Annotated in this window: 52 protein-coding genes and 1 tRNA gene (2 of these 53 running past the window's edge); 21 read left to right on the top strand and 32 right to left on the bottom strand. The window is 64.8% G+C overall.

Annotation, left to right across the window (positions count from 1 at the left end):
- The 6 genes from IVA80_RS04415 to IVA80_RS04390 form a co-directional block, all read right to left on the bottom strand.
- Positions 1-9, bottom strand: the 5' portion of a protein-coding gene (locus IVA80_RS04415; RefSeq protein ID WP_247425967.1) for a sn-glycerol-3-phosphate import ATP-binding protein UgpC. 1,074 nt of this gene lie to the left of the window's left edge; 9 of the gene's 1,083 nt are visible here — the first part of the coding sequence; the start codon lies at positions 7-9; its stop codon lies off the left edge, out of view.
- Positions 10-117: 108 nt separating this feature from the next.
- Positions 118-966, bottom strand: a complete 849-nt coding sequence (ugpE, locus tag IVA80_RS04410) for a sn-glycerol-3-phosphate ABC transporter permease UgpE (RefSeq protein WP_247425965.1) — start codon at positions 964-966, stop codon at positions 118-120.
- Entirely contained in the window at positions 966-1,847 is an 882-nt protein-coding gene (ugpA, locus tag IVA80_RS04405) for a sn-glycerol-3-phosphate ABC transporter permease UgpA (RefSeq protein ID WP_247425963.1), read from the bottom strand. Before ugpA ends, ugpE begins: the two co-directional genes overlap by 1 nt.
- 48 nt (positions 1,848-1,895) lie before the next feature.
- A complete protein-coding gene (ugpB, locus tag IVA80_RS04400; RefSeq protein WP_247425962.1) occupies positions 1,896-3,212 on the bottom strand; it encodes a sn-glycerol-3-phosphate ABC transporter substrate-binding protein UgpB in 1,317 nt (438 codons plus the stop codon).
- Between the two features lie 425 nt (positions 3,213-3,637).
- Complete coding sequence (locus IVA80_RS04395) at positions 3,638-4,843, bottom strand: CaiB/BaiF CoA-transferase family protein (protein WP_247425960.1); 1,206 nt, start codon at positions 4,841-4,843, stop codon at positions 3,638-3,640.
- 153 nt (positions 4,844-4,996) lie between these two features.
- The gene (locus tag IVA80_RS04390) at positions 4,997-5,422 is read right to left on the bottom strand and encodes an organic hydroperoxide resistance protein (RefSeq protein WP_247425958.1); all 426 of its coding nucleotides are present in this window, start codon (positions 5,420-5,422) and stop codon (positions 4,997-4,999) included.
- A gap of 151 nt (positions 5,423-5,573) precedes the next feature.
- Here IVA80_RS04390 and IVA80_RS04385 point away from each other — a divergent pair, with 151 nt between their 5' ends.
- On the top strand, positions 5,574-6,035 hold the full coding sequence (locus IVA80_RS04385; protein WP_247425996.1) for a MarR family transcriptional regulator: 462 nt from the start codon (positions 5,574-5,576) through the stop codon (positions 6,033-6,035).
- Positions 6,036-6,047: 12 nt separating this feature from the next.
- On the opposite strand, the gene IVA80_RS04380 is transcribed toward IVA80_RS04385, so the two are convergent.
- The 3 genes from IVA80_RS04380 to IVA80_RS04370 form a co-directional block, all read right to left on the bottom strand.
- Positions 6,048-6,290: a GIY-YIG nuclease family protein gene (locus IVA80_RS04380; protein ID WP_247425956.1), complete on the bottom strand. Its 243-nt coding sequence runs from the start codon at positions 6,288-6,290 to the stop codon at positions 6,048-6,050.
- Between the two features lie 133 nt (positions 6,291-6,423).
- A tRNA-Ala gene (locus IVA80_RS04375) sits at positions 6,424-6,499 on the bottom strand.
- Between the two features lie 66 nt (positions 6,500-6,565).
- Positions 6,566-6,973: a TIGR02300 family protein gene (locus IVA80_RS04370; RefSeq protein WP_247425954.1), complete on the bottom strand. Its 408-nt coding sequence runs from the start codon at positions 6,971-6,973 to the stop codon at positions 6,566-6,568.
- A gap of 160 nt (positions 6,974-7,133) precedes the next feature.
- Between IVA80_RS04370 and aroA the strand changes: the two genes are divergently transcribed.
- The 8 genes from aroA to trpB all read left to right on the top strand — a co-directional run bounded on the left by aroA (position 7,134) and on the right by trpB (position 15,212).
- Positions 7,134-8,471, top strand: coding sequence for a 3-phosphoshikimate 1-carboxyvinyltransferase (gene aroA, locus IVA80_RS04365; protein WP_247425952.1), 1,338 nt, complete (start codon positions 7,134-7,136; stop codon positions 8,469-8,471).
- Complete coding sequence (gene cmk / locus IVA80_RS04360) at positions 8,468-9,106, top strand: (d)CMP kinase (protein ID WP_247425950.1); 639 nt, start codon at positions 8,468-8,470, stop codon at positions 9,104-9,106. The genes aroA and cmk overlap by 4 nt, the downstream gene beginning before the upstream one ends.
- A gap of 266 nt (positions 9,107-9,372) precedes the next feature.
- Entirely contained in the window at positions 9,373-11,082 is a 1,710-nt protein-coding gene (rpsA, locus tag IVA80_RS04355) for a 30S ribosomal protein S1 (protein ID WP_247425948.1), read from the top strand.
- 268 nt (positions 11,083-11,350) lie between these two features.
- A complete protein-coding gene (gene sppA / locus IVA80_RS04350; protein ID WP_247425946.1) occupies positions 11,351-12,331 on the top strand; it encodes a signal peptide peptidase SppA in 981 nt (326 codons plus the stop codon).
- 171 nt (positions 12,332-12,502) lie between these two features.
- A complete protein-coding gene (locus IVA80_RS04345; RefSeq protein WP_007598410.1) occupies positions 12,503-12,808 on the top strand; it encodes an integration host factor subunit beta in 306 nt (101 codons plus the stop codon).
- A 70-nt stretch (positions 12,809-12,878) separates the two neighbouring features.
- Entirely contained in the window at positions 12,879-13,271 is a 393-nt protein-coding gene (locus IVA80_RS04340) for a lipopolysaccharide assembly protein LapA domain-containing protein (RefSeq protein ID WP_247425944.1), read from the top strand.
- Positions 13,272-13,338: 67 nt separating this feature from the next.
- The gene (locus IVA80_RS04335) at positions 13,339-13,998 is read left to right on the top strand and encodes a phosphoribosylanthranilate isomerase (RefSeq protein WP_247425942.1); all 660 of its coding nucleotides are present in this window, start codon (positions 13,339-13,341) and stop codon (positions 13,996-13,998) included.
- Positions 13,995-15,212, top strand: a complete 1,218-nt coding sequence (gene trpB, locus IVA80_RS04330; RefSeq protein ID WP_247425940.1) for a tryptophan synthase subunit beta — start codon at positions 13,995-13,997, stop codon at positions 15,210-15,212. Before IVA80_RS04335 ends, trpB begins: the two co-directional genes overlap by 4 nt.
- A gap of 79 nt (positions 15,213-15,291) precedes the next feature.
- Here trpB and IVA80_RS04325 read toward each other — a convergent pair whose 3' ends face one another.
- Positions 15,292-15,636, bottom strand: coding sequence for a DUF559 domain-containing protein (locus IVA80_RS04325; RefSeq protein WP_247425938.1), 345 nt, complete (start codon positions 15,634-15,636; stop codon positions 15,292-15,294).
- Positions 15,637-15,708: 72 nt separating this feature from the next.
- On the opposite strand from IVA80_RS04325, the gene trpA reads away from it, so the two are divergent.
- The 4 genes from trpA (at position 15,709) to IVA80_RS04305 (ending at position 19,737) form a co-directional block, all read left to right on the top strand.
- Positions 15,709-16,545, top strand: coding sequence for a tryptophan synthase subunit alpha (trpA, locus tag IVA80_RS04320; protein ID WP_247425936.1), 837 nt, complete (start codon positions 15,709-15,711; stop codon positions 16,543-16,545).
- 124 nt (positions 16,546-16,669) lie between these two features.
- Positions 16,670-17,611 carry an acetyl-CoA carboxylase, carboxyltransferase subunit beta gene (gene accD, locus IVA80_RS04315; RefSeq protein ID WP_247425934.1) on the top strand — a complete coding sequence of 314 codons (942 nt, stop codon included), beginning with the start codon at positions 16,670-16,672 and terminating at the stop codon, positions 17,609-17,611.
- On the top strand, positions 17,608-18,951 hold the full coding sequence (locus IVA80_RS04310; RefSeq protein WP_247425933.1) for a folylpolyglutamate synthase/dihydrofolate synthase family protein: 1,344 nt from the start codon (positions 17,608-17,610) through the stop codon (positions 18,949-18,951). The genes accD and IVA80_RS04310 overlap by 4 nt, the downstream gene beginning before the upstream one ends.
- Before the next feature lie 45 nt (positions 18,952-18,996).
- Positions 18,997-19,737 (top strand): metallophosphoesterase family protein, encoded by a 741-nt coding sequence (locus IVA80_RS04305; protein ID WP_247425931.1) that lies wholly within the window; start codon positions 18,997-18,999, stop codon positions 19,735-19,737.
- Between the two features lie 113 nt (positions 19,738-19,850).
- On the opposite strand, the gene trxA is transcribed toward IVA80_RS04305, so the two are convergent.
- From trxA to ubiE, 11 genes are all read right to left on the bottom strand, one after another.
- Positions 19,851-20,171, bottom strand: a complete 321-nt coding sequence (gene trxA / locus IVA80_RS04300) for a thioredoxin (RefSeq protein ID WP_007598398.1) — start codon at positions 20,169-20,171, stop codon at positions 19,851-19,853.
- Between the two features lie 62 nt (positions 20,172-20,233).
- A complete protein-coding gene (addA, locus tag IVA80_RS04295; protein ID WP_247425929.1) occupies positions 20,234-23,743 on the bottom strand; it encodes a double-strand break repair helicase AddA in 3,510 nt (1,169 codons plus the stop codon).
- On the bottom strand, positions 23,737-26,883 hold the full coding sequence (addB, locus tag IVA80_RS04290; protein ID WP_247425927.1) for a double-strand break repair protein AddB: 3,147 nt from the start codon (positions 26,881-26,883) through the stop codon (positions 23,737-23,739). The genes addA and addB overlap by 7 nt, the downstream gene beginning before the upstream one ends.
- A gap of 210 nt (positions 26,884-27,093) precedes the next feature.
- Positions 27,094-27,816, bottom strand: a complete 723-nt coding sequence (locus IVA80_RS04285; protein WP_247425925.1) for a nucleotidyltransferase family protein — start codon at positions 27,814-27,816, stop codon at positions 27,094-27,096.
- Between the two features lie 138 nt (positions 27,817-27,954).
- The gene (locus IVA80_RS04280) at positions 27,955-28,272 is read right to left on the bottom strand and encodes a PilZ domain-containing protein (protein ID WP_247425922.1); all 318 of its coding nucleotides are present in this window, start codon (positions 28,270-28,272) and stop codon (positions 27,955-27,957) included.
- Positions 28,273-28,364: 92 nt separating this feature from the next.
- A complete protein-coding gene (gene tsaE, locus IVA80_RS04275) occupies positions 28,365-29,903 on the bottom strand; it encodes a tRNA (adenosine(37)-N6)-threonylcarbamoyltransferase complex ATPase subunit type 1 TsaE (protein ID WP_247425920.1) in 1,539 nt (512 codons plus the stop codon).
- Positions 29,900-32,404, bottom strand: a complete 2,505-nt coding sequence (locus IVA80_RS04270; protein WP_247425918.1) for a PAS domain-containing sensor histidine kinase — start codon at positions 32,402-32,404, stop codon at positions 29,900-29,902. The genes tsaE and IVA80_RS04270 overlap by 4 nt, the downstream gene beginning before the upstream one ends.
- Positions 32,405-32,593: 189 nt before the next feature.
- Positions 32,594-33,052, bottom strand: a complete 459-nt coding sequence (dut, locus tag IVA80_RS04265) for a dUTP diphosphatase (protein ID WP_247425916.1) — start codon at positions 33,050-33,052, stop codon at positions 32,594-32,596.
- Positions 33,049-34,500: a bifunctional phosphopantothenoylcysteine decarboxylase/phosphopantothenate--cysteine ligase CoaBC gene (coaBC, locus tag IVA80_RS04260; protein WP_247425914.1), complete on the bottom strand. Its 1,452-nt coding sequence runs from the start codon at positions 34,498-34,500 to the stop codon at positions 33,049-33,051. Before coaBC ends, dut begins: the two co-directional genes overlap by 4 nt.
- 56 nt (positions 34,501-34,556) lie before the next feature.
- Positions 34,557-36,131 (bottom strand): 2-polyprenylphenol 6-hydroxylase, encoded by a 1,575-nt coding sequence (gene ubiB / locus IVA80_RS04255; protein WP_247425912.1) that lies wholly within the window; start codon positions 36,129-36,131, stop codon positions 34,557-34,559.
- The gene (gene ubiE, locus IVA80_RS04250; RefSeq protein WP_247425910.1) at positions 36,128-36,889 is read right to left on the bottom strand and encodes a bifunctional demethylmenaquinone methyltransferase/2-methoxy-6-polyprenyl-1,4-benzoquinol methylase UbiE; all 762 of its coding nucleotides are present in this window, start codon (positions 36,887-36,889) and stop codon (positions 36,128-36,130) included. Before ubiE ends, ubiB begins: the two co-directional genes overlap by 4 nt.
- A gap of 81 nt (positions 36,890-36,970) precedes the next feature.
- Here ubiE and mutM point away from each other — a divergent pair, with 81 nt between their 5' ends.
- A complete protein-coding gene (gene mutM / locus IVA80_RS04245) occupies positions 36,971-37,870 on the top strand; it encodes a bifunctional DNA-formamidopyrimidine glycosylase/DNA-(apurinic or apyrimidinic site) lyase (RefSeq protein ID WP_247425908.1) in 900 nt (299 codons plus the stop codon).
- 269 nt (positions 37,871-38,139) lie between these two features.
- Here mutM and IVA80_RS04240 read toward each other — a convergent pair whose 3' ends face one another.
- A complete protein-coding gene (locus tag IVA80_RS04240; protein ID WP_247425906.1) occupies positions 38,140-38,784 on the bottom strand; it encodes a ParA family protein in 645 nt (214 codons plus the stop codon).
- 331 nt (positions 38,785-39,115) lie between these two features.
- Positions 39,116-40,474, bottom strand: coding sequence for a serine protease (locus tag IVA80_RS04235; protein WP_247425903.1), 1,359 nt, complete (start codon positions 40,472-40,474; stop codon positions 39,116-39,118).
- Positions 40,475-40,721: 247 nt separating this feature from the next.
- Between IVA80_RS04235 and moeB the strand changes: the two genes are divergently transcribed.
- A complete protein-coding gene (moeB, locus tag IVA80_RS04230; RefSeq protein ID WP_247425901.1) occupies positions 40,722-41,525 on the top strand; it encodes a molybdopterin-synthase adenylyltransferase MoeB in 804 nt (267 codons plus the stop codon).
- 9 nt (positions 41,526-41,534) lie between these two features.
- Here the strand turns inward: moeB and IVA80_RS04225 are convergent, their stop codons facing one another.
- Entirely contained in the window at positions 41,535-42,542 is a 1,008-nt protein-coding gene (locus IVA80_RS04225) for an aldo/keto reductase (RefSeq protein ID WP_247425899.1), read from the bottom strand.
- Positions 42,543-42,658: 116 nt separating this feature from the next.
- Between IVA80_RS04225 and IVA80_RS04220 the strand changes: the two genes are divergently transcribed.
- The gene (locus IVA80_RS04220) at positions 42,659-43,570 is read left to right on the top strand and encodes a LysR family transcriptional regulator (protein WP_247425897.1); all 912 of its coding nucleotides are present in this window, start codon (positions 42,659-42,661) and stop codon (positions 43,568-43,570) included.
- Between the two features lie 3 nt (positions 43,571-43,573).
- Here the strand turns inward: IVA80_RS04220 and IVA80_RS04215 are convergent, their stop codons facing one another.
- Entirely contained in the window at positions 43,574-44,575 is a 1,002-nt protein-coding gene (locus tag IVA80_RS04215) for a D-glycerate dehydrogenase (RefSeq protein WP_247425895.1), read from the bottom strand.
- A gap of 324 nt (positions 44,576-44,899) precedes the next feature.
- On the opposite strand from IVA80_RS04215, the gene IVA80_RS04210 reads away from it, so the two are divergent.
- Positions 44,900-45,430, top strand: a complete 531-nt coding sequence (locus IVA80_RS04210; protein WP_247425893.1) for an SH3 domain-containing protein — start codon at positions 44,900-44,902, stop codon at positions 45,428-45,430.
- Between the two features lie 53 nt (positions 45,431-45,483).
- On the opposite strand, the gene irrA is transcribed toward IVA80_RS04210, so the two are convergent.
- The gene (gene irrA / locus IVA80_RS04205) at positions 45,484-45,975 is read right to left on the bottom strand and encodes an iron response transcriptional regulator IrrA (RefSeq protein WP_247425891.1); all 492 of its coding nucleotides are present in this window, start codon (positions 45,973-45,975) and stop codon (positions 45,484-45,486) included.
- Between the two features lie 348 nt (positions 45,976-46,323).
- On the opposite strand from irrA, the gene fabA reads away from it, so the two are divergent.
- The 3 genes from fabA (at position 46,324) to fabI (ending at position 49,049) form a co-directional block, all read left to right on the top strand.
- The gene (fabA, locus tag IVA80_RS04200; protein WP_007603915.1) at positions 46,324-46,845 is read left to right on the top strand and encodes a bifunctional 3-hydroxydecanoyl-ACP dehydratase/trans-2-decenoyl-ACP isomerase; all 522 of its coding nucleotides are present in this window, start codon (positions 46,324-46,326) and stop codon (positions 46,843-46,845) included.
- 40 nt (positions 46,846-46,885) lie between these two features.
- Positions 46,886-48,109 carry a beta-ketoacyl-ACP synthase I gene (gene fabB / locus IVA80_RS04195; protein ID WP_247425889.1) on the top strand — a complete coding sequence of 408 codons (1,224 nt, stop codon included), beginning with the start codon at positions 46,886-46,888 and terminating at the stop codon, positions 48,107-48,109.
- A 136-nt stretch (positions 48,110-48,245) separates the two neighbouring features.
- Complete coding sequence (gene fabI, locus IVA80_RS04190; protein ID WP_247425886.1) at positions 48,246-49,049, top strand: enoyl-ACP reductase FabI; 804 nt, start codon at positions 48,246-48,248, stop codon at positions 49,047-49,049.
- Positions 49,050-49,060: 11 nt separating this feature from the next.
- Here the strand turns inward: fabI and IVA80_RS04185 are convergent, their stop codons facing one another.
- From IVA80_RS04185 to IVA80_RS04175, 3 genes are read right to left on the bottom strand one after another with little or no spacing between them, the layout of a single operon-like run.
- Positions 49,061-49,660, bottom strand: a complete 600-nt coding sequence (locus tag IVA80_RS04185) for a glutathione S-transferase family protein (protein WP_247425884.1) — start codon at positions 49,658-49,660, stop codon at positions 49,061-49,063.
- Entirely contained in the window at positions 49,657-50,121 is a 465-nt protein-coding gene (locus IVA80_RS04180) for a GNAT family N-acetyltransferase (protein WP_247425882.1), read from the bottom strand. The genes IVA80_RS04185 and IVA80_RS04180 overlap by 4 nt, the downstream gene beginning before the upstream one ends.
- Before the next feature lie 7 nt (positions 50,122-50,128).
- A complete protein-coding gene (locus tag IVA80_RS04175; protein WP_247425881.1) occupies positions 50,129-51,055 on the bottom strand; it encodes a hydrogen peroxide-inducible genes activator in 927 nt (308 codons plus the stop codon).
- A gap of 114 nt (positions 51,056-51,169) precedes the next feature.
- On the opposite strand from IVA80_RS04175, the gene katG reads away from it, so the two are divergent.
- On the top strand, positions 51,170-53,335 hold the full coding sequence (katG, locus tag IVA80_RS04170) for a catalase/peroxidase HPI (RefSeq protein WP_247425879.1): 2,166 nt from the start codon (positions 51,170-51,172) through the stop codon (positions 53,333-53,335).
- Between the two features lie 273 nt (positions 53,336-53,608).
- On the opposite strand, the gene pnp is transcribed toward katG, so the two are convergent.
- The 3 genes from pnp to truB all read right to left on the bottom strand — a co-directional run.
- Positions 53,609-55,762 carry a polyribonucleotide nucleotidyltransferase gene (gene pnp, locus IVA80_RS04165; protein WP_247425877.1) on the bottom strand — a complete coding sequence of 718 codons (2,154 nt, stop codon included), beginning with the start codon at positions 55,760-55,762 and terminating at the stop codon, positions 53,609-53,611.
- Positions 55,763-56,143: 381 nt separating this feature from the next.
- The gene (gene rpsO / locus IVA80_RS04160) at positions 56,144-56,413 is read right to left on the bottom strand and encodes a 30S ribosomal protein S15 (protein ID WP_247425875.1); all 270 of its coding nucleotides are present in this window, start codon (positions 56,411-56,413) and stop codon (positions 56,144-56,146) included.
- 2 nt (positions 56,414-56,415) lie between these two features.
- Positions 56,416-56,679, bottom strand: the final stretch of a protein-coding gene (gene truB / locus IVA80_RS04155) for a tRNA pseudouridine(55) synthase TruB (protein ID WP_247425872.1). It continues 855 nt past the right edge of the window; 264 of the gene's 1,119 nt are visible here — the last part of the coding sequence; its start codon lies off the right edge, out of view; the stop codon is at positions 56,416-56,418.

Genomic DNA, 56,679 nt, shown 5'->3' with positions numbered 1-56,679 from the left:
GTTAGCCATGGATTGCACCGGCGAATAGCGAGTAGGGAATGGCGAATGGGGATTGGTTGGGACGCAAGGCAGATGCAGCGACCCCATTCGCTACTCGCCATTCGCTATTCGCCATCTTCACTTTTCCGTCTCGACCAGTCCGCGCACGAACAATTTCTGCATGGCGACGACGACGAACACCGGCGGCAGCATCGCCAGCACGGCGGTCGCCATCACGATCGGCCATTCGGTCAGCGCGTCGGTGGTGGTGATCATCTTGCGGATGCCGACCTGGATGGTCTGCATGTCGTCGCGCGTGGTGATCAGCAGCGGCCAGAGATATTGGTTCCAGCCGAGGATGAAGAGGATCACGAACAGCGCCGCCATGTTGGTGCGCGACAGCGGCAGCAGCGTGTCCCAGAAGAAGCGCAAGGGGCCGGCGCCGTCGATGCGCGAGGCTTCCAGCAGCTCGTCCGGCACGGTCATGAAGAACTGGCGGAACAGCAGCGTCGCAGTGGCCGAGGCGATCAGTGGTAGCGACAGGCCCGCATAGCTGTCGAGCATGTGCAAATCGGCGACGATCTTGTAGGTGGGATAGATGCGGACCTCGACCGGCAGCATCAACGTGATGAAGATGATCCAGAAGATCGGCATCCGGAACGGAAAGCGGAAATAGACGATCGCATAGGCCGAGATGATCGAGATCGCGATCTTGCCGACCGCGATCAGGAGCGCCATCACCAGCGAGTTCAGCATCATGTTGCCGACGGGCTCGCGGGTCGAACCGCTCGTGCCGACAAAGATGGTCTGATAGTAGACCTCGAAGAAATGGCCGCCCGGCAGCAACGACATCTGCCCGTTGGCGATCAGCGCGTTGTCCTGGGTCGAGGCGATGATCGCGATGTAGACGGGGAAGGCGACGATCGCGATCCCGATCCACAGGATGATGTGAGCGACGTAGCGCCGGAAGCCCTCTTCCTCGACCATCAGTAGGTCACCTTGCGTTCGACGAAGCGGAACTGGATTCCCGTCAGCACGATCACCATGACCATCAGGATCACCGATTGCGCCGCCGAGCTGCCGAGATTGCCGCCGAGCAGGCCGTCGGAATAGACCTTGTAGACCAGCGTGACCGTCGACGTTCCGGGCCCGCCGCGGGTCATGGTATCGATGATGCCGAAAGTGTCGAAGAAGGCGTAGACGATGTTGACGACCAGCAGGAAGAAGATCGTCGGCGACAGCAGCGGGAAGGTCACGGTCCAGAACCGGCGCATCGGACGTGCGCCGTCGATGGCGGCGGCCTCGAACACGCTTTTGGGGATGGCTTGCAGGCCGGCGAGGAAGAACAGGAAATTGTAGGAGATCTGCTTCCAGGCGGCGGCGAGGATGATCAGCGCTGCGGCCTGGTCGCCGTCGAGCAGCGGATTCCAGTCGACGCCGAGGCCGCGCAGATAGCGCGAGAGCACGCCGAGCGAGGGATGCAGCATGAAGATCCAGAGCACGCCGACCACGGGCGGGGCCACCGCATAGGGCCAGATCAGCAGCGTGCGGTAGAGCATCGAGCCGCGCAGCGGTTTGTCGGCCATGACCGCGAGCAGCAGCGCGAAGGACAGCGACGACACCGCGATGGCGAACGAGAAGAAGAAGGTCCGGACGATCGCCTCGAAATAGGAGGGGTCCCTGAACAGGTCGATGTAGTTCTCGAACCAGACAAACGTCGTCGACAGACCGAAGGCGTCCTGGAGCAGGAAGGACTGGATCACCGCCTGCAGGGCCGGCCAGTAGAAGAAAATCAGGACGATCGCGAGCTGCGGCGCAACCAGCGCATATGGCAATAATCTCGACTGGAAAATGGCTTGCTTTTGCATGATGTCAGCAGAGCGGCAGGCCGGGTTACCGGCCTGCCGCTCATCGCCTCACTTGACGGCGGTCTTTTCGAACTGGCGCAGCATGGTGTTGCCGCGTTCGACGGCGGCATCGAGCGCCTGCTTGGCGGTCTTCTTGCCGGCCAGCGCCTGCTCGATCTCTTCCGACCAGACGTCACGCAGCTGAACCATGTTGCCGAGGCGCAGGCCGCGCGAATTCTCGGTCGGCTCCTTGTTGGTCAGCTCGAGCAGCGGGGTCTCGAGATAGGGCTGATCCTTGTAGAAGCCGTCGGCCTTCGCCTTGGCGTAGGCCGCCTTGGTGATCGGCAGATAGCCCGAGGCCTTGTGGATGTAGACCTGGCGATCGGTGTCCGAGAGGAAGGTCAGGAATTTTGCGACGCCCTTGTATTCCGCTGCCGGCTTGCCGCCCATGACCCAGAGCGAGGCGCCGCCGATGATCGAGTTCTGCGGCGCGCCCTTGACGTCCGGATAGTAAGGCATCGGCACGGCGGTGAAGTTGAACTTGGCCTGCGCCTTGACGTTGCCGAAGAACGCCGACGAGGTCAGATAGATCGGGCATTCGCCGGAGGTGAAGCGGCCTTCGCCGGTGTTGGTGCGGCCGGCATAGTCGTAAGTCTTGGTCTTCTGGAGTTCGACCAGGGTTTCAAGATGCTTGACCTGGAGCGGGCCGTTGAACTCCAGCACGGTGTCGAAGCCATCGAGACCGTTGGCCTTGCTGGCGAGCGGCACGTTGTGCCAGGCGGAGAGTTGCTCGAGATTGACCCAGGTGACCCAGGAGCCGGAGAAGCCGCAGGTGTCATGACCCGCAGCCTTCAGCTTCTTGGCGGCCTCGAACGTTTCGGGCCAGGTCTTGGGAATCTCGACATTCGCCTTCTTGAGTTCGTCGAGGTTGACCCACATGACGGTCGACGACGAGTTGAAGGGGAAGGACAGCATCTCGCCCTTCGAGGTCGAGTAGTAGCCGGTGATGGCGGGCAGGTAGATCTTGGGATCGAACTTTTCGCCGGCCTCGGCCATCAGCTTGTAGACGGGCTTCACCGCGCCGGTCGCAGCCATCATGGTCGCGGTGCCGACTTCGAACACCTGCATGATGTGCGGGGCGTTGCCGGCGCGGAACGCGGCGATGCCGGCGTTCATCGTATCGGGATAGTTGCCCTTGTAGGTCGGGATCACCTTGTAGTCGGCCTGCGACGCGTTGAAGTCGGTGGCGAGCTTGACAATGACGTCATTGTTGGCGCCGGTCATCGCGTGCCACCACTGGATTTCGGTCACGGCCCACGCCGGCGAGGCCGACATTCCAACCGTGAGTGCAACAGCAGCAGCCGCTCCAAAGTGTCGTAGAGCCATCAAGTAATCCTCCCTTGGCCGTCAAAATGATCGCTTGCGCTAGCAGCGACGTATGACGTTCACATGACTGTGTAAGCGGCCGAAACGAAAGCGGCAAGCGCTGGAAAAGGGAAGCAGGCAAATAGGCGAATGCGGAGCGGGCAGGTTTCTTCGTTCGCGGTGCAGCATTCGGGAGTGATGGGCTGGGTCGCGGCGTCGTCAGCAGAATAGCGCGAGGCAGACGCTCGGCCCGCGGGCTCCAAAACCTCTCCCGCTTGCGGGAGAGGTCGGCGCAACGCGCCGGGTGAGGGCTCTCTCCTCTTGGGGAGTCTCACTGCGGAGGCACCCTCTCCCCAACCCTCTCCCGCAAGCGGGAGAGGGAGCGCACCTTCCTTGCGGCGCGTGTCAGTTCAATCGCGTCACGTCTCAGTGCTTGTCAGTGCTTGTCAGCGCTTGCGCTCGGGCCCGCAGACGGTGCCCGTCTCGACCATCGCGTCGATCTCGGCCTTGGAGTAGCCGAACTCGCCCAGAACCTCCTGGGCGTGCTCGCTGAATTTCGGCGGCAGACGGCGCAGGCTCGGCTTGCTGCGATCGAGGCGGACCGGCGAGGCCACGCCCTTGTACCAGTCCTTCTCGATAATATCGCCGCGGGCGATCGTGTGCGGGTTCGTCAACGCCTGGTCGATCTTCTGCACGGGGCCTGCGGGCAGGCCCGCGGCGAGCAGGCGATTGCACAGCGGCTCGGCCTCGTGCTGGCTGAACACAGCGGCGAGCTCGGCCCGCAGCGCCTCGCGATTGGCGATGCGGTCCTTGTTGCGGGCAAAGCGCGGATCGGTGCCGAGCTCGGGCTTGCCGATCTCCTTGGCAAGCTTGCGGAAGGTGCCGTCATTGCCGACGCCGATGAAGATGTTGTCGGTCTTGGTCGGGAAGATCGCATAGGGCACGAGGTTGGGGTGCTCGTTGCCGGTGAGGCTGGGCGGCTTGCCATGCATGAAATAGTTCGCGGTGTGCGGATGCATGATGGCAAGGCCGGTCTCGTACAGCGTCGTCTCCAGGAACTGGCCCTGGCCCGAACGCTGCCGCTCCGACAGCGCCATCAGGATGCCGATCGCCGCATAGAGGCCGGTGGTGATGTCGACCAGCGGCACGCCGATCCGCATCGGCCCGCTCTCGGGCGAACCGGTCGCCGCGATCATGCCGGTCATGGCCTGGATGATGGCGTCATAGCCGGGATTGCCGCCGCGCGGACCGTCGGCGCCGAAGCCGCAGATCCGGCAATGCACGAGGCGCGGAAATTTCTCGCGCAGCACCTCGTTGCCGATACCCCATTTCTCCAGCGTGCCCGGCTTGAAATTCTCGATCAGGACGTCGGCGCTCTCCAGCATCTTGAGCAGCACGAGGCGGCCGCCCTCGGAAGCGAGATCGAGGCCGATCGATCGCTTGTTGCGGTTGATGCCGATGAAATAGGCCGCGTCTTCCTCGTGGAAGGGAGGGCCCCAGTCGCGCACCTCGTCGCCGGCGGGCGGCTCGACCTTGATCACGTCGGCGCCGTGGTCGGCGAGAATCTGGGTGCAGTAGGGACCGCCGAGCACGCGCGTGAGATCGATGACGCGCAGTCCGCTCATTGCGCCCAATACGGCTTCAGAACTCATGCCTTCGCTTCCTTGTGTCGACGTGCGATCACAGGCCTAGCGAGGTTCGTCCACGCCAGCAATGGCTTGTTGCGTGGGGCCGTATGCGCTGCCGCGCAATCCGGAAGCGGCCGGCTCGAGGGGGATCCCGGGCCGGCCAATCCTGCCTTCCGATCAGACGATGGTCAGGCGAACGTCGACATTGCCGCGGGTGGCGTTGGAATAGGGGCACACCTGGTGCGCCTTCTCGACCAGCGCCTCGGCTTCCGCACGGGGAAGGCCCGGCAGCGAGACGGCAAGGTCGATGTCGAGGCCGAAGCCGCCGGCCGCGCGCGGGCCGATACCGACGGTCGAGGTGACGGAGGCGTCAGCCGGGACCTTCGGTCCGCCCTGCGAGGCCACGAACTTCATCGCGCCGATGAAGCAGGCGGCATAGCCGGCCGCAAACAGCTGCTCGGGATTGTTGCCGGCGCCGCCTCCGCCGCCGAGCTCCTTCGGCGTGGTGAGCTTGACGTCGAGCGCGCCGTCGAGGGTCGCGGCATGGCCGTCGCGGCCGCCGGTGGCTTTTGCGCTGGTCTTGTAGAGGACATTCACGGACATTTTCGTCTCCTCAGGTCTTCGGGTTGGAGTGCAGCCTGTATTTCAAACAATTAGATTGTGCACAATCGAAATTGTGATGCCTCACATTTAATTGTTCGCAATTGAATGTGCCGCCGTCCGGCCCCAGAATAGGCAAATGCTGAGGTTCTTCATGGCTCGAAAACTATCGGCGGCGGACGCGCCGCTTCGCCTCGACAACCAGATCTGCTTTGCGGTCTATTCCGCCGCGCATGCCTTCAACCGGGTCTACAAGCCGCTGCTGGACCGGCTCGGCCTGACCTATCCGCAATATCTGGTGATGCTGGTGCTGTGGGAGCGCGACGACGTGCCGGTCAAGGACATCGGTGAAAAGCTGTTCCTGGATTCGGGCACGCTGACGCCGCTCTTGAAGCGGCTCGAGGCCGCCCATCTGGTCAAGCGCACGCGCTCCAGCGAGGACGAGCGTCAGGTGCTGATCGCGCTGACGTCGCAGGGCCATGCGCTGAAGGACAAGGCACGCAGCGTGCCGCAGTCGGTCCTGGCGGCGTCGGACTGCTCGGTGTCGGAACTGGTTGCGATGAAAGACGAGATCGTCGCGTTGCGCGACCGGCTCAATGCGGTGATCGGGGAGTAGGGGCGGCTTCGCCTAGGACAGCCGCTTCTTCGTGAAGGCGCGACCGGAGTGAGACTTCAGATACGCCTCAAACGCGAGCGCCTTATGCTTGTCGGGGAATGCGCAGTACCAGATTAGCGTCCAAGGCTTGAACTTGGCGGTATGGCTGGATTTTCCGACATTATGTTCCGAAATCCGCCGCTTCAAATCTGCTGTGGCCCCAACATATTCCTGCTCGGGGAATTCGATGCTGCGGAGGATGTAGACGTACCACATTGACGGCCATCGCCTGGGTAGTCACTGGGCGGATATCACCAGTCCGTCTTCGCCCTTCGGGCTCCGCCGGACACCACACTTCACCCTCCGGGCTCTGCGCGGCTGCGCCACGCGTAGCCCGAAGGGCGAAGCGTGGTGGAGCCAGGCGGGATCGAACCGCCGACCTCTTGCATGCCATGCAAGCGCTCTCCCAGCTGAGCTATGGCCCCTTAACCGTTCGACGCGCTGTGGGCAGCGCGCCGGGAAAGACCCAGAACCACAGTTCTGGAATTATCTCAAGTCTCTTCATCACCTCCGACATCACCAATGATGTCGGTCACGTCCTCATCGCCCTCTTCGTCGTCGGGGATGAAAGTCGAATCATCGTCGTCATCGTCCTCGATGGTCTCGTCAACCTCGATATCGTCCTCCGATTCGGGCACGACGGCTTTCACCTTGCCGGTGTTCTCCTCGGCATCGGCCTCTTCGAGCGAGACCTCCTCGACCTCCGCCGGCTCCGGCGCGGTGTCGGCGGCTGGTGCATGCCGGGGTTCGGCGCCGCGTGTCGCGCGGGCCGGCGCCACGGGTGCGATCGGCACCACCTCGCCGGTATAGGGCGAGATCACCGGAGTCTTGTTGAGATCATAGAACTTCTTGCCCGTGGTCGGGCAAATACGTTTGGTTCCGAGTTCGGACTTGGCCACGGCAGAGGAATCCTGGGAATGTCTGAAAAGCGGTGTTTCACTTGGCTAGTTGGCGGCCCGCTGTCAATAGCGCATTACAGAGGAACGACATGCCCGTGACGGCGGGGAGACCATGTGGTACCTGCGCGCGAGCCTGAAAGGCGGATCCAAGGACACAATCTTGACTCATTCCGACAAGCCGACGCCGCTGCAGTCGCGCGCAAGCGGTCCCCTGACGGGGAAAGTGCGGGTGCCCGGAGACAAGTCGATCTCCCACCGCGCCCTCATCCTGGGCGCGCTCGCGGTCGGCGAGACCTGGATTTCGGGCCTGCTGGAAGGCGAGGACGTGCTCAACACCGCCAAGTCCATGCAGGCGCTGGGCGCCGGGGTCGAACGCACCGGCGATTTCGCCTGGAAGGTGAACGGCGTGGGCGTCGCCGGCTTCGCCGAGCCCAGGGCGCGGCTTGATTTCGGCAACTCCGGCACCGGCTGCCGGCTCGTCATGGGCGCTGTTGCCGGCTGCCCGATCTCGGCGGTTTTCGACGGCGATGCCTCGCTGCGCAGCCGTCCCATGCGCCGGATCCTCGATCCGCTCGAGAAGATGGGCGCCAAAGTGCTGTCCGGCGGCGAGAGTGGCCGTCTGCCGCTGACCATCCAGGGCGCGCGCGATCCACTGCCGATCACCTACAAGACCCCGGTCGCCTCGGCCCAGATCAAATCGGCCGTGCTGCTGGCCGGCCTGGCCGCGCCGGGTACCACGACCGTGATCGAGAGCGAGGCCAGCCGCGACCACACCGAGCTGATGCTGAAGCATTTTGGTGCCGACATTACCTCGATGCAGGAAGGTCGGCACGGCCGCCGCATCACGCTGGTGGGTCAGCCTGAGCTGCATGGCGCCACTGTCGTGGTGCCCGCCGATCCCTCCTCGGCAGCGTTCCCGATCGTTGCGGCGTTGATCGTCGAAGGCTCGGATGTCGTCCTGCCCGACCTCATGACCAACCCGCTGCGCACCGGCCTGTTCACCACACTGCGCGAAATGGGCGCCTCGATCGAAGAAAGCGACGTGCGCGGCGATGCCGGCGAGCCGATGGCGCAGCTGCGCGTGCGCGCCTCGAAGCTGCGCGGCGTCGAGGTGCCGCCGGAGCGCGCGCCCTCGATGATTGACGAATATCTGGTGCTGGCCGTGGCGGCCTCCTTCGCCGAAGGCACGACCATCATGCGCGGCCTGCAAGAGCTGCGCGTCAAGGAATCCGATCGCCTTGAGGCCACCGCCGCCATGCTCCGCGTCAACGGCGTGAAAGTCGAAATCTCCGGCGACGATCTGATCGTCGAAGGCCGCGGCCACGTCCCCGGCGGCGGCGTTGTGGCCACGCACATGGACCATCGTATCGCGATGTCCGCGCTGGTGATGGGCTGCGCCTCCGACCAGCCCGTGACCGTCGACGACACCGCGTTCATCGCCACCAGTTTTCCGGATTTCATTCCGATGATGCGTTCGCTGGGGGCCGCGTTTTCATGATCATCGCCATCGATGGACCCGCGGCCTCCGGCAAGGGGACGCTCGGCAAGCGCCTCGCCCATCATTACGGCTATCGTCATCTCGATACCGGGGTGATTTATCGCGCTGTGGCTTACGCCCTGATGCAGTCCGGCCACGATCTCCGCGACGAGGCGGCCGCGGTCGCGGCGGCGCTGGAACTCGATCCCGAAAAATTCGGCAATCCCGCCCTGAAGACCCAGAAGGTCGGCGAGGGCGCCTCGATCGTCTCGGCGATCCCGAGGGTTCGCGAGGTCCTGGTCAATTTTCAGCGGCAATTCGCCGCCGATCCCCCCGGGGCCGTGCTCGACGGCCGGGACATTGGAACCGTGATCTGCCCGCATGCCAACGTAAAAATCTTCGTCGTCGCCGACCCCAGGGTCCGCGCCCACCGCCGGACCATGGAAGCCAAGGCGAGGGGCGAGGAGGCGGACGAGGCGGCCGTGCTTGCCGACATCATCCAGCGCGATGAACGCGACAAGAACCGGTCGATTGCGCCCTTGAAACCGGCCTCGGATGCTTACTTGCTAGATAACTCCCAACTGGATATAGAAGGTGGCGTCCGGGCCGCCATCGACATTATCGAGGCCGTCCGAGCGGGCCGGTCGCGGGGTTAAGCCGCAGCCGTCATTGGAGGAAGCGCCCGCTCCCGCTCTTTGAGGTCGATAACCCCCGGTCCCCTGTTTGGGCCCGGCGCGATCCAGGCTCCGGACAAAGATTTCCACGTATCGAACGCGCGGGCCTCAGCCGGCCCGCTTCCGCTGTTCCGCCTCCGGGCTGAGCAACGAGCGGTCGCTCGAAGGTCTTGCGGACCTTCCGACACTGCGCGTGCGATGCGCCCATGAACCCAACGGCCGGCACGACATCCGCAACTGGAGAACAAATGGCTTCGATTTCTGCTGATACCTACAGCCCGTCGCGCGACGATTTCGCCGCGATGCTCGACGAGTCCTTCGCAGGTGGCAGCCTGCAGGAGAGCTCCGTCGTCAAGGGCAAGGTGGTTGCAATTGAAAAGGACATGGCCGTCATCGACGTCGGCCTGAAGACCGAGGGCCGCGTCGCCCTGCGCGAATTTTCCGGCCCCGGCCGTGACAGCGAGATCAAGGTCGGCGACGAGGTGGAAGTGTTCCTCGATCGCATCGAGAACGCCCTCGGCGAAGCCGTGCTGTCGCGCGACAAGGCGCGCCGCGAAGAGAGCTGGGGCAAGCTGGAGAAGGCGTTCCAGGGCAACGAGAAGGTCAACGGCGTCATCTTCAACCAGGTCAAGGGTGGCTTCACCGTCGACCTCGACGGTGCCGTGGCCTTCCTGCCGCGCTCGCAGGTCGACATCCGTCCGATCCGCGACGTTGCGCCGCTGATGAACAACTCGCAGCCGTTCCAGATCCTGAAGATGGACCGCCGCCGCGGCAACATCGTCGTGTCCCGCCGCACCGTGCTGGAAGAGACCCGCGCCGAGCAGCGCCAGGAGCTGGTGCAGAACCTCGAAGAGGGTCAGGTCATCGACGGCGTGGTCAAGAACATCACCGATTACGGTGCGTTCGTTGATCTCGGCGGCATCGACGGCCTGCTGCACGTCACCGACATCGCGTGGCGCCGCGTCAACCATCCGACCGAGGTGCTCTCGATCGGCCAGACCGTGAAGGTCAAGATCATCAAGATCAACCACGAGACGCACCGCATCTCGCTGGGCATGAAGCAGCTGCTGGACGATCCGTGGCAGGGCATCGAAGCCAAGTACCCGCTGGGTGCCCGCTTCACCGGCCGCGTCACCAACATCACCGACTACGGTGCGTTCGTCGAGCTCGAGCCGGGCATCGAAGGCCTGATCCACGTCTCCGAGATGTCGTGGACCAAGAAGAACATGCACCCCGGCAAGATCGTTTCGACCTCGCAGGAAGTCGAAGTGCAGGTGCTGGAGGTCGATTCCGTCAAGCGCCGCATTTCGCTCGGCCTCAAGCAGACCATGCGCAACCCCTGGGAGGTCTTCGTCGAAGGTCACCCGACCGGTTCGACGATCGAAGGCGAGGTCAAGAACAAGACCGAGTTCGGTCTGTTCCTGGGTCTCGAGGGCGATGTCGACGGCATGGTCCACCTCTCCGACCTCGACTGGAAGCTTCCGGGCGAGCAGGTGATCGACAACTACAAGAAGGGCGACGTGGTGAAAGCCGTGGTGCTCGATGTGGACGTCGAGAAGGAGCGTATCTCGCTCGGCATCAAGCAGCTCGAAGGCGACCCATTCGCCGAGCCGGGCGATGTCAAGAAGGGCGCAGTCGTCACCTGCGAAGTGCTCGAAGTGAAGGAAAGCGGTATCGAGGTGAAGATCACCGGGACCGATTTCTCGACCTTCATCAAGCGCTCGGAGCTTGCGCGTGACCGCAACGACCAGCGCACCGAACGCTTCGCCGTCGGCGAGAAGGTCGATGCCCGCGTGATCCAGTTCGACAAGAAGGCCCGCAAGGTCCAGGTGTCGATCAAGGCGCTCGAAGTCGCCGAAGAGAAGGAAGCCATCGCGCAGTACGGCTCCTCCGATTCGGGTGCGACGCTCGGCGACATTCTCGGCACCGCGCTCAAGAACCGCGGCGACAACAAGTAAGCGGAACGCTGGTTTCGCTGAGATCAAAGCCCCGGCGAAAGCCGGGGCTTTTTTCCTTTTTGCTGCGGCGGTAGCCCGGATGGAGCGCAGCGCAATCCGGGAAGTCTTTTTGTAACGCGACGACCCTGGATTGCGCTACGCTCCATCCAGGCTACGCGGCTATCGGCCTTGTTTTCTTCAAATTGCGCCGCATTTGATGTATCCAGATAAGCCGATGGTCACGCTGTGACGGCACAACGCGCCCAGCCTTTCATTTGGAGATATCTAGATGTCGCTCGATTCGGACGTCATCGTCGATCGCCGCAGGATACGTCGCAAGCTGACGTTCTGGCGCGTGATGGCCGCGCTGATCGCAATCGCGGCGATTGCGGGCTTCGCGCTGGTTGCGACACCCGGTGCGCGCGGCACGTTCGCATCCGCCGGCTCGATCGCGCGGGTCCAGATCGACGGGCTGATCCGCAGCGACTCCGATCGCACGCAGGCGTTGGAGCGCCTGGAGAATTCGCAGGCCGCCGCCGTCATCATTCACATCAACTCGCCGGGCGGCACCACCGCAGGCTCCGAGCAGTTATATGACTCGCTTGTACGGCTGAAGGCGAAGAAGCCGCTCGTCATCGTGGTCGAAGGCCTCGCCGCCTCCGGCGGCTATATCGGGGCGATTGCCAGCGATCACATCATCGCCCAGCAGAGCTCGCTGGTCGGCTCGATCGGCGTGCTGTTCCAGTATCCCAACGTCTCCGAGCTCTTGAAGACCATCGGCGTCAAGGTCGAGGAGGTGAAATCCTCGCCGCTGAAGGCCGCCCCCAATGGCTACGAGCCGACCAGCCCCGAGGCGCGCGCCGCGCTCGATGCCCTGGTGAAGGATTCCTATGCCTGGTTCAAGGGATTGGTGAAGGAACGCCGTGGCATGGATGACACGCAGCTCGAAAAAGTCGCCGATGGCCGCGTCTTCACCGGGCGCCAGGCGATCGATCTCAAGCTGATCGACCAGATTGGCGACGAGAAGACCGCCGTGACTTGGCTGGTCGAGCAGAAGGGCGTCAAGAAGGACCTCCCCGTCCGCGATTACAAGCTCCAGCCCCGCTTCGGCGATCTGCCGTTCCTCAAGACGGCGGCCGCCGTGACGCTGGAAGCGCTTGGTTTAGGCTCGATTGCGCATCAGATCGGGCAAACCGGCGTCGTGCAGGCCGTTGATCGGTTCGGAATGGATGGAATGCTGGCGCTATGGCAGCCGGCCGCGTCAAATTGACGGATCCAAGCGAGCGTCCGGGGCTTTTCCCGTCTGGCGGGTACAGGGGCAGTCCGCTTTTTCGGCATTTGTCACCTACTTTCACGACGCTCAACCTTGATTTAGCGTCTTGACAGATCACGGTATTTTCACGGAAATGGTCGTCCGCACGCTCCCGGGTCCTATCTCTCGATGATCAAATCCGAACTTGTTCAGCGTATCGCCGAGCACAACCCGCATCTGTACCAGCGGGATGTCGAGAACATTGTGAATGCGATTCTCGAAGAGATCGTAGCGGCTCTCGCGCGCGGTGATCGCGTCGAGTTGCGCGGCTTCGGTGCCTTCTCGGTCAAGCATCGCCCTGCGCGCGCAGGGCGCAATCCGCGCACCGGCGCCCATGTGCCCGTCGATCAGAAGAGCGTTCCGTTCTTCAAGACCGGCAAGGAAATGCGCGAACGGCTGAACCGGGACCATCCGGATCCCGGCGCGCCAGACTGAGGCCGGCGTCAGGGTTTCCCGCGGTCGCAGCGATGCGGCCGGAAGCTTGATTCAAGGCGAGCGAAGGCAGATGCGAAAGTTCCTGACCGCGCTGATCGTGATTCCGCTGGGCCTGATCCTGGTGACCTTCGCCGTCGCCAACCGGCATTTCGTCACAGTCTCCTTCGATCCCTTCGTTTCGAACGACCCGTCATTGTCAGTGACGTTGCCACTGTTCCTGCTTCTCATCCTGACGGCTGCATTCGGCGTCCTGGTCGGCGGCTGCGCCGTCTGGTTCGGCCAGCGGCACTGGCGGCGCGCGGCGCGCCGGAATGATGCGGACGCGCGGGCTGCCAAGGCCGAACTGGCCGATCTGCGGGCCCAGGCGGCCGCAGCAAAACCTGAGTCCCGGCGCCTCCCCGTCTCCTCCGGGGCGGGCCTTTACGGGCCTATCGGGCGAGACAAGCAGCGCGCGACGTTGTAGAAGCGGCCGCAACCGAAAACCCTGTTTTCCCGGCCGCGGGCTTGCGGCCTTCACCTGCTTTGAGACCATGTCCCTGCTCGTTAAAATCTGCGGCCTGTCCACGCGCGAGACGCTCGAAGCAGCGCTCGACGCCGGCGCCGATATGGTGGGGTTCGTATTTTTTCCGCCGTCGCCCCGGCATCTGGCGCTGGAAACCGGGCGCGACCTCGGCCGTCAGGTGAAGCGGCGCGCGCTCAAGGTCGCGCTCACGGTCGATGCCGATGACGCGACGCTCGACAACATCATGGACGCGCTGTCGCCGGACATTTTCCAGCTCCACGGCAAGGAGAGCGTGGCACGGCTGCGCGACATCAAGCAGCGGTTCGGCCGCCCGGTGATGAAAGTCGTGCCGGTCGCAACCGCCGCCGATCTCGCCGTGCTGCCTGGCTACACCGCGGTCGCCGACCGCATCCTGTTCGATGCGCGCGCGCCGAAGGATGCGACCCGGCCCGGCGGCCTTGGTGCCCCCTTCAACTGGCATCTGCTCGAAAATCTCGATCTGAAATTGCCCTACATGGTCTCGGGCGGGCTTCACGCCGACAATGTTGCGGAAGCGCTTCGCGTCACCGTCGCCGGCGGCGTCGACGTGTCCTCCGGCGTCGAGAGCGCCGCCGGCGTCAAGGATCCCGAGATGATCAAGGCCTTCATTCGCGCCGCGCGCGCCACCCAAGAGTTGAGCGTTCGATGAACATCGCCAAGCCAAATTCCTATCGCAGTGGTCCCGACGAGCGCGGCCATTTCGGCATCTTCGGCGGCCGCTTCGTGGCCGAAACCCTGATGCCGCTGATCCTGGATCTGGAGAAGGCCTACACCGCGGCCAAGGCCGATCCGGCATTCCAGGCCGAGATGAACGGCTATCTCAAGAACTATGTCGGCCGGCCCTCGCCGCTGTATTTCGCCGAGCGCCTGACCGAACATCTCGGCGGCGCCAAGATCTATCTGAAGCGCGAAGAGCTCAACCACACCGGCTCGCACAAGGTGAACAACGTGCTCGGCCAGATCATGCTGGCGCGGCGCATGGGCAAGAAGCGCATCATCGCCGAGACCGGCGCCGGGCAGCATGGTGTCGCCACCGCGACGCTGTGCGCGCGGTTCGGGCTGGAATGCATCGTTTACATGGGCGCCGTCGATGTCGAACGGCAGCAACCCAACGTCATCCGCATGGAGATGCTGGGCGCCAAGGTGATGCCGGTGCAGTCGGGTACGCGCACGCTGAAGGACGCCATGAACGAGGCGTTGCGCGACTGGGTTACCAACGTGCACAACACGTTCTATTGCATCGGCACGGTGGCGGGTCCGCATCCCTATCCGACTCTGGTGCGCGACTTCCAGTCGATCATCGGCAACGAGACCAAGGCGCAGATGCAGGAGGTCGAAGGCCGCCTGCCGGATTCGCTGGTCGCCTGCATCGGCGGCGGCTCGAATGCGATGGGCCTGTTCCATCCGTTCCTCGACGATTCCACCGTCGAAATCTTCGGCGTCGAAGCTGCGGGCCATGGGCTGACGCAGCTGCATGCGGCCTCGATCGCGGGCGGCCGTCCCGGCGTTCTCCACGGCAACCGCACCTATCTGCTGATGGATGCGGACGGCCAGATTCAGGACGCGCATTCGATCTCGGCCGGCCTCGATTATCCCGGCATCGGACCCGAGCATTCCTGGCTGCACGAGGTCGGCCGCGTCAATTATCTCTCCGCGACCGATGACGAGGCGCTCGCAGCATTCCAATTGCTGTCGCGGCTGGAAGGCATCATCCCCGCGCTCGAGCCAGCTCATGCCATCGCCAAGGTGATGGAGCTCGCGCCGAAGCGGCCGAAAGATCACCTGATGGTCGTCAATCTCTCCGGCCGCGGCGACAAGGACGTCCCGCAGGTCGGCGACATCCTGAAGGGCAAGAGCAAGTGAGGCGAGGTTCGCTCTTTCTTCACCTCTCCCCGTCGGGGAGAGGTCGGCTGCGACGCAGCCGGGTGAGGGGTCTTTCCACTCACTCGAACCTGAGCGAGGTGACGATCAACTCGAGGACACCCTCGAGATTTTCGTGCTTGTCGGTATTCGAGACTCGAACGAGGAGAAAGCCGCAAGCTTCGAGCACTTCGGTCCGACGTTTGTCTCGATCGAGCTCCGACGGGGTGGAATGCGTCATGCCGTCGACCTCGATGATCAGTTTTCCGTCGAGCGTTACGAAATCAACGACGTACCGGTCGATCGGGTGCTGTCGGCGAAACTTCCATCGGGCAAGCTGCCAATTCCGCAGCGCCTGCCAAAGCTTCGCTTCGGCGCTTGTTTGTGATTCGCGGAGTCTTCGCGATTTGGACTTGAACCTCTCCATCCCCCTCACCCGGCTGCTTCGCAGCCGACCTCTCCCCGCAGGGGAGAGGTATAGCACGGCGGCCGCGAAACCATGACCACGCGTATCGACTCCCGTTTTGCCGAGCTGAAGAAAGCGGGCCGCTCGGCCTTCGTCACCTTCCTGATGGCCGGCGATCCCGATCCCGCGACCTCGCTCGAGATCATCAAGGCGCTGCCGAAGGCGGGCGCCGACGTGATCGAGATCGGCATGCCCTTCACCGATCCGATGGCCGATGGGCCGTCGATCCAGGCCGCCGGTCTGCGCGCACTCAAGGCCGGCATGACGTTGAAGAAAACGCTGGAGCTCGTGCGCGGCTTCCGCAAGGACGACAACGCAACGCCGATCGTGCTGATGGGCTACTACAATCCGATCTACATCTATGGCGTCGACAAATTCCTGGTCGATGCCAAGAGTGCCGGCGTCGACGGGCTCATCATCGTCGACCTGCCGCCGGAGGAAGACGACGAGCTCTGCCTGCCGGCGATGAAGGCCGGCCTCAACTTCATTCGCCTGGCGACGCCGACGACCGACGACAAGCGTCTGCCGGCCGTGCTCGCCAACACGTCGGGCTTCGTGTACTACGTCTCGATCACCGGCATCACCGGTGCGGCGGCTGCGGACTCAACGGCCGTGAGCGAGGCGATAGCCCGCATCAAGCGGCACACAGACCTGCCGGTCTGCGTCGGCTTCGGCATCCGTACGCCGGAGACCGCCCGCGCCATCGCGTCGCACGCCAATGGCGCGGTCGTCGGCACCGCGCTGGTCGATGCCCTCAGGAACAGTCTCGATGCGGAAGGGCGGGCGACCGCCAAAACGGTCAACGCCGTGGCTGAATTGGCGGCCTCCTTGGCCCAGGGCGTCAAGGGCGCGCAACAGGCGGCGGAATAAGCCATAGTTCCGCTGCCAAGGCGGACGACACGGCGGACGACACGGCGGCTTGCTGGGCAGAGGCCCGGCCGCCATATACCCCTTCAGGCGATCCCCTGCGCGGGATCGCACATCGGAGCAAACCATGAACTGGCTTACCAATGTGGTCCGGCCGAAGATCCGCAACATGCTGCGGCGGGAGACGCCGGAGAATCTATGGATCAAATGTCCGGATTCCGGGCAGCTCGTGTTCTACAAGGACGTCGAGGCCAACCAGTTCGTCATCCCCGGCTCGAACTACCATATGCGCATGAACGCGGTGGCGCGTCTGAAGTCGATCTTCGACAACGAGACCTGGTACGACGTCGCGCTGCCGGACGTCACGCCCGACCCGCTCAAGTTCCGCGACGAGAAAAAATATGTCGACCGCATCAAGGATGCGCGGGCGCGGACCAATCTGAACGATGCAATCAAGGTCGGCTACGGCAAGCTCGAAGGCGCCGCCGTCGTTGTCGCCGTGCAGGATTTCGATTTCATGGGCGGCTCGCTCGGCATGGCCGCGGGTGAAGCCATCGTGCGCGGGCTGGAGCTCGCTGTCGAGAAGAAGTCGCCGTTCATCGTGTTCGCCGCATCAGGCGGCGCGCGCATGCAGGAAGGCATCTTGTCGCTGATGCAGATGCCGCGCACCACGGTCGCGGTGCAGATGCTGCGTGAGGCGAAACAGCCCTACATCGTCGTGCTGACCAACCCGACCACCGGCGGCGTCACCGCGTCCTATGCGATGCTGGGCGACGTCCAGATCGCCGAGCCCGGCGCACTGATCGGCTTTGCCGGCGCGCGCGTGATCGAGCAGACCATCCGCGAGAAATTGCCCGAAGGATTCCAGCGCGCCGAATATCTGAAAGAGCATGGCATGGTCGACATGGTCGTGCATCGCCACGAGTTGCGTCCGACTTTGGCGCGACTGTGCCGTCTGCTGACCAAGGCTCCGGCGCTGGAGAGCGCATCGAAGCCGGCGCAGGCCGTGACGAGCCCGGCCCAGATCGTGTCGGCCCCCGAGACGGCGCCGGCTGCGCCGCACGCGTGAACGCCTCCTCTGATAGCGCAAAGCCGTCGCTCGGTGAACTGATCGGGCGGCTGTCGGCTCTGCATCAGAAGCGCATCGATCTCGGGCTGGAGCGGATGCACCGCCTGCTCGAGCGGCTCGGTCACCCCGAACGCAAGCTGCCGCCGGTGATCCATATTGCCGGCACCAATGGCAAGGGTTCGACGCTCGCTTATCTGCGCGCGACGCTGGAGGCAGCCGGCCTGCGCGTCCACGCCTACACCTCGCCCTATCTCGTGCGCATCAACGAATGTTTCCGGCTCGGCCGTGTCGGCGGCGGCGTGCTCGTCGGCGACGACGAATTGCGCGCCGCTCTTGAAGAGGTCGAGCGCGTCAATGCCGGCGAGGCTGCGACATTGTTCGAGCTGAAGACCGCGGCGGCGTTTTATCTGTTCGCACAGAACCCGGCCGATGTCGTGCTGCTCGAAGTCGGCCTCGGCGGCCGGCTCGATTCGACCAATGTGATCGACGCGCCGGCGGCCTGCGTGATCACGCCGGTCAGCATGGACCATATGGATTTCCTTGGCGACACGCTGATCTCCATCGCCGGCGAGAAGGCGGCGATCATCAAGCGCGGCATGCCCGTGGTTTGCGCCGAGCAGTCGCAGGAAGCGATGGCCGTGATCGAGGCGCAGGCCAGGCGCATGCGCGCGCCGCTGTTTGCCGCGGGCGAGAGCTGGCACGTTAATATCGAGCACGGGCGTCTGGTCTATTCCGACGATCGTGGCCTGATGGATCTGACGGCGCCACGCCTGTTCGGACGGCATCAATTCGACAATGCGGGTCTCGCGATCGCGACGCTGCGTGCCATCCAGACATTCAAAGTCAGCCAGGCGGCATTCGAGGCCGGCATCGTCGGCGCGGAATGGCCGGCGCGGATGCAGCGGATCACGTCGGGCGAACTGCTCTCCTGGGGGCCACAGGGGTCGGAGATCTGGCTCGACGGCGGGCACAATGCCGACGGCGGGCGCGTTGCGGCGGCCGCGCTCGGCGACCTCGAAGAGCGGGTGTCGCGGCCGCTGGTCGTGATCGCGGGCATGATGGCCAACAAGGACGCAAAGGGTTTTCTTGCCAATTTTGCCGGCCTGACCCGTCACATCATCGCGGTGCCGATCCCCGACACCGATAACGCGATGCCGGTCGACCGGCTTGCGGACGCCGCGCGCAGCCTCGGCATGCGCGTCGAACTCGCGCCCGGCATCGAAGCCGCGCTGCGCGCCTTATCGCGGCTTGCCTATGAGGTGCCGCCGCGCATCCTGATCACCGGCTCGCTCTATCTCGCCGGCCACGTGCTCGGCATTAACGGCACGCCTCCTGCATAGCGGCTGCGTAAATATTGCGTCCGGGGCACGAGGGTGAGGTTGATAATGCGTTTTGCCGCGATCGCCGACATTCATGGAAATTACCTCGCGCTGGAGGCGGTGCTCGCCGACATCCGCGCGCAAGGCATCGCCGACATCGTCAATCTCGGCGACATGCTGAGCGGTCCGCTCGATGCGCGCCGCACCATCGAGATCCTGATGACGCTCGACGCCGTGCACGTGCTCGGCAATCACGACCGCTATCTGCTCGACCGCCCCCGGGAGAAAATGGGCTCGTGGGACCGTCCAGCGCATGCCCAGCTCAATGTTGCGCAACTCGATTGGCTGCGCGCGCAGCCGATGAAGCGTGTGTTTCGCGAGCAGGTCTTGCTTTGCCACGCGACGCCTGACAATGACGAAGTCTACTGGCTCGATACCGTGCATCCCGAGGGTACGGTCGCGCTATCGCAGCTGGATCGGATCGAGCAGCACGCGCAAGGCATCACGCAGTCCCTGATCCTCTGCGCCCACACCCATCTCGCCCGCGCCGTGCGGCTTCGCGACGGCCGGCTGATCGTCAATCCCGGCAGCGTTGGCAGCCCCGGCTATCGCGATGTGCATCCATTCCCGCATGTCGTCGAAGCCGGCACGCCGCACGCGCGCTATGCGATCCTCGAACTCGTTGACGGCGCCTGGCAGGTGACGTTCCGTCACATCGCGTACGACCACGAGGCGATGGCCGCGCTGGCGCGTCGCAACAGCCAGCCGGAGCTGGCGACCGCGCTCGCGACCGGTTGGATCAAATAGACATCTTCCGCGCAGCCCGGATTGCGCTGCGCTCCATCCATCGGGGTGCGGGCAAAACAAAACGGCCGGCGAAGCGCCGGCCGTGGTCGAAAATCATCGTGTCGCGACGCAGATCAGACCGCGGAGGTGATCCACTGCTGAAGCTTCGCCTTCGGCGCGGCGCCGACCTGGCGGGAGGCCATCTCGCCGCCCTTGAAGATCATCAAGGTCGGGATCGACATCACGCCGTACTTCGAGGCGGTCTTCGGGCTCTCGTCGACGTTGAGCTTCACGATCTTGACCTTGTCGCCCATCGCGCCGGCGATCTCGTCGAGGGCGGGCGCGATCATGCGGCAGGGGCCGCACCATTCGGCCCAGAAATCGACGACCACGGGGCCGTTCGCCTTGAGCACTTCGGCTTCGAAATCGGTGTCAGAAACCTTACCAACGGCCATGGTCGTACCTCGTACCTGAGAGAAGGGCGCGACGGGAATCGCGCCAAGATCATGGCGTCAACCTATGAATGGCTCCTTGCCGGGTCAAGGACGCTCACGCCGACATGAAGGGATGCCAGCGCCGCGTCCAGCGCGGGAGCTGAAATCTCCATATATTCAAGGGCCTCGGTCCAGAGCAGGACGGCGCGGAGCGGCTTTTGGGGAAAAAGCCTCGATAGCACCGCCCGGTACAGCGCGAGCTGACGGACATAGGCGGCGGGCGCCGCAGTGGCGCTCTTGGGAGCCGCCTGGTTGGTCTTGAAATCGACGATCAGAACCTCATCCGGCCGAACGACCAGCCGGTCGATCTGGCCCGACACCAGCGCCGGCGACCGGCCCGGCCGCTCCAGCCGGCCGACGATGGCCACCTCTGCCCGGCTGCCGGCGGCAAAGACCGGCGCAAAGCGCGGCTCGGCGATCAGGGCGAGCACTTTATCGGCCAACGCGGTGCGGTCGGCCTCCGTCCAGTCGGACGCATTGCGTGCCATGAACCCGAGCGCGGCCTCGCGGCGGCGTTCCGCGGCGAGGTCCGGGAGCGATTGCAGCAACCGGTGCACCAGCGTGCCGCGCTGCAGTGCCAGCGCACGGGGCTGCACCGATTCGCCTGATCGCACCGCGCGGCCTTCCTCGGCCGACTGGCCGGAAGGGCGCACGGGATCGTCATCGAGCATCTCGCGCGGTGCCGACGTCCGCAGCCAGTCCGGCAATGCGATCGATTGGTCCACCGACATCGCAGGCGTGCCCAGCGCCGCGACATCCTCCGGCCGGGCGAATCGGGTCACCTTGCCGAGCGGCGTCTCGATCGTTTGCTTCTCCAGGCCCGAGCCGGCGAGCCCGGTGTCGACCAGATCGTACCAGCTCAGCTTGCGAACCGTCTTCATGTTGCCGGGCATGCAGCCGCCGACGATCAGGCGGTCGGCGGCGCGCGTCATCGCGACATAGAGCAGGCGGCGATATTCGTCCTCGGTCTCCTCGAGCATCGCCTTGCGCGCCTCGACGACGGGCTTGGGATCGTCGGCCTTGCGGCCGGCCCAGACCACCACCTCGCCGCCATTGCCGCGCGGCACCTGGATCAGCCGCAGCCGCTGCGAGTCCGCGGGAGACGATGTGGTGTCGACCATGAACACGACCGAGGCCTCCAGGCCCTTGGCGCCGTGCACGGTCATCACCCGCACCTCGTCGCGCGAGATCTCCATGTCGCGCTTCACCTCGGTGTCGGCCGACCGCAGCCAGGCCATGAAGCCTTGCAGCGAGGCCGGCGCCTTCCGCTCGTAGTTCAGTGCCAGCTCCAAAAATTCGTCGAGCGCGTCGTTGGCCTCGTGGCCGAGCCGGCGCAGGATGCGCGCCCGGCCGCCGTCGCCGCCAAGCAACCAGGCGTAGAAGGCGAACGGAGTCTCGTCGCGCGACCGCGCCGCGCAGGCTTCGAGCCGCCGCAGTGCCGTGGCGAATTTCTCGCTTGTGGCTGCATGCTCGGCGAGCGCACGGCGCAGCGATCCCTTGCGACCCCAAGCGAGTGTAAAGAGGTCATCCTCATCGAGCCCGAACAGCGGGCTCTTCAGCGCGACCGCGAGCGCGAGATCGTCCTGCGGCAGCAGCAGCGCGTCGGCGAGATTCATCAGGTCGATGATCGCGATGTGCTCGGTCAGCTTCAGCCGGTCGGCGCCGGCGACCGGAACATTGGCGTGCTTCAGTGCCTGGATCACGGCGTCGAACGCGTTGCCGCGCCGGCGCACCAGGATCAGCATGTCGCCGTAACGCAGCGGCCGGCGCTCACCTTCGTGCCCCGTCAGCGTGCCGCTCTCGACCAGTTGCTTGATCTCGGCCTGGATGCGGCGGGCGAGCTTCACCTCGGGGCTGGTGGCGGCGACGCCGTCGAACGGCGCCCGCCAGCCCTCGATCTCCTGCCTGTCATCGGCCTCCGCAAGGTCCCACAGCTCGATCACGCTGGGACCTGCGTCGGCAAGCGCGTTGTGCAGGGGGTGGCCGATCTCGACCGAATGGATGCTCTTGTAGATCGCGGGCTCGCGGAAGACATGGTCGACCGAGTGCAGGATCGCGGCGCCGGAGCGGAACGAATAGGTGAAGGCGACCGGATCGAATTTCAGCCCGGCCGCGGTGAACTTGCGATGCAGCTCGCGCCGGCGCGCGTCGAATTCGCGCGGAGCCGCGCCCTGGAACGAGAATATCGACTGCTTCTCGTCGCCGACGGCGAAGACCGTGCGGTTCAGCCCTTCGCGCGCACCTTCGCCCGCGGTGAATTCCGAGATGATGTGCGCGACGATATCCCATTGCCGCGGGCTGGTGTCCTGGGCCTCGTCGATCAGGACATGGTCGACGCCGCGGTCGAGCTTGTAATGCACCCAGCCCGAAGAGACGCGATTCAGCATGGCCAGCGTCTTGTCGATGAGGTCGTCATAGTCGAGCAGCCCGCGCTCCTGCTTCTCGCGGCGGTAGTTCGCAGCGGCGGCCGTCGCGATATGCAGGAGAGCCGCGGTGCGGTCGCGCATGGTCACCGCGCGGCGCTTCTCGATCAGCCCGCCGATGCGTTGCGCCTCGTTCTCGAACAGCCGGGCGACGGAGGGGGTGTGATCGCAAAACTTCTTGGTCAGCACCGACTTGCGCGGCAGCTTTTCATCGGTGAGGAAGACGCAGAGATAGGCATCGACCTGCGCGCCGCCGGAAAAGACTTTTGCTTCGCGGAGCCGACCGGCCTGGTCGTTGTCGGATTTGCTGCCGTCCTCCAGCGCAAAAGCGATGTCATCCCAGCGCGATCGCGGCAGGAACGGACCGTCGAGAATTTCCGTTTCGACGTCCTCGATGCGATCGCTGGCGTCCACGCCCAGCGCCGCTGTCATCTGCTCGGCTGCCAGCTCAGCGTTCCCGGCCTCATCGGTCCAGGCCATGAAATGATCGCGGCTCAGACAGGCCTCGCGCACGACCTCCTTGAAGGTGACATCGGCGGCGCTCGCCATCGCAGTCAGCAGCGCGCGGCCGGTGACGCTATCAGGATCGCGCGCGGCCTCCAGCAGTACCTTCAGATTGGCGCGCTCCATCATGTCGGTCTGGTCGCGATCGTCGATCACCGCGAAGCGCGCCGGCACGTTGGCCTCGAACGGAAACTGCTGCAGCAGGCGGGTGCACAGCGCGTGGATGGTCTGCACCTTCAGTCCGCCGGGCGTCTCCAGCGCACAGGCGAACAGTTTTCGCGCTTCGCGGCGCAACTTTGAATTGGGATGCGGGATGCCGACCGCCTTGATCGCCGCGTCGAGTGCCGTGTCGTCGAGCGTCACCCAATGCCCGAGCGTGGTGAACACGCGCTCGGCCATGTTGGCGGCAGCCGCCTTGGTGAAGGTGATGCAGAGGATCTTTTCCGGCGGCACGCCAGAGAGCAGCAGGCGGATCACCCGCTGCACCAGCACATGCGTCTTGCCCGAGCCGGCATTGGCCGACACGAACGCCGACGCAGTCGGATCGGACGCGCGTGCCTGCCGCGCGCGCACCTCATCGGGAATGGGACGCGGCAACTTCACCATTCCTCGATTCCCAATCCGCCGGCCGCGGACCATTCCTTGATCCGGGCTAAGTCGTCATAAGTGCCGTAGCGGTTCGTCCACATCGGCAAGTTCAGCGAGGTGTAGGGCTGGCTCTCGTCCTCGAAGGCGCGGATCAGCGCCTCCAGCTTGGTCCGTGCTTCGGCAGCAGCCGTATCAGGCGGCTGCGGCTCGTCGCCTTGCCTATATTTGAGCTCGAGGATGCGCTCCTCGCCCGGCGGATTGTTGCCGCTCAGGCGCACATAGACGAGCTGGCTCACGGACGCGCCGGCATCGATATCGGGAAAACCGCCCTCGCGCAGGATCGCGGCTTCCAGCGCGAGCTGCGGCGACAGGCCCATCCGGACCTGCTTGCCGGTCGGCGGCTGGCCGGTCTTGTAGTCGAGGATGGCATAGCCGCCGCCCTGGCGCCGCTCGATGCGGTCGGCGCGGGCGGAGAGCTGGAAGCTGCGCTCGTGGTCGAGCCGGATCGAGATCTCACCGCGGGTCTCTGCGGTGATCGCTTCGATCGCGCCCCGCCGCGCCGTCTCCCATTCGCCGAACCAGCGCACGATGCGCTGGAAGCGCGGCCACCACAGCGCCCGCGCCTCGGGCCGCTCCATCAGCGGAGCAAAATATTTCTCGCCGATCGCACGCAGCACGCGGGCGGGATCTTCAGGAAGATGCGTCGCATAGCTTTCCGTGAACTCGCCGAGTGCATCGTGGATCGCCGAGCCGCGGTCGGCGGCCGACAGCGGCATGTCGACGGGATCGAGTGCGTCCAGCCGCAGGATGCGTTTGGCGTAGATCGTGTAGGGGTCGCGCAACCAGTCTTCGATTTCGGTGACCGACATCTTCAGCGGCCGTGTCGCGCGTGGCGGACGCGGCTCGGGCTGCTTGATCGGCCTGACGTCGGCGGGTTGGTCCAGGGCGGCGGCGAACTGCACGTACTCGTCGCCGGAGCCGATCGCCGCCTTCCAATGCGCCTCGCCCGCGACGGCTTCGAGCCGGTGCAGGAAGCGCGAGGCCACCGCCGGCGCGCCGCCGGCCTTGGCGGAATGGGTGAGGATCACCTCGCCGGCGCCGAGCAGCTGCGCGAAATCGTGGGCGGAGAGGCCGATACGGCGCTCAGGCAGATCGAGGCCGAGCTGGTGCCGCATCGGTCGGCTGAGCCAGGGATCGATGCGCGGCGCCGGCGGCCAGACGCCCTCGATCAGTCCGCCGACGATGATTCGGTCGGCCTGCATCAGGCGCGATTCCAGCGGGCCGTAGATCTGAAGCCGCGCGCCGGGCTTGTCTCGCCGCCGCACCGCGCGATCGCCAAATGCGGTCTGGAAGACGTCTGCGTAGTCCGGCAGCGTCACCATCAGTCCGCTGGTCGTGCCGCCGCGCAGGAGATCGTCGAAGGCGCTCGCGAGTGCGAGGCCCTCGCGGTCCTCGAAGGCCAGGGAAATGCCCTGCTCGTCGCGCGACAGCTCGATCATGATCTCGCGGTGGCGATGTGCGAGCTCGGCGAAGTCAAACGCCTTCGCTGACGCCAGGCTCTCGATCGGCGCCAATGCTATCCGCAGGGCATCGATCAGCGCCTGGATGCGATCGAGGTCTTCCGCTTTGAGACGCGCGCGCGGCTCGGCCTTATGCAGCGCGGAGACCTCGCTGCGCCACAGCTTTGCCAGCTCCTCGCGGAAGCGATTGAATTCACGCAGCAGGCCGGCAGTGCCTGCAGGCGGTCGCGTGCCGCGCAAAACCGCAAGCTCCAGGCCCTCGATCGCCGCCCTCCATGCGCCAGGTGCGCGGCCGAGCCGGCACAGCGGATGCTTCAGCATCGCCAACAGCGTCGGCGGCTCCAATCCCTTGGTCGCAGCCTCCGCTGTGAGCCGCGCAAAGACGCCGGCGGACGTCTCCATCAAGACGTCGCCGCCGGAATCGTCGAACGCGAGGTCCCACCGGGTCAGCGCGGCCATCACCCGCCGCGCCAGTGCGCGATCGGGCGTGACAAGCGCGGCGGATTTGTCGAGATGCCGCGCCTCGCGCATCGCAATCGCGATGGCGAGGGCTTCCATCTCGGGATTGGGGGCTTCGACCACTGCGAGATTGTTCATGCCGCCGGTGATCTTCGCGGCCACATCCGGCTGCTTCAGGCGGTCGTGCCAAATCTCGGTCCTGGCCGATGGCCGCATCGATTCGGAGGCGAGCAGATCGCGGCCGCCTTCCGCCGGAGGCTGGAGGATATCGACGTCGCTGCGCTTGATGCCAAAGCGATCCAGCAGCGCGTGCATGGCATATTGCGGATGGTTCGAGACCGGATGCTCCGCGAACTTGCCGAGCGAGTCGCGTACGCCGCCGATGCTGCGCCAGGCATCGTCGTCGAGATCGGTGTCGAGGCCGGGCAGCACCACGGCGCCATGCGGCAGCGAGGCGACGGCGTGGAGAAATCTTGCCGTGGCCGGCATCGAGCCGGTCGAACCGGCCGCGATCACGGGGCCATGGTGATGCGCGGTCAGCCGCTTGGCTTCGGCATCGATCAGGAGGTCGCGGCGGGCAGCGGGCTCGATGCGTTTGATTTCGGCGAGATGACCGGGCCAGGCGATGCGCGCGATTCGCAAAAATTCGAGCGAGTGCTGCCAGTACCGGTCGAGCAGGTCAGGCACGAGGCCATCGAGCGCGCTCCAGTCGACGCCGCGCGTGACCATGTCGTCGATCAGCCGCGCGAGATCAGAGGCCAGCGCCAGCGTCGAAGCGGGGCCGCCGACGACCAGCGGAGACAGCACCGGGCCCTTGGCCCAGGCCGCGACCAGCTGCGCCAGCGTCAGCCGCCGTTCGAGCTCGCCGAGGCGCGGCGGAATATCGAGCGGCGTTGCGCCGGAAAACTGTTCGCCCTCATCGGCGAAAGCGAGTTCATCCTCGTCGATGTCGCCGAGCGCGACGATGCGCGGCAGCACCACCGCATCGGCCGCCATCTCGTCGAGAAAGATCTCGCGCACGATGCGCATCGCGCGCCGGGTCGGCAGGTACAGCGTGGCATCCGCAAGCCGCGCCGGTTCCTTGCGCGCCTCGAAACCGTCGACCAGCCGGCCGTCGAGGAGGGCCGTGACGACGCTGCGCAGAAACGGGACTGAGATGGGAACGCTGAAAACGCGCATCGGCTGCCTGATTCGAGGATCAGGCGCCAGTATAGGGAGATGGACTCAAATGGTCATGGGCGGCGGGGATGTCTTTCCCCGTTGTTCGCCGGACTTCGTAGATTCGTAGGGCGGGCAAAGGCGCTCTTGCGCCGCGCCCACCATGTCTCACCCCGAGTTTCAACTTGATTGGTGGGCACGCTTCGCTTTGCCCGCCCTACTGGAGGGTGCCTATGCCACGCTCTCCAGAAACGCCTCTTCCGCCGCATGCACGGCATCAGGCGTGCCGACATGCATCCAGACGCCGTCGAGGCGCAGGCCGAACAGCCGCTCCTGCTCGTTGGCATGGTCGAACATCTTGGTCAGCGAGAACTCGCCCTGCGGTGCGCCGGCGAAGATCGAGGGCGACAGGATCGCCGCGCCGGCATAGACGAACGGAACGACCTCTTTTTCCTTGCGCTTGCGCAGGGCCCCGTCGGGCAGCATCCCGTAATCGCCGCGACCGCTATAGCCGATGCTGGTCGTCGTCGGCGCCATCAGCAGCAGGATGTCCATGCGCGCGGGATCGAAGTTTTCAGCAAGCCGCGCCAGGTTCGAGCGCACGCCGTCGATCCACAGCGTGTCGGAATTGACGTGGAAGAACGGCGCGTCACCGAGCAGCGGCAGTGCCTTGACCACACCGCCGCCGGTGCCGAGCACCTGGTCGCGCTCGTCCGAGATGATCACGCGCGGATGCTGGCGGCACGCGGTGTGATTGATGATCTGGTCGGGCAGATAGTGCACATTGACGATCGCCTCGGTCACGCCGGCGTCGCCGAGCTTCTCGAGCACATGGTCGAGCAGCGGCTGGCCGGCCACCGGCACCAGCGGCTTCGGCATCTTCTCCGTCAACGGACGCATGCGCAGGCCGAATCCTGCGGCGAGCACCATGGCTTTGGTCGGCTTGACGGACATCGTTGGCTTTCTCAGACTGTCTTTCTCAGACCTTTTGGCTTCGCGTTCGCGGCAATCCTAGCACGGGCCTTGGTCAGCTGCACCGAACCACAACCGCCTTAACCACCCGCCGTGACGGTTGTACGACGGGTGTTGCCGTTACGCCCCGACGGATGTGGAACGCACCCTTTTCTTCCTGTCGCCGAGCTTGAGGAAATTGACGCCGATCTGGTCACCATTGACCCAAGCCAGTTCGCAGCGCCGGTACGCGAGCCCGGTGGACGACAGCAGGAGAAAAAATTCCTTCAGATGCAGGCCTTCGACCGAACCGTCGATGGTCAGCTTGGCGCCGCTCTCGGAGATGTCCTCCATGGTGCAGTCGCGCCGCCAGGTGCCGTCGATTCCCATCATCTGAGCCGCGATCCCGCGTTCGAAAACAACCCGGCTGTTGCCGCGCTGGTCCGTCTTCACCGCCATCTGCCTTGCTCCAGCCCGTCATTATCCGGCTGCCTCGCCGCGAGAATACCGGCGTCTTGGCTAACAGCCGGTAAATCGGCCCCGAATCAGGCTTAGGGCGACGCTTGGGTCGTCCCTTGGGGGAGCGGGACGTTGGCGAGGTACCAGTCGCGCAGGTGAGCCAGCGCGGGATGCGCCAGCGAGCGCTGGAGGTAGGTCCAGATCCGCGGCTGGTGGCGCAGATAATGCGGCTTACCGTCGCGGCGATTGAGGCGGGCGAAGGTGCCGAGCAGGCGCGTATTCCGCTGCGCCGACATGATCGCATAAAGCTCAGCGAAGCCAGCCGGATCGAAGCTCGCATCGTCTGCGCGGCGGGCCTTGATGTAGCGCGACAGCAGCGTCAGCTCGAGGCTTTCGGGCACGTCGATGCGGGCATCCTGGAGCAGCGAGACGACGTCGTAGGATTGCGGTCCGAGCACGGTGTCCTGGAAATCGATCACACCGACGCGCTCGATGCCGGTGCGGTCCGCGAGCCAGATCAGATTGGGCGAGTGATAGTCGCGGATGATCCACGTCTTTGGCGCCGCCAGCGGCTTCTTCAGCAGCTCGCGCCACATCGCGAAAAATTCAGCTCGTGCTTTGTCGCCCAGCGGAGCGTTGCGATCGGGCAGGTACCATTCCGGCATCAACCCGATTTCGATCAGCAGCGCTTCGGTGTCGAAGACCGGAATCGGGTAGCTCTGATCTGCCAGCGGCAGCGTGTCCGGCAGCGTCTTGCCGTGCAGCACGGCCAGCACGTCGGTCGCGGCCTCGTAGCGCTCCGCAATCGGGCGCGGCGGATTGCCTTCGGTCACGCCTTCGCTGCCAAAATCTTCGGTGATCAGGAAGCCGTGGTCGAGGTCGAAATGATGGATCGCGGGCGCGGAGATGCCTTGCGCGCGCAGGCCTTCGTCGATCGCCACGAACGGTTTAACGTTCTCGGCCAGATGCACTGCGGCGCTGTAGGATTTTCCGTTGTAGATCGCAGTGCCGTCGGGGCGCTGCGGAAAGTTCATGAGGATGACGACGCCGTCGTTGCGCATCAGCCGCGCATAGGAACGGGTCGAGGCATCGCCGTCCATGCGCTTGCGCGTTGCGCCGATGTAGCTGGATGCATCGAGGAATTCCCGCAGCGCCTTCAGCCGCGCGACCCGCGCGGCCCCCTTGCCGTAGCCGGTGATGTCCGCGGCACGCGCGGACGAGCCTAGCGCCGGCCGATGCGTCAGCGCGATGTCGATGCGATCCTTCGGCATTGCCGAGGGCGCACGCTCCGGCCACTCGATCAGGACGAGGCTTGCTTCCGGCAGCGGCGACAGGCCAATCTCCTCGAGCTCCCTCTCGTCCTCGACGCGATAGAGATCGGCGTGCATCACCGGAAACAGCGACAGCTCGTAACCCTGCACCAGGGTGAAGGTGGGGCTCGGCACCTCCAGCGTCTCGTCGCCGGCGAGATAGCGGATCATGGCGCGCGCGGCCGTGGTCTTGCCGGCGCCGAGATCGCCGGTGAGTGTGATGGCATCGCCGGGTCCGACCAGCAGCGCGAGGTCGGCCATCAATTGCGCAGTGGCCGTCTCGTTGACGAGCGCGACGGAGAATGTGGTTGGTTCAGTCATTCGGCGGCGTCGCGTTGCGCCGCCTGGTCGGTCGGGAAGTCGCAGATCACGACCGTGCCCCTGTCCACGATCGAGTCCACCCGCACCTTGCCGCCATGCAGCTCGACGAAGGAGCGCACCAGCGACAGGCCGAGCCCGGCGCCGCGGTGGCGCGACCCCTGCGAGCGGCTTTCGAACCAGTTGAACACCTTGTCCTTCATGTCTGCAGGTATTCCAGGCCCGGAATCTGTCACAGTGAAGACCACGCTGCGTTCGGTGCGGCGCGCGGTGATGCCGACGGTGGAATCCTGTGGAGAAAACCCGACGGCGTTGGCGAGGAGGTTATAGAGCACCTGCACCACGCGCTTCTCGTCGCCGGTGAAGCTGCCGACATCGGGCGCAATCTCGATCTTGAGACGGATGCGATCGGTGGCGAGCCGGTCCTGGATGCCCTCGGCGGCGAGCTCGATGGTTTTGCTGACGTCGACCGGGCCGAGTTCCAGCTTCATGGCGCCGGCGTCGATGGTGGCAAGATCCAGGATGTTGTTGGTGAGCGCCAGCAGCGCGTTGGTCGATTTGGTGACGTAGTCGAGATATTCGGCCTGTTTCGGCGTCAGCGGCCCGGTCGAGGGATCGCTGAGGAAATGCGCGAAGCCGATGATGGTGGTGAGCGGCGAGCGCAGCTCGTAGGAGACGTGGTGGACGAAATCCACCTTCATCTGGTCAGCGGCCTCCAGCGCCTCGTTGCGCTCGCGCAGTGCGCGCTCGACATTCTCGGTGTCGGTGATGTCCTGGAACGTCAGCATCGTCGCGCCGTCATGCAGCGGGCGAATCATGCCATCGAGCACGCTGCCGTCCTTGCGCTCCAGCTTGAGCGGAACGTCGGCGCGGCTCTCGATCGAGGTGACGGCCTCGCGGATCTGCCGCCAGACCACGGGGTCGTCGAAAAGTTGATGGCACCAGCCTTCGACGGTCTGGATGTGCGGCTCGTCGCGCATGGCGTCGCTGGACAGCTTCCACATCCGGACAAAGGCCGGATTGAACAGCTGCGCCTTGCCGTTGCTGCCGAACACCGCGACGCCTTCGGCGAGGCTGTCCAGCGTCTCGCGCTGGACGCGGATCATACCGTCGAAGCGGCGGGCGAGCTCGAGGCTCTCGGTGACGTCGTCGAACAGATAAGTGACGCCGCCTTCCGGATTGGGCGTCGTGACGACGGAGAGCGCGCGGCCGTCGGGCAGATACCAGGTGTCCTTGGCGGTCTCGACGGCGCGATAGGCTTCGTGCAGCTTGGCCTTCCAGGCGCGGAAGTCCGGCTGCTCCGGCAGCTTGCGCGCGGCGCGGAGCTGGTCGAGCACGCTGGAATCGTCAGGGTTGGCGTCGAGGAAGGTGCGGTCGAGGTCCCACAGCCGGCGGTAGGAATCGTTGTAGAAGGCGAGACGGCGCTGGCCGTCGAACACGGCAACGCCGGAGGAGAGCTGGTCCAGCGTGCGCCGATGCGCCTCCGCCATGCGCACCAGCGCCGAGCTCAGCGCATCCGCCTCGCTGGCATCGATGGCGACACCGACACTGCCGCTGCCGACATTGACGGCGCGCACGTCGTAGATGCGCCGCTCCCCGCCGATCACGATCGGCAGCCGCGAGTTGAAATTGGCCGCATCCTTCAGGCCCCGGTCCATCGCGGTGCGGTCGGCGCTGTCGAGCAGCTCGAGCTTGCGCTCCTGGACGTCGGCGACGCTGTTCGCCTCGGTCGCGCGCACATAGGCCGGATTGGCGAAAGTGAGCGCGCCGTTCCCGGCCTTGGCCCAGATCGGCCAGGGCGCGGCGGCGGCAAAGCCGCGCAGCATCTCGGTCTCGTCGGTGAGTGCCCTGTAGCGCAGGTTGGTTTCAGCCAGATCGCGCCGGAGTCCGGAGAGTTCACGAATCCTGACAATAGCTTGGCCGCCGATGGCGCGGCCGATGGCCTCCAGCGTGTGGCCGTGCGCGGTGGTCAGCGTCAGCTGGAACCCGTCACCGCGCTCACGTAGCGCATCGACCGCGTGATCGATCTGGAGCGCGGGTTCCGGCGGCAGCCAGGTTCCGAACGCGAGCACGCGCTGCGGGGAGGAGTCGCGCGGCAGCACCATGGAGAGGTCGCCGGAAATCTGCGCGCGATTGTCGCCGGCCGGCCAGGAAATCAGGATCTGCGGCTCTGCGAACAGCAGCGCGCCGAAGCGATCGGACTGGAGTTGCAGTTCCCCGATGCGCGCGCGCAGCCGCGCCTCGCTCTTCGCCGTGCGAACGCGTGTGCGCATCAGCAGGATCGCGGCCACGACCGAGAAGCCGAGCAGGGCCAGCGCGGTGGCCAGCACCGCGAGTTCCTGCCGGTTGAAGTCCAGCATTATGGAAAGTGTGTCGACGAGGTCGGCAGCCTCAGCCGGCGCAGCCGGCAGCAGCGCTGCGAGAGCGCTCCCAATCAGGCCGTTGCGCACGAGCGATGTGCACGACAGCAGCGTCCGACGCATCGACACGATCACGCCTGACATAGTTGCCCCAAGATCGCACGGATTTGCGCGCGACGACCCCCGTCGCGTGCGAATCAAAAGACAATACCCTCACCGCGACTCCAGCGGTAAGAGTCCAGATCGTGAACGCAAAGGCGGTCCCACAAAAATGCCGGGCCTGCTGTTCCAGTCCACGTAGTTCTTCGGTGATTCGGCTGGAGCTGCCGTGCGTTAGCGGCCGGTCGAGCCAAAGCCGCCGGCGCCACGATCGCTCGGCGACAATGTGACCACGGGAACCAGCGCGGCCTGCACCACCGGCGCAATCACCATTTGCGCGATGCGCTCGCCGCGCTTGACCACGAACGGCGCTGCGCCGTGATTGATCAGGATCACCTTGATCTCGCCGCGATAATCCGCGTCGATCGTGCCGGGCGAGTTCAGCACAGTGACGCCGTGCTTGGCGGCAAGTCCCGAGCGCGGTCGCACCTGCGCCTCGTGCCCGGGCGGGAGCGCGATCGCGAGGCCCGTCGGCACCAGCGCATATTGGCCGGGCGCGAGCGTCATCGGCTCGCTGTCCGGCACCGCGGCCATCAGGTCGAGACCGGCGGCATCATTGGTTTGATAGGCAGGCTGGGGCAGGCCATCGGCATGGGGCAGGCGTTGCAGTTCGACTGTGACTTTCGTGCTCAAGATACCGGCTCCCGGGATTTGTCGGTCACGCTCTTGACGACATGCGCGACCAGCTCGATGGCGACCTGTTCCTTGGTCATCACCGGCCAGGAATCAACTGCGATCTCGCCGTCCTCCTCACCATTCTTGCGACTAATCAGATGCACGGTGTTGCGGTCGCCGCCCATCACGCCGGTCGCCGGCGAAACGTCGTTGGCGACGATCCAGTCGCAGCCCTTGCGGGCAAGCTTGGATTTGGCGTTGTCGATGAGGTGCTCGGTCTCGGCGGCAAAGCCGATCACCAGCGGCGGGCGCTTGTCGGTCAGCTTGGCGATCGTCGCGAGGATATCAGGATTTTCGACCAGCTGAAGCGGCGGCATGCCGGCCGAGGTCTTCTTCAGCTTCTGCTCGCCTTCACTGGCAACCCGCCAGTCGGCGACCGCGGCGGCGAAGATCGCGATATCAGCAGGAAGCGACGCCTGCACCTGCTCCAGCATTTGCCGCGCCGATTCCACACGCTTGACCGTCACGCCCTGGGGATCGCTAAGATCGACCGGGCCGCTGACCAGAATCACCTCGGCGCCCGCGGCTTGCGCGGCGGCAGCAATGGCAAAGCCCTGCTTGCCGGAGGAGCGGTTGGCGATGTAGCGCACCGGGTCGATCGGCTCATGCGTCGGGCCTGCGGTGATCAGCACGCGCCTGCCAGCGAGCGGGCGCGGCACCGGCGGTCGCAGCAGCCGTTCGGTGGCGGTGGCGATCTCGATCGCCTCCGACATGCGGCCGATTCCGGCCTCGCCCGCCTCGGCCATCTCGCCGGAGTTCGGGCCGATCAGCACCACGCCGTCACGCTGCAACTGCGCGACGTTGCGCCGCGTCGCCGCATTGTTCCACATCAGCGGATTCATCGCCGGCGCCAGCAGCACCTTGCGGTTGGTCGCAAGCAGGATGGCGCTGGCGAGATCGTCGGCATGGCCGTTCGCCATCTTGGCCAAGAGGTCGGCGGTCGCGGGGGCCACCACGATCAGGTCGCAGTCGCGCGCCAGCCGGATATGGCCGGCGTCGAACTCGCTCTGGGGGTCGAACAGGTCGGTGTAGACGCGCTCATGCGAGAGTGCGCTCACGGCCAGCGGCGTGACGAATTGCTGGGCCGCCTTGGTCAGGACGCAGCGGACCTCGATACGGCGCTCCTTCAGCCTGCGGATCAGGTCGAGCGACTTGTAGGCCGCGATCCCGCCGCCAATGATCAGGGTGACGCTGGCCTCCCGGCCGGCGCCGGTGCGCTGCGGCGTGGGGACGATGGATGCCGCGGGAGGGGCCGCAAACGGCGTCAGCGGCTCCTCACGGCCCTCGATCAGCTCCCGCAGGATGATCCGGACCTCTTCCTCGACCGACCTGCGGTTCTTGGCCGAGCGCAACCGCAGATAGGTTTTGACGCCCTCGTCGAGCTTGCGGATGGTCAGGCTTGCCATGACGCCCTCCAGCACGGAATGATAGCGATGCTATCATCCACGTGATTTCAGTGCAATCACAGATTCCGGACGGCGATCAGGATTCCGATGAAGGTGGCGGCGATGATCCAGAGCGCCACGGTGCGCCAACGGTTCTTGCGACCTTCGCTGCGCCCCATCGCCGCGATGCTCTCCGGCGACAGCCGGATGCCGTCCCGCGTCATGGCCTCGAGCTGTTCGAGCACCGTTACCGAGCGTTGCGCGATATCGGGCAGGCGCATCAGCACGCGGACGAGATCGCCGCCGCCGGACAGCGCGCCCTGCACGCGGCCGATCGGGCCGAGATTGCGCTCGATCCATTCGCGCACCACGGGGTCGGCGATCTTCCAGATGTCGAGCCTGGGGTCGAAGCCGCGCGCCACGCCCTCGACCACCACCATGGTCTTCTGGAGCAGGATCAACTCGGGCCGCGTGGTCATGTCGAACAGGCCGGTGACTTCGAGCAGCAGCGTCAGCAGCCGCGCCATCGAGATCTCTTCGGCCGTGCGATTGTGGATCGGCTCGCCGATGGCGCGGATGGCTTGCGCGAAATTCTCGACCGAGTGATGCGCCGGCACATAGCCGGCCTCGAAATGCACCTCGGCGACGCGGCGATAGTCGCGCGTGATGAAGCCGAGCAGGATCTCTGCGAGGAAGCGCCGCTCCTTCATCCCGAGCCGGCCCATGATGCCGAAATCGACCGCAACGAGGCGGCCGGTCTCGTCGAGGAACAGATTGCCCGGATGCATGTCCGCGTGGAAGAAACCATCACGCAGCGCGTGGCGCAGAAAACTCTGGATCACCTTGCGGCCGAGATCGGGCAGGTCGACCTGCGATTCTGCCAGGCGCTTGTGATCGTTCAGGGCGATGCCGTCGATCCACTCCATCGTGAGCACGTTGTGCGTGGTGCGGTCCCAGTCGATGGTCGGCACGCGAAAATCAGAATCGTCGCGCGTGTTCTCCGCCATCTCCGACATTGCCGCGGCCTCCAGCCGCAGGTCCATTTCCATCGCGACCGAGCGCGACATGGTGTTGATGACCTCGATGAGGCGCAGGCGCCGCGCTTCGGCCGAATAGGCCTCGGCTTTGTGCGCGACGAAGAAGAAATCGGAAAGATCGCGGCGAAAACGCGTGGCCACATTCGGCCGCAGCACCTTCACTGCGACCGGCGTGCGGATGCCATCGCGCAAAACTTCGCCGCGATGCACTTGTGCGATCGAGGCGGCCGCGACCGGCGGGCCGAGACTCGCGAACACATCGGTCAGAGGCCGTTCCAGCGAGGTCTCGATCGCGGCTTCCGCTTCGGTCTGCGAGAACGGCGGCAGGCGGTCCTGGAGGCTTTCGAGGTCGCGCGCCATGATGACGCCGACGACGTCGGGGCGCGTTGCCAAAAATTGTCCGAGCTTGAGATAGGCCGGGCCCATCCGGGTCAGCGCGCGCGACAGCCGCGGTCCATACTTTGGGCCGCGTCGTTCAATAATGCGCGCGAGCTTCAGCGCCAGCTGTCCGGGCGGCGGGACCAGGCTCGGATCGACCGAGCCGAACACGCCTTCGCGCGCAAAGACGAACGCGGCGCGGATCAGGCGCGCTATGTGGGTGACGGCAGAGATCACAAACGCCAGCCCGAATGCAGTGCGACGATGCCGCCGGACAATATCTGCCAGTTCACGCGGGCGAAGCCGGCGTCGCGGATCATGTCGGCGAAGGCGTTGGGTCTTGGGAACTTGCGGATCGACTCGACCAGATATTGGTAGGACTCGGCGTCACCCGTGACCATGCGGCCGAGCGGCGGGATCACCTTGAACGAGAACAGGTCATAAAGGCGATCGAGTCCCGGCATCTCGACGGTGGAGAATTCCAGACAGAGGAAGCGGCTGCCTGGCTTGAGCACACGATAGGCCTCGGCCAGCGCGAGATCGATCCGCGGCACGTTGCGAATGCCGAAAGCGATCGTATATGCATCGAAGCTGCGGTCGGCGAAGGCGAGCGCTTCGGCATTGCCTTCGACGAAATCGACCTGGGTCTCGATATGCCGTTTCGCGGCACGCTCGCGGCCGACCTCCAGCATCCCGGAGTTGATGTCGCAGACGGTGGCATGGAAGCCCGCGCCTGCGGCTTTGGCGGCGCGGAACGAGATGTCGCCGGTGCCGCCGGCAACGTCGAGCAGCGCGAACGGCCGGTCGCCTCTCGGTGGGTCGAGCGCAGTGATCAAGATGTCCTTCCAGACCCGGTGCAGGCCAGCGGACATCAGATCGTTCATCAAATCATAGCGCGAAGCCACGCTGTGAAACACATCGTTCACCAACGTCTGCTTGTCCCCGAGGGGAACGTCCCTGAAGCCAAAATGCGTGGTTTCGCCCGGCCGATCCATTACTCTGCTCCACGAGGCGGACCATAGCGCGCCCGCCGCAATGGCGCTATCACACCCCCCTCATAAGGTGAATGCCTGACCATGCCTGAATTGCCCGAAGTCGAGACCGTCCGCCGCGGCCTTCAGCCCGTGATGGAGGGCGCGAGAATCGTCGTCGCGGAGGCCCGCCGGCCCGATCTGCGCTTTCCCTTTCAGCCCGACTTCGTGGCCCGGCTGCAGGGCCAGGTCGTCACCGGGCTCGGCCGCCGTGCAAAATATCTCATCGCCGATCTCGCCTCCGGCGACGTGCTCTTGATGCACCTGGGCATGTCCGGCTCGTTCCGCGTCATCAAGCCGGACAACGACGCCGCACCGGGCGAGTTTCACTATCCGCGGGCCAAGGATTCGACGCACGACCATGTGCTATTCCGGATGTCCTCGGGCGCCGACATCGTGTTCAACGACCCGCGTCGTTTCGGTTACATGAAAGTGATCGCGCGCAACGCTCTCGACGAGGAGCCGCTGCTCCGCGGGCTCGGCCCCGAGCCGCTCGGCAACGAATTCGACGCCGCGATGCTGGCGCGGTCCTGCGAAGGCAAGACCACGAGCCTGAAGGCTGCGCTGCTCGATCAGCGCGTGGTCGCGGGGCTCGGCAACATCTATGTCTGCGAAGCCCTGCATCGCTCGCATCTGTCACCGCGCCGGGTCGCCGCGACGCTGGCGACCAAGCGACGCAGGGGCGTTGGCGGAGGCGAGCCGACCGATCATGCGAAGCGATTGGTCGGTGCGATCCACACCGTACTGTACGACGCCATCAAGGCCGGCGGCTCCAGCTTGCGCGACCATCGCCAGACCTCGGGCGAGCTCGGCTATTTCCAGCACGCGTTCAAGGTCTATGACCGCGAAGGCGAGGCCTGCAAGACCCCCAGCTGCGGTGGCACAGTGAAGCGCTTTACGCAGAATGGCCGGTCGACCTTCTGGTGTTCGAAGTGTCAGAAGTGAGGCTCAGGCTTGCGACCAGGAGGCCGTGAGCCTCTGCGAAAGTGACGAACTCACCACGAACGTCATTGTGAGCCCAGCGAAGCAATCCAGAATCTTTCCGCGGTCACGGTCTGGATCGCTTCGCTGCGCTCGCAATGACGGATGGATGGAGCGTCCGAAAAACGCGAAGCGAAGTAATCCGGCCGGGCTGGTAGCCGGATTGCTTCGCCGCTTGGGCTCTTTCACCGGATAGCGAAGAGCCCTCCCTGGCTCCGGAGCGGTCGCGCCGCTCAGGATGTCAGTGTCGTGGTCTCGTCCGAAATCTCGGCGGTGACGTGCATCATCCCGTCGGCGGCCGAGATGACCTGGTCGATCAGGACATTGATCGTGGCGGTGAGCTCGAGCCGGCTCTCGATCCAGCGCCAGAGGCCGTGGATCTCGTCGGCCGACTTGCCGTTGGGTGCGAACTCGCTGACGGCAAGGCCGCTCGCGAGCGAATCCTGATGATCGTTGCGCATCACGATCAGCGGGCGCGCCAGCACCTCAGTGAGATCGAGTGCGGCTTCCTCGGCCAGCGCGTTGGCCGCGTTGCCGATGCGCTGGCCGCGGATCGGCGTCTGGTTCAGCACGAAGCTGTAGGGACGCTTCCAGGCGCGCGCGACGCTGAGGCCGGCTGCGGTGTCGACGATCGCGAGCTGGAGGCCGCTGTCGGCCAGCATCTTCAGGCGCGGCTCGATATCGGCCGCGTGATAGATCGGCTCGACGACGAGATCGTCAGCGTCGCGACGGCGCTGCCAATTGGACAGGGTGCCCTGCGGGTCGGTCTCGATCAGGCGGACGGTGAAGCCGGCCTGCTTGGCTGCCAGCGCGAGGCCGATGGCGAGCGTGCTCTTGCCACTGCCGCCCTTTTGGGTGGCCAGTACGATCGTGTGCATTGAAAATCAATCCTTTGGAGTGCTTGGGTCAGGAATACGCCACGCGAACGTGCATCGATCTCGATGCTGAGCTCTTTTCGCTCAGGACGTGCCGGCCCGATCCAAAGGGGATCGCGGAGGTCCGAATCAGCAGTCACAATGATGGCGGAACCGGGAATGCCAGCTAATCCGTACCATTACTGGACCAGTAGTCGTACGTGTGATGTGCGCGACGATACAACCGATCTCGCGCCCCGCCGCGTCCGGGAGAGGAGAGGAAAGGAGAAGAGAGGAGAAGAGAGGAGAGGAGAGGAGAGGAGAGGAGAGGAGAGGAGAGCTATCGTCGCTCGATCTACTTCCGCACGCAGATCACGCGAACGATGGCGGCTTTTGCATCCGTCGAACTGCCGTTCGCCTTGATTTCGTTCGCCTTCAGGAAGTCGCGGACCGCATCCGCGGAAACCAGCACCGCTTGTGACGCCGGCATCGACGTCGCGGGTCCTGCGACCATGACCGGCTTCACCAGCGCGATGCCGGCGAACTTGCCGTCGCTGTCGATCGCCGGGCTGCCGGAGAAGCCGACAGCTGGTGGAGGCGACAGCGCGGAATCGCTGCTCGTCACCGGCGCCAGCGCGCCCTTGACGCTGGACACACCGGCCGCGCCACCCTGGCTCTGCGGGTCGGCAATGCCGATGATGTCGACATTCATCTTCGCCGCGCCGCCTGTGAGGCCGAGCGGCTTCAGGCCGCGCGCGCCGTAGATGTGCAGCAGCGCAAGATCGTGCTCCTTGTCCGCAGCGAGACGGTCGGCGCTGCCGTAGCCGCCGATTGTGATCGCGAGACAATTATCGGTGACGAGGCGGTCCGTGACGATCGCACCGTCGTCGCTGACGACGATCCCGGTGCCGTATTCGACGGTCTTGCGCGGCGGCGGCCCGGCTTGCGGTCCTGACGGAAACGCGTTGAACGCGCTCGACATCGCGATCACGACCGGTTCGACCGTGTTCTCGGTCGCCTGGTCGTAGAGGATCGTCATGGTGCGGACTTCGTCGCCTTTAAAGGTGCCTCGCACGTAGAATTTCTTGAGCCCCTGAAGTCCGGACAGCACGAAGAAGTCGGGCTTCACCACGGCGTAGTCGACCTTGCGACCCGGCTCCCTCTTCTCCGCTTCCGCGAGCTTGGCGGTGGTCGGGCTTGCCTCCTTGCGGCGGCTGAGCAGTATCTGCACCGTGCCGGTCGGCGAGGTCCATTTCGAGCCGTTGGCGTCGGTTGCCTGCTGCGGCACCAGCTTGCCGGGAATGCCGAGTCGCGCGCCGCTGGTCATCTCCGTCACGATTTTCCAGCCGACGCTGTCCTGCTTCCGCCGCGCGGTCTCGGCGAGCGCGGCGCGCTCCTGCGGATTGAGCACGCCGGTCGGCTTGCTGCCCTTGCGCTTCTGGTACTCCTTGATGGCGTCGACCATGCGCGCGCTGACGTCGCCGGTGATGGCGCCGTTATATTGGCCGACCCAGGCGAGGTCGGATTGCAGCGAGAACCGTTCCGCCTGCGCCATGGCGTCGGCCGTCTCCGACGGCGTCTGCAGTGCGGGGGGCCGGATCGGCACGGTCTGGACCGGCTTCGGCTTGGTGCCGGGGATCGGCGGCGTCGTCATTTGGGCGTTCGCGCCTGCGCTAGCCGCGAACATCAGTATTGCCGCAAGCATCGATCTCATGACAAATCCGGCCAGCCCATTGAACGTGATGCCATTGAAGCACATCTCGTTGGTCGCGAACAATCTCGGGCCGGTTCAGGCCAGGGTAGAGGCCATGCAGCCAAACCCTCGTCCTCATCCTGAGGGCCCGCCGCAGGCGGGCGTCTCGAAGGATGGGCCGCGGGCGCCAGCGGGGCCTTCATGGTTCGAGACGCGCTTGCGCGCTCCTCAACATGAGGGATAAGCACCGGAAGGACAAAAGACGACGATGCTGAGCCCGGACGAACTCGAACGCTATGCTCGCCATATCGTGCTGCGCGACGTCGGCGGTCCGGGCCAGGCTGCGCTGAAGAGGGCCTCCGTGCTGGTGATCGGCGCCGGCGGGCTGGGCGCGCCCGCTTTGATGTATCTGGCCGCCGCCGGAATCGGCACGCTCGGCGTGGTCGATGACGACGTGGTCTCGCTCTCCAACCTTCAACGGCAGGTGATCCATACGACGCCCGATATCGGCCGGCACAAGGTCGAGAGTGCCGCCGAGCGAATCACCGCGCTCAATCCGCATGTGCGCTTCGTCGGCCGCGCCACCTGGCTCAACGCCGATAACGCGTTGTCGCTGATCGGCGACTACGATCTCGTGCTCGACGGCTCCGACAACTTCTCGACACGTTATCTGGTCTCGGATGCCTGCTTCTTCGCGAAGAGGCCGCTGATCACGGCGGCGCTCGGCACTTTCGACGGCTCGCTCACCACCATCCGCGCACATGAGAAGACCGAGCAGGGCGAATTCAACCCGACCTATCGCTGCCTGTTTCCGGAGGCGCCGCCGCCCGGCACGGTGCCGGCCTGTGCCGAGGCCGGCGTCATGGGTGCGCTCGCGGGCGTGATGGGCTCGATGATGGCGCTGGAAGCGATCCGCGAGATCGTTGGTTTTGGCGATGGCCTGGTCGGCCGTCTCCTGATGATCGATGCGCGCGCGATGCGCTTCGAGACACTGCGTTACGCGCGCGATCCGGCCAATCCGCTCAATGGCGATGGGCCGGTCATGGCCGATTTGAGCGCCCATCGCACCTGATTGCAGATGCTACGCGGTGGCAGGCTTCTCGCTATCGAGATGCGCCATCTGCTCGGCCGTATAGCGCGTGCCGGAAGCGACATCCGGCGGGAAAGCTTTTGCCAACGCCGCAAGATGAACCGGCGTCAGCGCGACCTTGGTCGCACCGAGCGCCTCGGTGAGACGGTTGCGGGTGCGAGCGCCGACCAGCGGCACGATCTCCTTGCCTTGCGCTGCCACCCAGGCGATTGCGACCTGCGCCGGCGTCGCACCGATCTCGCCGGCGATGGCGCGCAGCTGCTCGGCCAGCGCGAGATTGGCATCGAGGTTCGCGCCCTGGAAGCGCGGGCTCATCAGCCGGTAGTCCTTGCCGGTCTTGCCGGAATCCTTCGACCAATGGCCGCTGATCAGGCCGCGCGCCAGCACGCCATAGGCTGTGATGCCGATGCCGAGCTCGCGGCAGGTCTTGAGGATGTCGCGTTCGATGCCGCGTTCGATCAGCGAATATTCGATCTGGAGATCGGCGATCGGATGCACGGCGTGCGCGCGGCGGATGGTGTCGGAGCCGACCTCGGACAGGCCGATATGCCTGATGTAGCCGGCCTTCACCATCTCGGCGAGGCCGCCCACCGTCTCCTCGATCGGGACGTTGGGATCAAGCCGCGCCGGGCGGTAGATGTCGATGTAATCGGTGCCGAGCCGCTGCAGCGAATAGGCGAGGAAGTTCCTCGTTGCGGCCGGCCGCGAGTCGATCCCGGCGAACTCGCCGGCGGGGCCGCGCAGCGCGCCGAACTTGACGCTGATCTGCACTTTCTCGCGCGCTACGTCCTTCAACGCCTCGCGCACCAGCATTTCGTTGTGGCCCATGGCGTAAAAATCGCCGGTATCTAGCAGCGTGATGCCGGCATCGAGCGCCGCATGGATCGTGGCGATGCCTTCGCCGCGATCGGCCGGGCCATAGACCTCGGACATTCCCATGCAGCCGAGGCCGAGGCTTGAGACGGTGGGGCCGGTTGAACCGAGCTTGCGCTGTTCCATGATGCTCTCCTCGAAAGGCGGCGCAGATCGCGCCGCGTGACGAGGGCAGATATGCGTTCGCTCAATTGCGCTGATAAGCTGGACAATTAAGAATAGCTTGTTCATCATATCGAACAATGGCCGATCCCGATTTGCGCGATCTCGACGCCTTCGTGGCGATCGCCCGCACCCGCAATTTCCGGCGTGCGGCGGTCGAAATTCGCGTGTCGGTGTCGAGCCTTAGCCAGCGGCTACGGGACCTGGAGGAGCGCCTCGGCGTCCGCCTGATGAACCGCACCACCCGCAGCGTCGCGCTGACCGAGGCGGGCGAGCTGCTGCTGTCGCGCGTCGCTCCGGCGCTGCGCGAAGTCGGCGATGCCCTCGAGCAGGTCCGGGGCCTGCGCGAGGTGGCATCGGGGCGCCTCCGCATCAACGCGCCGCCGCCCGCCGTCGATCTCGTGCTGGCGCCGATGGCCGGGCCGTTCCTCGAGGCGCACCCGCAGGTCGATCTCGACGTCGTCTCCGAAAGCGGATTTGTCGACATCGTCAGCGCGGGTTTTGATGCCGGCGTGCGCTATGGCGAACATCTTGCGCAGGACATGGTGGCGATCCCGCTGAGCGGCCCGCAGAGCTATGTCGTCGTCGCCTCGCCCAAATACATCGCGCGCCGCGGCAGGCCCCTGCATCCGAAGGATTTGCTCGATCATGATTGCATCCGCGCCCGCTACTCGAGCGGCGTCATGCATGATTTGGAGTTCGAGAAGGCTGGCCAGCTGGTGAAGGTCGACCCGCCGGCCAAGCTGATCTCGACCAACATGGGTCTTGCCATGCGCGCCGTGATCGACGGCGTCGGCATATGGGCAACGCTCGATGGTTACGTCCATGAAGCCGTGAAGTCCGGCGCGCTGGTCAGCTTGCTGGAAGACTGGTGCGAGCCGTTTCCGGGACCGTTCCTGTACTATCCGAGCCGGCGCCAGGTGCCGCCGGCGCTGCGCGCCTTCATCGATTTCGCCGCTGATTGGCGCAAGCGCGAAGCGCGCAGCAAATAAACCTCAGAGCATGCTCGGCAGCACGCGATCCGGCGGCTTGTGGGCATCGAGGAAGGTTCGGATGTTGATGATCACCTTCTCGCCCATCTCGACGCGGCCCTCGATCGTGGCGGAGCCCATATGCGGCAGCAGCGTCACCTTGCCGGCCTTGGCGAGCCGCACCAGCTTTGGATTGACCGCGGGCTCGTGCTCGTAGACGTCGAGGCCGGCGCCACCGATCTCACCGCCCTCGATCAGCTTGATCAGCGTGTCCTCGTCGGTCACCCCGCCGCGCGCGGTGTTGACGATGTAGGCGTCCTTCCGGATCAGTTTCAGCCGCCGCGCCGAGAGCAGATGATAGGTCGCCGGCGTGTGCGGACAGTTCACCGAGATGATGTCCATCCGCGCCAGCATCTGGTCGAGACTTTCCCAATAGGTCGCGCCAAGCTCTTCGGCGATGACAGGCGCGACGGGACGGCGGTTATGATAGTGGATCTGCAAGCCGAAGGCGCGGGCGCGGCGTGCGACCGCCTGGCCGATGCGGCCCATGCCGATAATGCCGAGACGCTTGCCGCCGATGCGGTGGCCGAGCATCCAGGTCGGCGACCAGCCGGCCCAGGGCTTTCCTTCCGTCAGGATCGAGGCGCCTTCGATCATCCGGCGCGGCACGGCCAGGATCAGCGCCATGGTCATGTCGGCGGTGTCTTCGGTCAGAACTTTTGGCGTGTTGGTGACGGTGATGCCGCGGGCATGCGCGGCCGCAACATCGATGTTGTCGACGCCGTTGCCGAAATTGGCGATCAGGCGGAGCTTGCAATCGGGCTGGTTGACGATGTCGGCGGTGATGTGGTCGGTGACGGTCGGAACCAGCACGTCGGCCGTGCACGCGGCTTCGGCGATCTGCTCGGCCGACATTGGCGTGTCGTCGAGATTGATCCGCGCGTCGAACAGCTCGCGCATCCGGGTCTCGATCGAGTCCGGCAGCTTGCGCGTCACCACGACGAGGGGCTTTTTCTTCACCGACATGTCCTGCCCTCATGAGGCGTTGCAAGCCGCCTCTGTCGCCAAAGGCCGGCCGTTGAGGCCCCATTAACCCGGTTGTTCGACACTGCCTTTGCCGTGTCGTCCCCGGCGTTTCCTTCAAGCTCTCCCGACATTTCCACCCGGAAAATCGGGGCAAACTGGTTGTTCAGATGTCCGTCCTCTCTAGCAGAAGGCCGGGCCAAGACAAGAACCACAGGTTCAAGGCTTCGGGAACACCCGCGTGGGGCGGGAGAGGGGATTGCGCGGCAGGTTTGGAATTTGGGGTGAGGACCCGGCTCGGCGGGATTCTCGACAGGAGACGGGTTGATGGCGTTGGGGCGTTTTTGTTCGGTGATGGCGCTCGTTTGCACCTGGTTGAGCGCTTCGGTCAGCCCCTCGCATTCGGCGAAGGACACTACCCCCCAGACTGCCAGTGGCCTTCCGGTGCCGCGCTATGTCAGCCTCAAATCGGATCACGTCAACGTCCGCGCCGGCCCGACCAAGGACAATGATGTGGCCTGGGTCTACACCCGCGCTGGCCTGCCGGTCGAAATCACCGCCGAGTTCGAGAACTGGCGCCGGGTGCGCGATTCCGAAGGCTCTGAGGGCTGGGTCTATCATTCGCTGCTGTCGGGCCGCCGCACGGCGGTCGTCACCATGAAACACAGGGACGAGCTCGCGCCGATCTACGACCGCGCCGATCCCGACAGCGCGGTTGCGGCCAAGCTCCAGGCCGGCGTCGTCACGCAGGTCAAGAAATGCAGCGCAAACTGGTGCCGCGTGACCGGCAACGGCTTTGACGGCTGGATCCAGCAGGAGCGCCTTTGGGGCGTCTACTCGGACGAGCAGGTCAACTGACGCTTGGGGGCAAGCCCGGCCATGACGACTAAATCAGCAGTTTAGGATAGATCTCAGCGCTTCTTGCGCAGGCGCACGACCATGTCGATGCGGGCGATCTCGTAACCCTCCGGCACCTCCGGCATCTTGGACAGCGCCAGATGCGGATCCTCGATATCGACCAGCTCGTGGCTGTTCTCGAGGTAATAATGGTGGTGGGTGGTGACGTTGGTGTCGAAATAGGTCTTGGTGCCGTCGACACTGACCTGGCGCAGCAGGCCGGCATCGGTAAGCTGGTTCAATGTGTTGTAGACGGTGGCGAGCGACACCGGCACCTTGGCCAGCGTCGCTTCCTCGTACAGCATTTCAGCCGTGAGGTGGCGCGCACCCTTGCCGAACAGCAACCAGCCGAGCGCCATCCTTTGGCGCGTCGGACGGAGGCCGGCGGACTGGAGCATTTCGTTGACGTCGTGCCACGGGCAGCCGGTCAGGGCCGGCTGGCGACCGGGCAGAAGGGCCGCCGCCTGGGCGTCTTCATCGTGATGGGGCGCGTTGTTCTCGTTCATTTCCAAAAATCGGGCACGCGTGAACACTATCTTCCTGCAATATATGGACAGATAGATGCAGATGCAAGTTTCTCGCAACTAGAGTGGTTCTAATCAGGTATGGAACCGGGCGAGCACCCGGTCATTCTACCTTCATGAGATCGCTTTGCCACCCGAAATGCCTGTGTTAGAGAGCGCGCGGTTCCGCTGAGCCGATTTGTGGCGCAGCCGGGCATTGGGGCCCGGCCGGCAGTCCACCGGGCTCGCGGGCGTCGCGCCTGGCGACGGCAATTGGCGCTGCTTCCGAACGAAACGGGGCCCATTTTCGCCAAAAACGCCGCTCAATCGGGATTTGAACAGAGGCTTCGCATGCTGAATAGGCGCAACGGCTACGAATATGAAGATCTGCTGGCATGTGCCCGCGGCGAGATGTTCGGCCCGGGCAATGCCCAACTGCCGCTGCCGCCGATGCTCATGTTCGACCGCATTACGGACATCAGCGAGACCGGTGGCGAGTTCGGCAAGGGCGTGGTGCGCGCCGAGCTCGACGTGAAGCCCGACCTCTGGTTCTTCGGCTGCCACTTCAAGAACGATCCCGTCATGCCCGGCTGCCTCGGCCTCGATGCGCTGTGGCAAATGGTCGGCTTCTATCTGGGCTGGAGTGGCGGTGAAGGTCGCGGCCGCGCGCTTGGCCTGAACGAGCTGAAGTTCAGCGGCCAGGTGCTGCCCGAGGCCCGCAAGGTTGTGTACAACATCGACATCAAGCGCGTGATGCGTTCAAAGCTGGTGCTCGGCATCGCCGACGGATGGCTTTCGGTCGATGACCAGATTATCTATCGCGCGAAGGATCTGAAGGTCGGCCTGTTCAAGCAGGGAACGAGCCTGGGCTGAGCGCATCACCAAGAAAGACAACGATTTAGGCGAGGCTGTCATGAGGCGGGTTGTGGTCACCGGGATGGGAATCGTCTCGTCGATCGGAAACAACACCCAGGAAGTGCTTGCGAGCCTCCACGAGGCGAAGTCAGGCATTTCGCGGGCTGAGAAATATGCCGAGCTCGGCTTCCGTTCGCAGGTGCAAGGTGCACCGACGATCGATCCTGCAACGGTTGTCGACCGGCGCGCGATGCGCTTCCTCGGCCAGGGGGCGGGATGGAATCATATCGCGATGGAGCAGGCGATCCAGGACTCCGGTCTGTCGCCCGAAGAAATCTCCAATATCCGCACCGGCATCATCATGGGCTCCGGTGGCCCATCCGCCCGCACCATTGTCGAGGCCGCCGACATCACCCGCACCAAGGGACCCAAGCGCGTCGGACCGTTTGCAGTGCCGAAGGCGATGTCGTCCACGGCCTCCGCGACGCTCGCGACCTGGTTCAAGATCAAGGGCGTGAACTACTCGATCTCGTCGGCCTGCGCGACGTCGAACCACTGCGTCGGCAACGCCTATGAGACGATCCAGATCGGGAAGCAGGACATCATCTTCGCCGGTGGCTGCGAGGAACTGGACTGGTCGCTCTCGGTGCTGTTCGACGCCATGGGCGCGATGTCCTCGAAATACAACGACACTCCCGCCACCGCCTCGCGCCCCTACGACGTCAACCGCGACGGCTTCGTGATTGCCGGCGGTGCCGGCGTGCTGGTGTTGGAAGAGCTCGAACATGCCAAGGCGCGCGGCGCGCGCATTTACGGCGAGATCGTCGGCTACGGCGCGACGTCGGACGGATACGACATGGTCGCGCCCTCCGGCGAGGGCGCCGAGCGCTGCATGCGCATGGCGATGTCGACGGTCAAGACCAAGGTCGACTACATCAATCCGCACGCGACCTCGACGCCGGCCGGCGATCCGCCGGAGATGGACGCGCTCCGCAGGGTGTTCGGAACTGGCGAGAAATGCCCGCCGATCTCGGCGACCAAGGCGCTGACCGGCCATTCGCTCGGTGCGACCGGTGTGCAGGAGGCGATCTATTCGCTGCTGATGATGAACAACGGCTTCATCTGCGAGAGCGCTCACATCCAGGAACTCGATCCCGTGTTCGCCGACATGCCGATCGTGCGCAAGCGCATCGACAACGTCAAAATCGGCACCGTGCTGTCGAACTCCTTTGGCTTCGGCGGCACCAACGCCACGCTGGTGTTCAGCCGGCTGGATGCGTGATTTCAGCGCGCTGTCGTGCCCCGCGAATGCGGGGCATCCAGTAGGCCGCGGCTTCTCGGCTTGCAACAACAGTCTCGGATTATTGGATCGCCCGCATGCGCGGGCGATGACCTCGGAATAGTGGAGTTACGAGCCGATGGAAGGATTGATGAAAGGCAAGCGCGGTCTGATCATGGGCATCGCCAATGATCATTCGATCGCCTGGGGCATGGCGAAGACGCTGCATGCCCATGGCGCCGAGCTTGCCTTCACCTTCCAGGGCGAGGCGCTGGGCAAGCGCGTCAAGCCGCTGGCGGAGCAACTCGGCGTCGATATGGTGCTGCCTTGCGACGTCGAGGATATCGGCAGCGTCGATGCCGCCTTCGCTGCGCTCCGCGAGAAATGGGGCCGCCTGGATTTCGTGATCCACGCGATCGGCTTTGCCGACAAGAACGAGCTCAAGGGCCGCTATGTCGACACCAGCCGCGAGAATTTTTCGCGCACCATGGTGATCTCCTGCTTCTCCTTCACGGAAATAGCAAAACGCGCTGCCGAGCTGATGACGGAGGGCGGCAGCATGATCACGCTGACCTTCGGCGCCTCGATGCGCGCGATGCCGAACTATAACGTGATGGGCGTGGCCAAGGCGGCGCTGGAAGCCTCCGTGCGCTACCTCGCCTCCGATTTCGGACCACGCGGCATTCGCGTCAACGCGATCTCCGCAGGCCCCATCCGCACGCTCGCCGGCTCGGGCATCGGCGAGGCGCGCGCGATGTTCGGCTTTATGCAAAAACATTCGCCGCTCCGCCGCGGCGTCACGCTCGATGAGCTCGGCGGCTCGGCGCTGTATCTGTTGTCGGATCTCTCCGGCGGCGTGACCGGCGAGATCCACTATGTCGATTCCGGCTACAACATCATCCTGATGCCGAAGCCGGAGGATCTGAAGTCGTCGGAGCAGTAAGGTGCTAGCGGCTATGATCCGGCCGCGATCTTCTCCGCGCGCTGGAATGCCGGCCGCGCCATGCACCGCGCCAGATAAGCATCGAAGGCCGGGCGCGACGGCACCATCTTGAACAGGCGCACCGCGAAGTTCAGGCCCGACCCGACCGTGATATCCGCGGCGGAGAACTCCTCGCCGAGGATCCACGGTCCCTTCGCGAGCGCAGCTTCCAGCACGTCGAAGACCTGCGTGGCGCTGCCCCAGGCCGCGGTCGAGGCCGGGATCTCGATCTTGGTAAAGATCTGGATGATGGCGGGCTCGATGCAGCCGGGCGAGAAGAACAGCCATTGCAGATAGCGCGCGCGGCGCGGATCGGTCGTAGCAGGCGCAAGTTTCGTCTCGGGATAGCGGTCGGCAATGTAGGCGCAGATCGCGGCGGCTTCGCCGAGCGCGGCGTCGCCGTCGGCCAGCGCCGGCACCTTGCCCATCGGATTGACCTTCAGAAAGTCCGGCGCCTTTTGCGCGCCGGTCGAAATGTCGGTCAGCACGCGCTCATAGGGAAGGCCGCTTTCTTCCATCAGCCAGAGCGTCGTAAACGAGCGCGAGCGGGGCGACCAATAGAGCTTGATCATGGGGCGTTTCCTTTTTTCTTCCACCGATAATACTTCATCACAAACCCGTTCGATGGCTCGATCTCTTCCTTCTCGAACACAAAGCCTTCGCGCTCGTACCAGCGCCAGGCTTTTTCGTTCTCGCGCACGCAGCGCAGGTACATTTCATCCGGCATTAGCATGCGCGTGAAGGCGAGCAATTGCCGTCCGAGCGATTGACCCTGATAGGCGGGCGCGACGAAAAGCATGTCGAGATAGAGCTTTGGCAGATGCAGCGCCAGCATCGCGGCGATCGTACCGTCGTCGTCGGCGACGAACAGGCTCCAGCCGCTCTCGATCTCGCGCCGGATGCGTGCACGCAGGTTCGCCAGCAGGAAGGGGCTCGCCTCGGCGAGCCCGGTCGAGACCCAGCTCTCCATCCAGACGCGGCCGATCTCGTCATATTCGTCGGCACGGGCGGGGCGGATGACCGGAGGCGGCATCGGGGCCTCAGGCCTGCTGGCCGCGCACGGATGGCCGTGCGCGCACCTTGCCGGCCGACAGGCACACCACTTCCGAAATCTGCAGGAGCTGGCGCGCCAGCGGGCTGGTCTTGCGCCAGACCATGCCGATGGTGCGCGACGGCTCCGGGTCGCGGAAGCGCGAGAGCGAGACCGAGGCCGATCGTGTCTCCACCGGCACGGCCATCTCCGGAATGAGCGTGACGCCGATGCCGGCGCTGACCATCTGGACCAGCGTCGACAGCGAATTCGCATCCAGCATCTCGCGCGGCGGCGCCGATTGCATGTTGCAGAAGGAGAGCGCCTGATCGCGGAAGCAGTGCCCTTCTTCGAGCAGCAGCAGCCGCATCTCACGCATCATCTCGCGCGATGGCACCGGGGTGCCTTCGTCGGAGCCCGGCCGCACCAGCAAGAATTTCTCGTCGAACAGCGCGACCTCGGTGAGCGAAGGCTCCGACACCGGCAGTGCAACGATGGCGGTGTCGAGCCGGCCTTCCACCAGTTCCTGGATCAGCCGCGGCGTCATCGTCTCGCGCACGCGGATGTCGAGCTCCGGATGCATGCGCGTCAGATTCTTGGTGATCTTGGGCAGCAGATAGGGCGCGATCGTCGGGATCATGCCGATCCGCAACCGGCCCGCAAACCGGTCCTGTGAGGCGCGCGCGAAATCGCCGAGCTCATCGACCGAGCGCAAAATGTCGCGGACGCGCGGCGCGAGCTCTTCGCCGAACCGGGTCAGCGCCACCTGGCGGGCGCTGCGCTCCAGCAGCAGGCCGCCGAGCGCCTCCTCCAGTTCCTTGATCTGCATCGACAGGGCCGGCTGGGAGATCGAGCACGCCTCTGCCGCGCGGCCGAAATGGCCGTGACGCGCCAGCGCATCGAAATACCGGAGCTGGCGCATCGTCACGTTGACCATCAGAAAATCCTATCGCAGCGATCATTAAAGTCAACTTCCCCTGATCGGACACGAGGCTTAGAGTGGTTCTACCTGGTCAAAGGCGCGAGTTCGACGCCACCAGAGGAGGTATTCATGGATGACACTTCGAAGTGCCCGGTTTCGGGCGGAAAATCCACGCGCGTGAACCGCGACTGGTGGCCAACTCAGCTCAGCATCGAGATGCTGCACAAGAATTCCAACCTGTCCGATCCGATGGGCAAGGAATTCGACTATGCCAAGGAGTTCAAGAGCCTCGACCTGAACGCGGTCATCAAGGACCTGACCGCGCTGATGAAGGACTCGCAGGAATGGTGGCCCGCCGACTTCGGCCATTACGGCGGTCTCATGATCCGCATGGCCTGGCACAGCGCGGGCACCTACCGCATCACCGACGGCCGCGGTGGCGCCGGCGCCGGTCAGCAGCGTTTTGCGCCGCTCAACAGCTGGCCCGACAACGCCAATCTCGATAAGGCGCGCCGTCTGCTCTGGCCGATCAAGCAGAAATACGGCCGCAAGATCTCCTGGGCCGATTTGATGGTGCTCGCCGGCAACGTCGCGCTGGAATCGATGGGCTTCAAGACCTTCGGTTTCGCCGGCGGCCGCGCCGACGTGTGGGAGCCGGAAGAGCTCTATTGGGGTCCCGAAGGCACCTGGCTAGGCGACGAACGCTACAGCGGCGAACGCCAGCTCGCCGAACCGCTCGGCGCGGTGCAGATGGGCCTCATCTACGTCAATCCGGAAGGCCCGAACGGCAAGCCGGATCCGATCGCCGCGGCAAAGGACATCCGCGAGACCTTCTTCCGCATGGCAATGAACGACGAGGAGACCGTCGCGCTGATCGCCGGCGGCCACACCTTCGGCAAGACCCATGGCGCAGGCGATCCGTCGCTGGTCGGGCCGGAGCCGGAAGCGGGTGCGCTCGAGGATCAGGGCCTCGGCTGGAAGAGCAAGCATGGCACCGGCATCGGCGCCGATGCGATCACCGGCGGCCCGGAAGTCACCTGGACGCAGACTCCCACGAAGTGGAGCAATCACTTCTTCGAAAACCTGTTCAAGTACGAGTGGGAGCTGACGAAGAGCCCGGCGGGTGCGCAGCAGTGGAAGGCCAAGGATGCGGAGGCGAGCATCCCCGACGCGTTCGACAAGTCCAAGAAGCATCTGCCGACGATGCTCACCACCGACCTCTCGCTGCGTTTCGATCCGGCCTATGAGAAGATCTCGCGTCGCTTCCTGGAGAACCCGGATCAGTTTGCGGACGCCTTCGCCCGTGCCTGGTTCAAGCTCACCCACCGCGACATGGGCCCGGTCGTGCGTTATCTCGGACCGCTGGTGCCGAAGGAGACGCTGATCTGGCAGGATCCGATTCCGGCCGTGAATCACGAGTTGGCCGGCGAGCAGGACATCGCCTCGTTGAAGACGAAGATCCTGGCGTCGAGCCTTTCGGTGTCCGAGCTGGTCTCGACGGCGTGGGCGTCGGCCTCGACGTTCCGTGGCTCCGACAAGCGCGGCGGCGCCAATGGCGCGCGCATTCGCCTCAGTCCGCAGAAGGACTGGGAGGTGAACGAGCCGGCCCAGCTCGCGAAGGTCCTCGGCAAGCTCGAAGCGATCCAGAAGGACTTCAACGCAACGTCCGGTGCGAAGAAGGTCTCGCTTGCGGACCTCATCGTGCTCGGCGGCACCGCCGCGGTCGAGAAGGCTGCAAAGGATGCCGGCGTCGACGTGAAGGTCTCCTTCACGCCGGGCCGCATGGACGCCTCGCAGGAGCAGACGGATGCCCAATCCTTCGCGCCGCTGGAGCCGCGGGCCGATGGTTTCCGCAACTACATCGGCAAGCGGCATCAGTTCATGATGACCGAGGAGGCGCTCGTCGATCGCGCGCAGCTGCTCCGGCTCACAGGACCCGAGCTGACCGTGCTCGTCGGTGGCCTGCGTGTGCTCGGCGCCAATGCGAACGGTTCGAAGCACGGCGTCTTCACCGCGAAGGTGGGAACGCTGAGCAATGACTTCTTCGTCAACTTGCTCGACATGAGCACGCAGTGGGCGCCGGCGGCTGATGGCACCTATGAAGCCCGCGACCGCAAGACCAACGCGGTGAAGTGGACCGGCACGCGCGCCGATCTGATCTTCGGCTCGCACTCGCAGCTCCGCGCCTATGCCGAGGTCTATGCCACGTCGGACTCCAAGGAGCAGTTCGTCAAGGACTTCGCCAAGGCCTGGACCAAGGTGATGAACCTCGATCGGTTCGATCTCGCGGCCTGAGGTGTTTCACCTCTCCCGCTTGCGGGAGAGGCAAAGGCCGCCTTTCGGCGGCCGTCCTCTTGAAGGACGCCGAGGCGAAGCCTCGGCTGTGGCGAAGCGCGGCGGGTGAGGGCTCTCTCCTAGTTGGGAGTCTCTCTGCGGAAACACCCTCTCCCCAGTCCTCTCCCGCAAGCGGGAGAGGGGCCCCATATCGACCGGTGCAGGTACCAAGCAACACAAACTAAAAGGGCGGCCGAGAGGCCGCCCTTCGTGTGTCTGGCAGTGCTGCGAGACTTACTCGCCGGCGGCTTCGCGCGGAGCCTTTTCGCCCTCGCCCTTGGCCTCGAGGTCCTCGCCGGTCTCCTGATCGACAACCTTCATCGACAGCCGGGTCTTGCCGCGGTCATCGAAGCCGAGCAGCTTGACCTTGACCTTGTCGCCTTCCTTGACGACATCGGAGGTCTTCTGCACGCGCGCCGAAGCGAGCTGGCTGATGTGGACCAGGCCGTCCTTGGAACCGAAGAAATTCACGAAGGCGCCGAACTCCATCACCTTGACGACGGTGCCCTCGTAGATCTGGCCGACTTCCGGATCGGAGGCGATCGACTTGATCCACTTGATCGCCGCCTTCATCGCCTCGCCATCGCTGGAGGCGACCTTCACGGTGCCGTCGTCCTCGATGTTGACCTTGGCGCCGGTCTTCTCGACGATTTCGCGGATCACCTTGCCGCCGGTGCCGATCACTTCGCGGATCTTGTCGGTGGCGATCTTGAAGGTCTCGATGCGCGGCGCGTATTCGCCGAGTTCGGCGCGAGCGTTGGTAAGCGCCTTGGACATTTCGCCGAGGATGTGGATACGCCCATCCTTGGCCTGGCCGAGCGCGACCTTCATGATCTCCTCGGTGATGCCCTCGATCTTGATGTCCATCTGGAGCGAGGTAATGCCCTGCTCGGTGCCGGCGACCTTGAAGTCCATGTCGCCGAGATGGTCCTCGTCACCGAGGATGTCCGAGAGAACCGCGAAGCGCTTGTCTTCGAGGATCAGGCCCATCGCGATGCCCGCGGTCGGCCGCTTCAGCGGCACGCCGGCGTCCATCAGCGCGAGCGAGGCGCCGCAGACCGAAGCCATCGACGAGGAGCCGTTGGATTCGGTGATCTCCGAGACCACGCGGATCGTGTACGGGAACTCGTGATGCGGCGGCAGCACCGGATGGATCGCGCGCCAGGCGAGCTTGCCGTGGCCGATCTCGCGGCGCTTGGTGCCGCCGAGGCGACCGGTCTCACCGACCGAGTAGGGAGGGAAGTTGTAGTGCAGCAGGAACGTCTCTTTGTACGTTCCCGCCAGCGCGTCGATATACTGCTCGTCCTCGCCGGTGCCGAGCGTGGTCACAACCATCGCCTGGGTTTCGCCGCGGGTGAACAGCGCCGAGCCGTGGGCGCGGGGCAGCACGCCGACTTCGGCGACGATGTTGCGCACGGTCTTGGAGTCGCGGCCGTCGATGCGCTTGCCGGTGTCGAGAATGTTCCAGCGAACGATCTTGGCTTCGAGCTCCTTGAACACGCCGCCGATGCGCAGCTTGTCGTATTTCGGCTCCTGCCCTTCAGGGAAATAATGGGCGATCACCTTTTCCTTGACCTTGCCGACCGCGGTGTAGCGATCCTGCTTGACCGGAATGGCGTACGCGGCGCGCAGCTCCTGCTCGACGAGGCCGAGCATTTCCTTCTCGAGCGCCGAATTGTCGATCACGGTGACTTCGCGCGGCTCTTTGGCAGCCTTCTCGGCGAGCTCGATGATGGCGTTGATCACCGGCTGGAAGTGGCGGTGACCGAACATCACGGCGCCGAGCATGATGTCTTCGTTGAGTTCCTTGGCTTCCGATTCCACCATCAGCACGGCGTCGGCCGTGCCGGCGACAACGAGGTCGAGCTGGGTGTCGACCATCTCGTCGAGGGTCGGGTTGAGCACATACTCGTCGTTGACGAAACCGACGCGGGCTGCGCCGATCGGGCCCTTGAAGGGCGCGCCGGACAGGGTCAGCGCGGCCGATGAGGCCACCAGCGCCACGATATCGGGATCGTTCTCCATGTCGTGCGACAGCACGGTGACGATCACCTGGGTCTCGTTGCGCCAGCCGTCGACGAACAGCGGACGGATCGGACGGTCGATCAGGCGGGAGACCAGCGTCTCCTTCTCGGTCGGCCGGCCTTCGCGCTTGAAATAGCCGCCGGGAATGCGGCCGGCTGCGTAGGTCTTCTCCTGATAGTCGACGGTCAGCGGCAGGAAGTCGACGCCTTCGCGCGGCGCCTTCGCCGCGACGACGGTGGCGAGCACCACGGTCTCGCCATAGGTGGCGACGACGGCACCGTCAGCCTGACGCGCGATCTTGCCGGTTTCGAGCTTGAGAGGGCGTCCACCCCAGTCGATTTCGACTGAATGCTTATTGAACATAGAGGTCTTCTTTCATGGGTTCTCGAAAGTCTGACGGCCCCGAAAAACAAAAACCATGCGCAAGATTGCGGGACGCTGATCGAAGCGAGCGATCAGCGTCCTGCGATCCTGCCATGGTTCTTGGATTTCGGATGGCGTCCATCCTTTCGGGTCATACGGGCGCCTTGCCCGTTGCGCCCAGCCGCCGGATTGCTGCTGGACTTTCAGTCGGCACGAACGCGAACACCGAACCGCGGTCTTCGCTCATCATGCCCCCGGATGCGAATCATCATTGGGCCCGCACCCGGAACGCGCACGCAGCCTCGATCAAAAACCTTTAAACAAACGCTTTCGTTCGAAACCACGCGCGAAAACGCGCGCCGTCGGCGCGCGCAGAAACACTTAACGACGAATGTTGTGCTTCTCGAGCAGCGCCTTATAGCGCGCCTCGTCCTTCTTCTTCACGTAGTCGAGGAGCGAGCGGCGCGTCGACACCAGCTTCAAGAGGCCGCGACGCGAATGGTTGTCCTTCACGTGGGTCTTGAAATGGCTGGTGAGGTTGTTGATGCGTTCCGACAGGATCGCGACCTGAACCTCGGGCGAGCCGGTGTCGCCGGCCTTGTTGGCATTCGTCTTGATGACTTCCGCTTTGCGTTCTGCGGCAATCGACATCGTCAATTTCTCTCGTTGCGACCGGCACTGGCAGTCAGGCCGGTCAGGTTGAACACACGCTTGGGGATGATTTCGCCATTGCCAACTTCGGCAAGCGCGAGAAGACGGCCTGCCACCGTGACATAGACTGTGCCGCTACAAGTGGGCGCATCCCGTCCGCGCAACAAAACGGCCTGGCCCCGATGGAGCCTTGCCGCATCAGCCCGAGTGACGGCCAGTGCCGGGATGTCGTCCAGCGCGGTCTCAACGGGCATAAGCGCGTCGGC

Origin of the sequence: Bradyrhizobium sp. 139 (genome assembly GCF_023074175.1) — a bacterium.
Taxonomy (GTDB): Bacteria; Pseudomonadota; Alphaproteobacteria; order Rhizobiales; family Xanthobacteraceae; genus Bradyrhizobium.
This window is presented reverse-complemented; position numbering and strand designations above follow the sequence as displayed.

Excerpts from the sequence above, each read along its gene's own strand:
- IVA80_RS04380 (WP_247425956.1), bottom strand. The coding sequence starts at position 6,290 with ATGTGGTACGTCTACATCCTCCGCAGCATCGAATTCCCCGAGCAGGAA.
- irrA (WP_247425891.1), bottom strand. The coding sequence starts at position 45,975 with ATGAACGAGAACAACGCGCCCCATCACGATGAAGACGCCCAGGCGGCG.
- addB (WP_247425927.1), bottom strand. The coding sequence starts at position 26,883 with ATGCGCGTTTTCAGCGTTCCCATCTCAGTCCCGTTTCTGCGCAGCGTC.
- rpsA (WP_247425948.1), top strand. The coding sequence starts at position 9,373 with ATGGCTTCGATTTCTGCTGATACCTACAGCCCGTCGCGCGACGATTTC.
- IVA80_RS04185 (WP_247425884.1), bottom strand. The coding sequence starts at position 49,660 with ATGATCAAGCTCTATTGGTCGCCCCGCTCGCGCTCGTTTACGACGCTC.
- IVA80_RS04335 (WP_247425942.1), top strand. The coding sequence starts at position 13,339 with ATGTCCCTGCTCGTTAAAATCTGCGGCCTGTCCACGCGCGAGACGCTC.
- katG (WP_247425879.1), top strand. The coding sequence starts at position 51,170 with ATGGATGACACTTCGAAGTGCCCGGTTTCGGGCGGAAAATCCACGCGC.
- IVA80_RS04345 (WP_007598410.1), top strand. The coding sequence starts at position 12,503 with ATGATCAAATCCGAACTTGTTCAGCGTATCGCCGAGCACAACCCGCAT.
- IVA80_RS04305 (WP_247425931.1), top strand. The coding sequence starts at position 18,997 with ATGCGTTTTGCCGCGATCGCCGACATTCATGGAAATTACCTCGCGCTG.
- trpB (WP_247425940.1), top strand. The coding sequence starts at position 13,995 with ATGAACATCGCCAAGCCAAATTCCTATCGCAGTGGTCCCGACGAGCGC.
- trxA (WP_007598398.1), bottom strand. The coding sequence starts at position 20,171 with ATGGCCGTTGGTAAGGTTTCTGACACCGATTTCGAAGCCGAAGTGCTC.
- IVA80_RS04235 (WP_247425903.1), bottom strand. The coding sequence starts at position 40,474 with ATGAGATCGATGCTTGCGGCAATACTGATGTTCGCGGCTAGCGCAGGC.
- IVA80_RS04215 (WP_247425895.1), bottom strand. The coding sequence starts at position 44,575 with ATGTCGGTGAAGAAAAAGCCCCTCGTCGTGGTGACGCGCAAGCTGCCG.
- IVA80_RS04180 (WP_247425882.1), bottom strand. The coding sequence starts at position 50,121 with ATGCCGCCTCCGGTCATCCGCCCCGCCCGTGCCGACGAATATGACGAG.
- fabI (WP_247425886.1), top strand. The coding sequence starts at position 48,246 with ATGGAAGGATTGATGAAAGGCAAGCGCGGTCTGATCATGGGCATCGCC.
- pnp (WP_247425877.1), bottom strand. The coding sequence starts at position 55,762 with ATGTTCAATAAGCATTCAGTCGAAATCGACTGGGGTGGACGCCCTCTC.
- IVA80_RS04240 (WP_247425906.1), bottom strand. The coding sequence starts at position 38,784 with ATGCACACGATCGTACTGGCCACCCAAAAGGGCGGCAGTGGCAAGAGC.
- IVA80_RS04220 (WP_247425897.1), top strand. The coding sequence starts at position 42,659 with ATGGCCGATCCCGATTTGCGCGATCTCGACGCCTTCGTGGCGATCGCC.
- ugpA (WP_247425963.1), bottom strand. The coding sequence starts at position 1,847 with ATGCAAAAGCAAGCCATTTTCCAGTCGAGATTATTGCCATATGCGCTG.
- fabB (WP_247425889.1), top strand. The coding sequence starts at position 46,886 with ATGAGGCGGGTTGTGGTCACCGGGATGGGAATCGTCTCGTCGATCGGA.
- ugpB (WP_247425962.1), bottom strand. The coding sequence starts at position 3,212 with ATGGCTCTACGACACTTTGGAGCGGCTGCTGCTGTTGCACTCACGGTT.
- IVA80_RS04175 (WP_247425881.1), bottom strand. The coding sequence starts at position 51,055 with ATGGTCAACGTGACGATGCGCCAGCTCCGGTATTTCGATGCGCTGGCG.
- trpA (WP_247425936.1), top strand. The coding sequence starts at position 15,709 with ATGACCACGCGTATCGACTCCCGTTTTGCCGAGCTGAAGAAAGCGGGC.
- cmk (WP_247425950.1), top strand. The coding sequence starts at position 8,468 with ATGATCATCGCCATCGATGGACCCGCGGCCTCCGGCAAGGGGACGCTC.
- ugpE (WP_247425965.1), bottom strand. The coding sequence starts at position 966 with ATGGTCGAGGAAGAGGGCTTCCGGCGCTACGTCGCTCACATCATCCTG.
- fabA (WP_007603915.1), top strand. The coding sequence starts at position 46,324 with ATGCTGAATAGGCGCAACGGCTACGAATATGAAGATCTGCTGGCATGT.
- IVA80_RS04325 (WP_247425938.1), bottom strand. The coding sequence starts at position 15,636 with ATGGAGAGGTTCAAGTCCAAATCGCGAAGACTCCGCGAATCACAAACA.
- coaBC (WP_247425914.1), bottom strand. The coding sequence starts at position 34,500 with ATGGCAAGCCTGACCATCCGCAAGCTCGACGAGGGCGTCAAAACCTAT.
- mutM (WP_247425908.1), top strand. The coding sequence starts at position 36,971 with ATGCCTGAATTGCCCGAAGTCGAGACCGTCCGCCGCGGCCTTCAGCCC.
- IVA80_RS04270 (WP_247425918.1), bottom strand. The coding sequence starts at position 32,404 with ATGTCAGGCGTGATCGTGTCGATGCGTCGGACGCTGCTGTCGTGCACA.
- IVA80_RS04210 (WP_247425893.1), top strand. The coding sequence starts at position 44,900 with ATGGCGTTGGGGCGTTTTTGTTCGGTGATGGCGCTCGTTTGCACCTGG.
- rpsO (WP_247425875.1), bottom strand. The coding sequence starts at position 56,413 with ATGTCGATTGCCGCAGAACGCAAAGCGGAAGTCATCAAGACGAATGCC.
- tsaE (WP_247425920.1), bottom strand. The coding sequence starts at position 29,903 with ATGACTGAACCAACCACATTCTCCGTCGCGCTCGTCAACGAGACGGCC.
- IVA80_RS04340 (WP_247425944.1), top strand. The coding sequence starts at position 12,879 with ATGCGAAAGTTCCTGACCGCGCTGATCGTGATTCCGCTGGGCCTGATC.
- moeB (WP_247425901.1), top strand. The coding sequence starts at position 40,722 with ATGCTGAGCCCGGACGAACTCGAACGCTATGCTCGCCATATCGTGCTG.
- IVA80_RS04385 (WP_247425996.1), top strand. The coding sequence starts at position 5,574 with ATGGCTCGAAAACTATCGGCGGCGGACGCGCCGCTTCGCCTCGACAAC.
- ubiE (WP_247425910.1), bottom strand. The coding sequence starts at position 36,889 with ATGGATCGGCCGGGCGAAACCACGCATTTTGGCTTCAGGGACGTTCCC.
- IVA80_RS04285 (WP_247425925.1), bottom strand. The coding sequence starts at position 27,816 with ATGTCCGTCAAGCCGACCAAAGCCATGGTGCTCGCCGCAGGATTCGGC.
- IVA80_RS04280 (WP_247425922.1), bottom strand. The coding sequence starts at position 28,272 with ATGGCGGTGAAGACGGACCAGCGCGGCAACAGCCGGGTTGTTTTCGAA.
- sppA (WP_247425946.1), top strand. The coding sequence starts at position 11,351 with ATGTCGCTCGATTCGGACGTCATCGTCGATCGCCGCAGGATACGTCGC.
- IVA80_RS04395 (WP_247425960.1), bottom strand. The coding sequence starts at position 4,843 with ATGAGTTCTGAAGCCGTATTGGGCGCAATGAGCGGACTGCGCGTCATC.
- IVA80_RS04225 (WP_247425899.1), bottom strand. The coding sequence starts at position 42,542 with ATGGAACAGCGCAAGCTCGGTTCAACCGGCCCCACCGTCTCAAGCCTC.
- addA (WP_247425929.1), bottom strand. The coding sequence starts at position 23,743 with ATGGTGAAGTTGCCGCGTCCCATTCCCGATGAGGTGCGCGCGCGGCAG.
- IVA80_RS04390 (WP_247425958.1), bottom strand. The coding sequence starts at position 5,422 with ATGTCCGTGAATGTCCTCTACAAGACCAGCGCAAAAGCCACCGGCGGC.
- accD (WP_247425934.1), top strand. The coding sequence starts at position 16,670 with ATGAACTGGCTTACCAATGTGGTCCGGCCGAAGATCCGCAACATGCTG.